The organism is Methylorubrum sp. SL192 (assembly GCF_026672325.1).
Taxonomy (GTDB): Bacteria; Pseudomonadota; Alphaproteobacteria; order Rhizobiales; family Beijerinckiaceae; genus Methylobacterium; species Methylobacterium extorquens.
The window spans coordinates 7,501-63,418 of record NZ_JAPPQV010000003.1 but is presented as its reverse complement, the minus strand read 5'-3'; the positions used below and the strand labels follow the sequence as shown (position 1 = coordinate 63,418).

The following is a 55,918-nucleotide window of genomic DNA, read 5'->3' as shown; positions in this document are numbered from 1 at the left end:
GTTTCTGGTACGAGAAGCCCTCCGCCAACGCCGCGGCGATGAAGGCCTTCATCGTCAACCGCGTCGGCGATTTCGGCTTCTCGCTCGGCATCTTCCTCGTCTTCGTCCTTACCGGTTCGGTCGGGTTCGACGCGATCTTCGCCAAGGCCCCGGAGCTGAAGGACGCGACCTTCCACTTCCTCGGCCATGACTGGCACGCCCTGACGCTCGCCTGCCTGCTCCTGTTCATGGGCGCGATGGGCAAGTCGGCGCAGTTCCTGCTGCACACCTGGCTCCCCGACGCGATGGAGGGCCCGACCCCGGTTTCGGCGCTCATCCACGCCGCCACCATGGTGACGGCCGGCGTGTTCATGGTCGCGCGCCTGTCGCCGCTGTTCGAGCTGGCCCCGACCGCGCTCACCGTCGTCACGGTCATCGGCGGCATCACCGCCTTCTTCGCGGCCACCGTCGGCCTCGTGCAGAACGACATCAAGCGGGTCATCGCCTACTCGACCTGCTCGCAGCTCGGCTACATGTTCGTCGGCCTCGGCGTCGGCGCCTACGCGACGGGCGTGTTCCACCTCTTCACCCACGCCTTCTTCAAGGCGCTGCTTTTCCTCGGGGCCGGCTCGGTCATCCACGCGATGCACCACGAGCAGGATATGCGGAACATGGGCGGCCTGCGCCGCTACATCCCCTTCACCACGGCGATGATGACGATCGGCACGATCGCGCTGATCGGCTTCCCCTTCACCTCCGGCTACTACTCGAAGGACGCGATCATCGAGGCGGCCTACATGTCGGACCGCCCGGGCCATGTGCTGGCGTTCCTCGCCACCGTGATCGCCGCGCTGATGACCTCGTTCTACTCCTGGCGCCTGTTCTTCCTCACCTTCGAGGGACCGCAGCGCTGGGTCGCGCATGGCGCCCACGGGCATGACGATCACGCGCATGCGGCGCACGACCACGCCCACGCGGCCTCTGCCCATGAAGCCGACGGCGCGCCGGGGCACCACGAAGGCGTCGCCCACGACGATCACGGCCACGACGTCGAGCCGGCTTCGCACAGCGCGGTCGAGCACCACGACCACGCGCCCGTCACGCCGCACGAGAGCCCGCTCGTGATGACGATTCCGCTGGCGATCCTGGCCTTCGGCGCTCTGTTCGCCGGCCTGATCTTCAAGGAGCGCTTCATCGGGCACGACATGGACAAGTTCTGGGGCAACGCGCTCCCGCACGGGTCCGGCAACGACATCATGCACAAGATCCACGACGCGCCGGGCTGGGTCGCCGCCTCGCCCTTCGTGATGCTGGTGCTCGGCTTCCTGCTGGCCTTCTGGATGTATCTGCGCCGGCCCGACCTGCCGCATCGCCTCGCGGAGTCGCAGCCGATCCTGTACCGCTTCCTGCTCAATAAGTGGTACTTCGACGAGATCTACGACCGGATCTTCGTCCGGCCGGCCAAGAAATTCGGCCTGTTCCTCTGGAAGGAGGGCGACGGGCGCGTCATCGACGGCCTCGGCCCCGACGGCATCTCGGCCCGGGTGGTGGACATCACCCGCGGCGTGGTCCGCCTCCAGACCGGCTACGTCTACCACTACGCATTCGTGATGCTCGTCGGGGTTGCCGGCCTGATCACGTGGTACCTCGTCTCCGGCGTGCCTGGGGGGACCCACTGATGCTCGGCCTCGGCATTCTCTCCGGGCTTCTGATCGTCCCGCTCGCGGGCGCCGCCTTCATCCTCACCCTGGGTGAGGAGACGGCGGCGGTGAAGCGCAACGCCCGCTGGGCGGCGCTGATCACGACGATCGTCACCTTCCTGCTCTCGCTCGCCGCCTGGGCCCGCTACGACATCGCCTCCCCGAGCTTCCAGCTCGTCGAGAGCCATGCCTGGCTCGCCGAGACGATCCGGTTCAAGCTTGGCGTCGACGGCTTCTCGATGCCGCTGATCCTGCTCACGACCTTCCTGATGCCGTTCTGCATCGGGGCGTCGTGGCTGTCCGTCGAGAACCGGGTGAAGGAGTACTTCGTCGCCTTCCTTGTTCTCGAGACGACGATGATCGGCGTGTTCTGCGCCCTCGATCTGGTGCTGTTCTACCTGTTCTTCGAGGCAGGCCTGATCCCGATGTTCCTCATCATCGGCATCTGGGGCGGCAAGCGGCGCATCTACGCCAGCTTCAAGTTCTTCCTCTACACCCTGCTCGGCTCAGTGCTGATGCTGCTCGCCATCATGGCGATGTACTGGGAGGCCGGCACCACCGACATCCCGACGCTGCTGGCGCACCGCTTCCCCGTCCACATGCAGACCTGGCTCTGGCTCGCCTTCTTCGCCTCCTTCGCGGTGAAGATGCCGATGTGGCCGGTCCATACTTGGCTCCCCGACGCCCACGTCGAGGCGCCGACTGCGGGCTCGGTGATCCTGGCGGGCATCCTGCTGAAGATGGGCGGCTACGGCTTCATCCGGATCTCGCTGCCGATGCTGCCGGATGCGAGCGCCCAGTTCGCGCCGCTGGTCTTCGCGCTGTCGGTGATCGCGATCATCTTCACCTCGCTCACCGCGATGATGCAGACCGACATCAAGAAGCTGATTGCCTACTCGTCGGTGGCGCATATGGGCTTTGTGACGCTCGGCCTGTTCACGTTGAACGAGCAGGGCATCCAGGGCGCGCTGTTCCTGATGATCTCGCACGGCATCGTCTCGGGCGCGCTCTTCCTCTGCGTCGGCGTCGTCTACGACCGGATGCATACCCGTGAGATCGCTGCCTATGGCGGCCTCGTGAAGCGGATGCCGCTCTACGCGGCGGCGATGATGGTCTTCACCATGGCCAATGTCGGCCTGCCCGGCACGTCGGGCTTCGTCGGCGAGTTCCTGGCGATGATGGGGGCCTTCAAGGCCAACCCGACGGTCGCCTTCTTCTCGGTCTTCGGCATCATCCTCTCGGCGGGCTATGCGCTGTGGCTCTACGCCCGGGTGATCTACGGGAAGCTCGACAAGCCCAACCTCCAGGGCATCCTGGACCTCGACACCCGTGAGAAGATCATCATCGCGCCGCTCGTCGCGCTGACGATCTGGTACGGCGTCCACCCGGCGCCCGTGCTCGACACCTTCGCGCCGTCCACCGAGGCGCTGGTGCAGAACATGCGCGGGGCGCTTGCCAACACGCAGACCGCCGAGGCCGCCGCCAAAGCCGCGAAATCCGCCGCCGCGGAGAAGACGGTCGCCCTCGAGTCCCAGAAAACCGTCGAGGCCGCCGCGCGATGACCCCGATCCAGTCCGTCCTGCCGGCGATCACGCCGGTCCTGCCGGAGATCGTCCTGAGCGTCGGCGCTCTGCTGCTCGTGCTCTACGGGGCGTGGCGCGGCGAGCGCTCGTCCGAGGGCGTCAATGTCGGCGCGCTGATCCTGCTGATCTTCACCTTCTTCCTCGTCGTCTCCCAGTCGGGCAGCGTGACGACGCTGAACGGCGCCTTCATCGCCGATCCGTTCGCGCGGATCATGAAGGCGTTGATCCTGATCGGCTCGGCGGCGACCATCCTGCTGTCGCGCGACTATTTCCAGCGCGAGCGCATCGACCGGTTCGAATACCCGATCCTGATCGTGCTCTGCACCGTCGGCATGCTAGTGATGGCCTCGGCCAACGACCTGATCTCGCTCTATCTCGGTCTCGAGCTGCAATCGCTCGCGGCTTACGTCATCGCCGCCTTCCACCGCGACGACGTGAAGTCCACGGAAGCCGGCCTGAAGTACTTCGTGCTCGGCGCGCTCTCGTCGGGCATGCTGCTCTACGGCGCCTCGCTGGTCTACGGCTTCACCGGCACGGTTTCCTTCCCCGGTATCGTCACCGCGCTCGACGGTCCGTCGAGCTTCGGCATCGTGCTCGGCATCGTATTCGTGGCCGCCGGCGTCGCCTTCAAGCTCGCCGCCGTGCCGTTCCATATGTGGACGCCGGACGTCTACGAGGGCTCTCCGACCCCGGTCACCGCCTTTTTCGGCTCCGCGCCGAAGATTGCCGCCATGGCGATGACGGTGCGCGTCTTCATCGGCGCCTTCCCCGACGTCACGGCGGTCTGGCAGCAGATCATCATCTTCGTCTCGATCGCCTCGATGGCGCTCGGCTCGTTTGCTGCGATCGGCCAGCGCAACATCAAGCGCCTGATGGCCTATTCCTCCATCGGCAATGTCGGCTACGCGCTGATCGGCCTCGCCGCGGGCTCGGAGGAGGGCATCCGCGGCGTAGTGATCTACATGATCATCTATCTCGCGATGACGCTCGGCGCCTTCGCGGTGCTGCTCTCCATGCGCCGCAAGGACCAGATGTTCGAGACGATCGACGATCTCTCGGGCCTCTCGCGCACTCATCCGTGGCTGGCCTTCTGCCTTGCCGCGATGATGTTTTCGCTCGCCGGCATCCCGCCGCTCGCCGGGTTCTTCGCCAAGTTCTACGTCTTCGCCGCCGCCATCAAGGCGGGGCTGGTGACGCTCGCGGTCGTCGGCGTGGTGACCTCGGTCGTCGGCGCCTTCTACTACCTGCGCCTCGTCAAGGTGATGTACTTCGACGAGGCCAAGGCCCCCTACGAGCGGATCCCGCCGGGCTCGGCCATCGTGCTCGGCGTGTCGAGCGCGGTCGTGGTGCTGTTCTTCCTCGTTCCGGCTCCGCTGGTCGCGGCGGCGGGCGACGCTGCCAAGTCGCTGTTCTGAGGTTGCCGTTCTGAGGCGGATGCAGTTCCGGCTGAGCCCAGCAGCCCGGTCCGAGGGGCATCGGCTCCACAGCCACGACCGGCTCGACTCGACCAACAGCGAGGCCATGCGCCTCGCCCAGGGCGGCGAGACGGGCCCGCTCTGGGTCACGACCCAACGCCAGGAGGCGGGCCGCGGCCGGCGCGGCAATGCCTGGACCTCGCCGGAGGGCAACCTCGCCGCCAGCCTGCTGCTGCCGGTGGCCGGCGTGGCGCCGGAGATGGTCGCGACCCTCGGCTTTGTGGCGGGCGTGGCGTTGGTCGATGCGATCAGGGACGCGTGCCGTTTAGCCCCCGCCCCGCATGCGGAGAGGGGGGATGCACCGCTGCCGCAGGGCATTGCTCCCAGCGCTGCCGCCATCCATCTGAAATGGCCCAACGACGTCCTCGCCGACGGCCAAAAACTCGCCGGCATCCTGCTGGAGGCCGAGACGCTGCCGGGCGGGCGGCGGGCGGTCGTGGTCGGTTTCGGCGTCAACGTTGCGGCGGCGCCGGACGGTTTGCCCTATCCGGCGGCGGCGCTTGCGGCTTTTTCCGCGGCGGATGCGCCGATGCTGCTCGAATTCCTGTCGGAACGGTTTGTCGAAGCCGTCCGGATCTGGAACAAGGGGCGCGGATTCTCGAATATCCGGCGGCGGTGGCTGGAGCGCGCGGCGGGGGTAGGGGCCCCCGTGTCGGTTCGCATGGCCGAAGTCACGCTGACGGGCATCTTTGAAACGATCGACGAGGGGGGGCGGCTCGTGATCCTCGCCCCAGACGGAACCCGACGAACCGTGACGGCGGGCGAGGTGCATTTCGGAAGTGCCGCGACGGCGGCCTGAGACTGGATAGACGAACAAGATGACGACACGGCAGGACGAACTCGTCTTCGTGCCGCTCGGCGGCGTGGGCGAGATCGGCATGAATGCGGGCCTCTACGGGATCGGACCCGAGAAGCAGCGCAAATGGATCATGGTCGATTGCGGAATGGGCTTTGCCGGCGAAGAGGGATTGCCCGGCATCGACCTGATGTTCCCCGATCTCACCTTCATCGAAGAGCGCAAGAAGGACCTTCTCGCAATCTTCATCACCCACGCGCACGAGGACCATATCGGCGCGATCTCCGAGCTGTGGCCGCGCATCAAGGCGCCGGTCTACGCCACGCGGTTCGCCAAGAACCTGCTCGAAACCCGCCGTCTCTCCGAGCCCGGCGCGCCGAAGGTGGATCTGCGCGAGATCAAGCCGGGCCGTCGGGTGACCGTCGGGCCGTTCGAGATCGAGTTCGTGCCGGTGGCCCACTCGATCCCGGAATCGAACGCGGTGGCGATCCGCACCGAGCACGGCCTCGTGCTCCATACCGGCGACTGGAAGCTCGACGACACCCCGGTGGCCGGCGACTCAACGTCCCCCGAGGCGTTCACAGCTTTGGGCGACGAGGGCATCCTCGCGCTCATCTGTGATTCCACCAACGTGCTGCGCGAAGGCCGCTCGCCGAGCGAGTCCGAGGTCTCCGCGACCCTGCACAAGCTGATCGAGAACGCGCCCCACCGCGTGGCGGTGACGACCTTCGCCTCCAACGTCGCGCGTATCCGGGCCGTGGCGGAAGCGGCGCAGGCCTGCGGACGTCAGGTGATCGCCGTCGGCCGCGCCATGGACCGGGTGATCGATGTCGCTCGCGAGTGCGGCTACCTCGACGGGCTGCCGGACTTCCTCTCGGCCGAGGCCTATTCCCACATCCCGCGCGACAAGGTGGTCTGCCTGCTCACCGGCTCGCAGGGCGAGCCGCGGGCGGCGATGTCGCGGGTCTCGCGCCACGACCATCCGGCGATCTCGCTCACGGCCGGCGACCGGGTGATCTTCTCGTCGCGCGCCATCCCCGGCAACGAGCGCGATGTCGGCTCCATCATCAACGACCTGATCGAGGATGGCATCGAGGTCATCACCGACCGCACCGAACTCGTCCACGTCTCCGGCCATCCCCGCCGCGAGGAGATGGTGACGATGTATTCCTGGACGCGGCCGAAGGCGGTCGTTCCGGTGCACGGCGAGGCGCTGCATCTCGACGAGCATGCGCGCTTTGCCCGTTCGCAGGGCGTCGAGTCGGTGGTGAAGGCCCGCAACGGCGCGGTGGTCCGCCTCGCGCCGGGCAAGCCGGAGGTGGTCGAGCACGTCCGCGCCGGGCGGCTCTACAAGGACGGCAACGTCCTCATCGACTCGAAGGACCGGGCGATCCCCGAGCGGCGCAAGCTCTCGCAGACCGGCATCGTCTCGGTGGCCATCGCCATCGACGAGCGCGGTGAGGTGATCGGCGATCCGGCGGTCGATATCATGGGCCTGCCCAATCGTGGCCGGACCGGCGAGCCGCTGCTCGACACCGTGGTCGATACGGTCAACCGCACCCTCAACGGTCTGCCGCGCGGCAAGATGAAGGATTCGGAGGCGGTCGAGAACGCGGTCGATCGCGCCGTGCGCTCCGCCGTCAACGAGGCCTGGGGCAAGAAGCCCGCCTGCCACGTGCAGGTGGTGGAGGTGTGATGGCGTCGCGCCCGCTTCGCCACGGCAAGCGGGCGCGCGCCGCGTGAAAGCGCGACCTTTCCGGAGAGAGAGGCGCGCGGGATCGCATCCATCAAGCCCGGCGCGGATAGCTGGGCATGACGTTCAAGACAACAAAGGAGGGAGGCAGCAATGATCGGACGGCTCAATCACGTCGCCATCGCGGTGAAGGATCTCGATGCGGCGACGGCGGTCTACCGCGACACGCTCGGTGCCAAGGTGACCGAGCCGCTGCCGCAGCCGGAGCACGGCGTGACGGTGGTGTTCGTGGAACTGCCCAACAGCAAGGTCGAGCTGATGTCGCCGCTCGGTGAGAACTCGACCATCCAGGGCTTCGTCGACAAGAACCCGGCCGGCGGCATCCACCATGTCTGCTACGAGGTCGAGGACATCATCGCCGCCCGCGACCAGATGAAGGCGGCCGGAGCCCGCGTGCTCGGCACCGGCGAGCCGAGGATCGGCGCCCATGGCAAGCCGGTGATCTTCCTCCACCCCAAGGACTTCCTGGGAACGTTGGTGGAGCTGGAGCAGGTCTGAGGGACCGTTCTTCAGTCCCACTCGATCGGTCGAGCACGGGCCCGGCCGTTTCATATCGTTTGAAAATGATGACCCGCTTGTCCCTTCGCACCCTGACCGCCTCGACCCCGCTGACCCTTCTGACCGTGGCGGCGCTGACCGCTTTGTTCGCGACGGTGGCCGTGAAGGGGTTCGAGCTGACGGTGTTCGGTGCGCTGGCGCTCTACTTCGTGCTGTGGTGGACCTTCCTGTTCGCGATCCTGCCGCTGGGCAATGCCACCGAGGCCGATCCGCAGCGGCTGGTGCCGGGCCAGGATCCGGGAGCGCCCGCGAGCCCGCGCCTGCGCGAGAAGGCGTTGCTGACGACGCTCCTCGCCGCCATCGCGTTCTTCGCGGCGTTGCTGATCTTCCCGCTCGCCCGCCTGTAAAGGGCGACGGGGCGCTCCGCCTCCGGAGTAGACGGCCACTGCGCCGAAGAAGAGGCTCAGCCCAAAAACAAAAAGCAAGGCACGAGGCCTTGCTTTGGATAACCGAAGTATTTTTCAGCCTGATTTATGTCGCGCATTGCTTGCGGCGCGTTGGCTGATTGTTCCTCCCAAGACCCGGACCGTGCGCTGCCTTGTGGGCTGCGACCATCACGGCGCTGCTTATAGGAAGAACATTTCCCTTTGTCATCAGGGTAGAGACGGTTCGCGGCGCTTTTTTGCAAACCACGCGTCAAACGGCCTTCGCCGGTCCCCGCGAACGCTGCGCGCGGCTGCTTCGCCGGCTTCGTTCCGCCGCATTGCCGGCCGACCCTGTGTTCGCAGGGCGCTTGTGTTTTGCGGGGGCAATGTGTTGTGTGCCTCCGCACGCTGGCCTAGCTCCTCTCCGGCTGCGCCCGCCCGCTTCCAAGGTCGAATGATGCGTCTCTCCCGCTACTTCCTGCCGATCCTGCGCGAGACGCCGAAGGAAGCGGAGATCGTTTCGCACCGCCTGATGCTGCGCGCCGGCATGATCCGCCAGGAGGCGGCCGGCATCTATGCGTGGTTGCCGCTGGGTCTGCGCGTTCTGAACAAGGTCTGCGACGTCGTGCGCGCCGAGCAGGACCGCGCGGGTGCCATCGAGATCCTGATGCCGACGATCCAGGCCGCCGACCTCTGGCGCGAATCCGGCCGGTACGAGGCCTACGGCAAGGAGATGCTGCGCCTGAAGGACCGCCATGAGCGCGAACTGCTCTACGGGCCGACCGCGGAAGAGGTCGTCACCGAGATCTTCCGGGCCAGCACCCGCTCCTACAAGGATCTGCCGAAGAACCTCTACCAGATCTCGTGGAAGTTCCGCGACGAGGTGCGCCCGCGTTTCGGCACCATGCGCTCGCGCGAATTCCTGATGAAGGACGGCTACTCCTTCGACATCGACCAAGCCGCGGCGCGCCACTCCTACAACAAGGTCTTCGTTTCCTACCTCCGGACCTTCGAGAGGCTCGGCCTGCGGGCGATCCCGATGCGCGCCGATACCGGCCCCATCGGCGGCGATCTCAGCCACGAGTTCATCATCCTCGCCAAGACCGGTGAGAGCGAGGTCTTCTGCGATCAGGCCTATCTCGACATGCCGGTACCGCCCCCGTCCGTCGATTTCGACGACGTGGCCGGGCTGCAGGGCGTGGTCGATGCCTGGACCTCGCACTACGCCGCCACCGACGAGATGCACGACGAGGCGGTCTTCGCCGAGGTGCCGGAGGCTTCGCGCCTCTCCGCCCGCGGCATCGAGGTCGGCCATATCTTCTATTTCGGCACCAAGTACTCGACTCCGATGAAGGCGGTCGTCACCGGCCCCGACGGAAGCGAGCGGCCGGTCCATATGGGCTCCTACGGCATCGGCCCGAGCCGGCTCGTGGCGGCGACCATCGAGGCGAGCCACGACGAGGCCGGCATCATCTGGCCGGACGCGATCGCCCCCTTCGACGTGGCGCTGATCAACCTCAAGGTCGGGGATGGCGCCTGCGACACCGCCTGCGCCGAGATCCAGGCGGCCCTCGAGACGGCGGGCCTGTCGGTCCTCTACGACGATCGCGACGAGCGGCCGGGCGCCAAGTTCGCTACCGCGGACCTGATCGGCCTGCCCTGGCAGGTGATCGTCGGCCCGAAGGGTCTGGCCGAGGGTAAGATCGAGCTAAAGCGCCGCGCCAGCGGGGAGCGCGAGACCCTCGATCCCGTCGATCTCCCCGCTCGCATCCGGCGCCTCTGAGGACCGGCCGCGATGGCGCTTGCGTTGGGTAAGGCCGGTGTCTCCTTGAAAGGCGTCCTCGCACGGCTGAAGAACGCCCGCGCGAGCGCCTCCACGCCACCCTTCGCGGGGTTCGAGTGGATCATCGCCGGCCGCTACCTGCGGGCGCGCCGCCGGGGCGGCGGCGTCTCGGTGGTGGCCCTGTTCTCCGTGCTCGGCATCGCGGTGGGTGTGGCCACCCTCATCATCGTGCTCTCGGTGATGAACGGCTTCCGCTCGGAACTGCGCTCCAAGATCATCGGGCTCAACGGCCACGTCTTCGCCGCGCCGATCGACCGGCTGTTCACCGACTACGTCGATCTCTCAGACCGGCTGGAAAAGGTCGCGGGCGTACGCGCTGTGGTGCCGATGGTGCAGGGACAGGCCTTCGCCTCCTCCCCCTATGGCGGCTCCGGCGTCCTGGTCCGCGGCGTGCGCGAATCCGACCTGCCGAAGATCCCCGCCGTCTCCGGCGCGATCAAGGGCGGGACGCTCGAAGGCTTCGACGACGGGCAGGGGGTGGCGCTCGGCAAGCGGCTCGCCGACGCCCTCGGCCTCCAGGCGGGCGATCAGGTGACGCTCTCGACGCCGAAGGGCGCGAGCACGCCGTTCGGCACCGCGCCGCGCACCAAGACCTACGCCGTCAAGGCGATCTTCGAGATCGGCGTGACCGATTTCGACACCACCATGGCCTTCATGCCGCTGGCGGAGGCGCAGGCCTTCTTCAACCGCGACGGCGATGTCAGCGTGATCGAGATCTATCTCGACAATGCCGACGCGGTGGGTGAGATGCGCGAGCCCCTGGAGATGGCGGCCGAGCGCCCGGTGCTGCTGACCGACTGGCGCCAGACCAACCGCACCTTCTTCGGGGCGCTGGAGGTGGAGCGGAACGTGATGTTCCTGATCCTCAACCTCATCGTGATCGTGGCGACCCTCAACATCATCTCAGGGCTCATCCTGCTCGTGCGGGACAAGTCCTCGGACATCGCGATCCTGCGCACCATGGGGGCGACGCCGGGCACGATCATGCGGGTCTTCCTCATCAACGGGGCGCTGATCGGCCTCGTCGGGACGGCGATCGGGCTGATCGGCGGGGTGCTGTTCACCCTCAACATCAAGCCGATCCAGCGCACCCTATTTCCCACCGCCTGGGACCCGACCGTGCGCTTCCTCGCCGAGATCCCGGCCGAGATGAACACGAGCGAGGTCGTCATCATCGTGATCACCTCGGTGCTGCTGTCGCTGGCGGCGACCCTCTATCCCTCCTGGCGCGCCGCCCGGCTCGATCCGGTGCAGGCCCTGCGCTACGGCTGACGGAACGCCCCCAATATGGCTCAGACGAATGCCGGCGGCGCCCAGCCCGTGCCGGCCCTGTTCTTCGCCGGCGTCCAGCGCCGCTACCACCAGGGCGAGGGGACGCTCGAAATCCTGCGCGGCACCGATCTCGCGATCTGGCCCGGGGAACTCGTCGCCCTGGTCGCGCCCTCGGGCGCGGGCAAATCGACCCTGCTCCACGTCGCCGGCCTGTTGGAGCGCCCGGACGGCGGCGAGGTCTATATTGGCGGCCAGCCCACAGCCGGCATGTCGGATGGCGAGCGCACCCGCCTGCGGCGCGAGGAGATGGGCTTCGTCTACCAGTTCCACCATCTGCTGCCGGAGTTCTCGGCGCTGGAGAACGTGGTGCTGCCTCAGCTCATCCGCGGGCTGGCCCGCAAGGAGGCGGAGGCGCGCGCTGCCGAACTCCTCGGCTTCCTCGGCCTGAAGGAGCGGCTGCCGCATCGCCCGGCCGAACTGTCGGGCGGCGAGCAGCAGCGCGTCGCCATCGCCCGCGCGGTCGCCAACGGGCCCCGGCTGCTGCTCGCCGACGAGCCGACCGGCAACCTCGACCCCCAGACCGCGGGCCGGGTCTTCAGCATCCTGCTCCAGCTGGTGCGCGCCTCCGGCCTCGCGGCGCTGATCGCGACCCACAACATGGATCTTGCTGCCCGCATGGACCGCCGCGTGACGATCCGCGACGGGATGATCGAGCAGTTGGCATAGGGGAGCGTCGAGAGCGTCAGCGCAGCGGACTCATCGGCGGGGGTAATCCCGTTTCCGGCGATCCGTCTCGTGCCATCGCACGCATCGCCTCGCTGACGCTCGCGGATCACGACGAGCGGTGCCGCCCCGATCGAAGGCACGCGGCACCTGCCGGCAAAATAGTCCGGTTCAGGAAAAGGGGTCGGTCGGCGGCTTGGAGAGGCGCTACAGCCCGAGGCCGGGGATCGCCTGCGAGAGCCAAGCGAAGGCGCCCATGATGCTGGCGAACAGAGTGTAGACGAAGCCGATCGAGATCCCGACGCCGACGCCGCCGATCAACAGGCCGATCAGCACCACGAACCCGTCGCGCTCCACCAGTCCGAGGCCGATCAGCGAGACCGCGAGCCCGAGCGGGATCTGGCCGAAGAAGGGCGGGGCCACGATGAGCGCCAGCGCCAGCGCCAGGATCAGCACGCCCATGCCGCGCATGCCGACGGCACCGTCGAACACGCTCAGGCGCGGGCGCGACCAGCGCTCCAGCCGGCGCAGCAGGGGCACCGCCCGCTTCACCGCTTTCGCCACCGTTTCGCGGGCAATCGACTGATCGAGCAGCCGACGCGGCAGCCATGGGGCGGACATGCCGGCCACGATCTGAATGGCGATGACGAGCAGGACCAGACCGCAGACCAGCGGGATCGGCGGCGGCATCGGCAGGCAGTTGGGCAGGCCGAGCAGAACCACGAGCAGCGCGAAAGCGCGGTCCCGCAGCACGGCGATGATGTCGCCGACGGTCAGACGCTCGCTCTCCTGGCTCGCAAGCATCGTGAGAACGTCGGAAGTGCGCGCAGCGGAGGACAAACCGGCTCGGCCGTTGGATTTTTCGGTAAGCGCGGCTCTAGCCCAACCCAGCCCATCCGCCAAGCGCTCCGACCGGCGCGCGCGTGCCGTGCCACACGGGGCCTTTCCACGCTCAGGTTGTTGAAATCGCCGGCGTAGTTATTTCAAGTAAATCAGAACCGTTAACTTATCTTAAGTTGTAAATTTCTCTTAACTATAGCCGGTTGCTGTGACAACCATTGGTCGTTCCGCCGATGACTGCGCGACCTCCAATGTCGAAACGCGCATCCTCCCGTGATGGTTTGCGACACCCGGCTCCGTCCGGGCGGGCCGCAAGCCGTCGCGCACTCGCTGCCCTCGCCCCGTTCGTGATCCTCGCCTGTGACCCGGCCCGCGCTGACGATGCGAGTCTTCGGACGGTCCTGTTCGGCAGCATGGATGCCGGCGCATCCACGTTTTCCGCAGCCGGAGCGAAGCTCGTCTTCGATCGGTTCGACCGCGATGGCCCCGTCGCCCTGGTGACGGCCGGGGGCGGCGTGCGGCTGGAGGGCGGAGGCGGCATGCCGGTCCTGATGCGCTTCACCGCCCTCGGCGCGGCCCTCGGCGGCTACCAGTTCATCCGGGAATGGGGAGCGGTGACGGTGTTCGCCGGCCCGGAAGCCTCCTGGGAGGCGCTGTCCGGCCCCGGCTTCGTGCAGGCGCTGCCCCTGCGGGCGGGTTTTCGCCTGCACGGCGAGGTCTGGGCACGACCAACCGAGACGACCCTGATGACCGCCACCGTGATCCTCGGCTCTGCCCGCGGCGACGCCTATGCCCGGCTGTCCTGGGGCACCGCGCTGTTCGGCGCGTATCTCGGCCCGGAGGCGGCCATCTACGGCGACCAGACCGATTACCGGAAGTGGAGCCTCGGGCTGCATGTCACCGACTACGCGATGGGCGGCTACCGCTTCCGCCTCTCGGCCGGAGGCCAACTCGAGACGCCGCTCAACCAGTGGAACCCCTACGTCTCCCTCGCCGTCTGGAGCGCGCTTTGAGGCATCATACCGAAAGCCGCCGCCACGGTTCGGGACGATGCGTGAGGCCGGCTTACCCCTTGGTCCGCAGTGAGGAGCGCCCGCCATCGACGCCGATCACCTGCCCCGTGACGTAGCCCGCCTCCGGGCCGACGAGGAAGGCGGCGAGTGCGGCGACATCCTCGGGCTCGCCGAGGCGCTGGAGCGCGTGCATCGACGCGATGCCGGAGGCCAGCGTCGCGTTGCGGGTGATGGCCTTGGCGAGCGGCGTACGGGTCAGCGAGGGGGCGACGACGTTCACCCGGATCGCGGGCGCGAGTTCCGCCGCCAGCGAGAGGGCGAGCCCCTCGACCGCGCCTTTGGCCATGGCGACCGAGGCATGGTGCGAGAAGCCCTGCGCGACGGCGACGGTGGAGAACAGCACCACGCCCGTGCTTGCCTCTCCCGCTCCGGCCTTGAGCGCGGGGGCCGCTGCCTGCACCGCCAGAAAGGCACCGAGCGCGTTGATGCGGAAATCAGACTCGATGCGCGCTGGGTCGAGCTTGGCCAAAGGCGCGAGCTGGATCGTGCCGACCGCGTAGACGAGGCCGCCGAGGGGCGGGCCCGCCTCCGAGGCGACGCGCGGAAACAGGTCGGGATCGGTGACGTTGCCCGCGGTGAAGCCGGTATCGCCGAGTTCGGAGGCCGCTCGTTCCAGGCGTTCCGGATCGCGGCCGACGAGGTGGAGGGCCGCGCCCCGTCCGCGCAGGGCCCGTGCTGTGGCCAGGCCGATGCCCCCGGTTCCGCCGTAGATCACGACCCGTTCCATGAAGCCCCCTGTCGGGCGGCGTCCACCCGACGATTTCGCCCAAAGATTTCGCCGGTGCCTGAAATCCACTAGCTAAGGCGGAGCCGGTCGGCGTGGAGCCGATCACAGCCGCCGCGCCTTGCGCCGAACGTCGCAGGGCGGCCAGCCACGGGACGCCTCTGCCCATGAAATTCGCCTTTGCCGGCATCGACTTCCTCGGCGGCGTGTTCGACGGGCTGATCGAAGCCGGCTGGACGCCGGTGAAGCTGTTCACCCGGCCCTGCGACGGCATCTACGATCACAACGAGGTCGTGGTGGCCCAGGCCCGGCGCCACCGCATCCCGATCCAGCTCTCGCGAATGCTGCCCGACGACATTGAGCGGCTCGCACACGAGCACGGCCGCGACGTGGTCCTCGTCGTCTCCGGTTATCCCTGGCTCGTGCGGGGTTGGCACGGGCGAGTGCGCTATGCCCTCAATCTCCACCCCTCACCGCTGCCGACGGGGCGGGGCCCCTATCCGCTCTTCAAGGCGGTTCTCGACGGCTACGAGAGCTGGGGCGTCACCGCCCACGTGCTCGCCGAGCAGGGCTTCGACACCGGCGACATCCTCGCCCAGGACATCTTCCCCCTCGACGGTGACGAGACCCACGAGACGCTGCTCACCAAGTGCCAGATGGCGGCCCGCCGCCTCGCCCTCGGGCCGATCGGGAAGGATCTGGCCGAGCGCTGGCGCAAGGCGGAACCGCAGGGCGACGGCTCCTACTGGCCGCGGGTGAACGACGCCGACCGCACCCTCGACTTCCACAAGGACGTCGCCGCGGTGCTGCGCCGCGTGCGCGCCTTCGGCACGATCGAGACCATCGCCCGGCTCGGCAACGCCCGCATCTTCGTCGCCGCCGCCGACGGCTGGCAGGAGGCCCACCGCCACGCCCCCGGCACCGTGGTGCACCGCTACCGCCGCCAGGTCGTCGTGGCCGCCCGCGACGGCTACGTGCAGTTCACCCGCTGGAGCCAGGTGCCGCTCAACGAAGCCGGGCAAATCGGACGCTGACTCGATGCCGCCGATGCGCCGTAAGGGCGATCTCCCTCAGAAGATGTGCGCCCAGTGCGGCCGTCCCTTCGCGTGGCGCAAGAAGTGGGAGCGGGTCTGGGACGAGGTGCGCTACTGCTCCGACCGCTGCCGGACGGAGGCGAAGCGCGAGCCTCGCAAGAGCTGAATCCTACCTCAGCCCTCCAGTGCCTCCGGGGTGTCGACGTCGAAGATCACCGCCGGATCGGCCGGCAACTCCAGCACGTCGCCGCGCCGCTTCAGGATCGGGCCGGCCCCACGATCGCCGGTCAGCGCGGCGAGGTCGGCACCGAGGCGGGCGAGGTCGAGCAGAACCGGATTGCCGCGGCGCCCATCGCACACCGGCACCACGGCCGAGGGGCGTGGCGTCGCTTCGGTATAGGCTGCGATCAGCGCATCGATATGCGCCGGCCCGATCCGCGGCATGTCGCCGAGCAGCACCACCGCCGCCTCGGTCTTCGGCGGCAGGGCGGCGAGGCCGAGACGCAGCGAGGTCGAGAGGCCGGCGGCGGGGTCGGGGTTCTCGACCAGCCTCAATTCGAGCCCGGCCAGGGCGGCTCGCACCGCCTCGGCATGGGCGCCGAGCACCGCGACGACCGGCCCGGCGCGCGAGGCCAGGGCGGCTTCGGCGGCGCGACGCACCATCGGCCGGCCGGCATAGGGCGCGAGCATCTTCGCGGCCTGCCCGAAGCGGGAGCCGAGGCCGGCGGCGAGGATTACCGCGCCGATGCGCGGCTCAGACCCCGTCACCGCCCGACCTCGGTTGACCGCGCAGGGGGATCTCGGTGAGCAGGCCGCCGACGCCGAGGCGTACGATATCGGCCCGCGTCACGGGAAGCCCCGCGAGCAGGCGGTGGAGGACGAAGTCGAAGCCGTTCTCCTTGGGCGAGCGGGCGCAGCCCGGCGCGCCGATCACCGGCACGGCGCCGAGGGCGCCGAGCAGGAGCAGGTTGCCGGGATCGACCGGCATGCCGAACTGCTCGACCCGGCCGCCCGCCGCCTCCAGCCCGGCCGGAATCACATCGCGCCGGTCGGCGATGGCCGAGGCGCCGAACACCACGACCAGCTCCGCCCCCTCCGCCGCCGCCCCGGCGATGGCGCCCGCGACCGCGCCGGCCTCGTGCCGCACGCGGGTCTCGGCGACGATCCGCGCCCCCGTCGGCGCCAGCCGGTCGGCGAGAACGCGCAGGGTTTTGGTGACGGTTGCCGGCTTCAGGCCGGGCAGCAGGGTCGAGACGACGCCAATCCGTTCCAGACGATAGGGCGCGAGCCGCATCGGCGGCGCGTCGGCGGCGGCGAGCGCCCGCTCCAGCGGCGCGGCGGCGACCGCGTAGGGGATGATCTTCACCGTCGCGACCATCTCGCCCGCCGCCACCGGCCGGAAGGCCGGCAGGGTCGCCACCGTGATCGCCTCGTCCACGGCGTTGACGGCGTCGATGCCGGCCGGCTCGACCACGAACAGGCCCGCGGCTTGCGCGAACAAATTGCAGCGCCCGGTGAACGGAGCTTCCGCGCGCAGGCCCGCCCCGGCGAGATGCTGGGCGAGGCGAGCTGCCGCCGCATCCTCGCCGACATCGCCGGGATCGAGCCGGACGGCCAGAATCTCGGGGATGCCGGATTCGGCGAGCCGTAGGGCCTCCTCGGCGGGGATCGGCCGGCCCTTCTTCAGGCTCGCGCCCTCGGCGCGCACGGTATGGGCGGCGATGAGCCCCGCGCTGTCGCGGGTCGCTACGGGTCCGAACTGCATGGGCTCAGCGTCCCGCCGCCGCGTTGGGGCCTTTGATGCGATCCTGGCGCAGGGTCGCGACGAGCTGGGCGAGGATCGACAGCGCGATTTCCGCGGGCGAGACCGCGCCGATGTCGAGCCCGATCGGCGCGTGAATCCGGCCGATTGCTGCTTCGTCGAACCTCGCCTCCTTCAGCCGCTCGACGCGCCGGGCATGGGTCTTTCGCGAGCCCAGCGCGCCGATATAGGCGCAGTCCGCGTGCAGGGCCGCGACGAGGGCGGGGTCGTCAATCTTCGGATCGTGGGTGAGCGCAGCCAAAGCCGTGTAGGCGTCGAGCGGGCCGATCTCGGCGAGTGCCTTGTCCGGCCATTCCGCGATCAGGCGCACGCCGGGAAACCGCTCCGGGCTGGCGAAGGCCGTGCGTGGATCGATCACCGTGAGGTCGAGGCCGAGCTGGCTCGCGAGCGGCACCAGCGCCTGGGAAATGTGCACGGCGCCGATGACGACGAAGCGCACCGGCGGGACGTGGACGGCGACGAAGACCGGGCGCCCGTCCGGCCCCTCATCGAGGCCGCTGCGGCCGCTGCGCAGGCGCTCGCGCAGCAGGGGGGCAAGCGGGTCGGCGTCGATCTCGGCGGCGCGCACGAGGCGCTGACCGCCATCCGCGGGATCGGTGACGATCAGGGCCGGGCGGCGCGCCGCGCGCTCCGCGTTGAGGGCCGACAGGGTGTCGAGGCGCATGGGGGTCTCGGGAAGCGATAGAGCAAGTCGGGTTTCGGCTCGAAGAAACGGCGGAGCCACGCGGCCTTCGTTCCAACTCACGTCCTCATCCTGAGGTGCCGCGAAGCGGCCTCGAAGGATCTTCCAGGGATCGCGCGGCCTCTGGAGGATCCTTCGAGGCCTCCGCTTCGCTGCGGCACCTCAGGATGAGGCGGTGGGTGGGATCGGCGCAGGCGCGTAGGGCTCAGTCGATGCGTTCGACGAAGACGCGGATGCGGCCGCCGCAGGAGAGGCCGGCCCGCCACGCGGTCTCGTCGGCGACGCCGAATTCCAGGGTGCGCGGGCGCCCGTCCTCGATCACGTCGAGCGCCTCGGTGATGACCTCGCCTTCGACGCAACCGCCGGAGACCGAGCCGAGGAAGCGGCTGTCACCGTCGATGACGAGATGGCTACCGACCGGGCGCGGCGCCGAGCCCCAGGTCTCGATCACGGTGGCGAGCGCGACCGCGCGGCCCTCGCGTCGCCAGCCCTCGGCGGCGCGCAGGATGTCGTCCTCGGTGGAGAGCATGGGGTTCACGTCCTGAAACTACCGGTTCCGCCGCCCCCGACCGTCCCGTTACCGGAGAGGTAGGCCTGTCGGCGCGTTCCGCAATGCGGCCAACCGTGGCGCTTGCAACGCCATCGGGTGGACTTCATCAAGGTCTCGGAATTTTCCGGCGGCCGGACGGGAGCTTGGTGTGTCGAAGCGGAGCGCGTTGGCAACCTTTCTCGTCCTGACGCTCGCAGGCCCCGTCGGCGCCGCCGAGCCGCTGAAGATCGGGCTCGCCGCGCCGTTGAGCGGGCCGGATGCCGGGTTCGGCCAAGGGGCACGGCTCGGCGCCGAGCAGGCGGTCGCCGAGATCAATCGCACCGGCGGGGTGATGGGGCGCAAGCTCCAGCTCGTGGTGCAGGACGATGCCGCCGACCCGAAACAGGCGGTGGCGGTCGCGCGCAAGTTCGCCGGCAGCGGCGTGCGCTTCGTCATCGGCCCGCTCACCTCGGGCGCCGCCGCCGCGGCCAGTTCGGTCTATGAGGAGGCCGGCATCGTCTCGGTCACCCCCGGTGCGACCTGGGCCCCGCTGACCCGCCGCGGCGCCGGCCTGCTGTTCCGCCTCGCGGGCAGCGACGCGCAGCAGGGCGCGCTCGGCGGCACGCTGCTCGCCGAGCGGTTCCGCGGCAAGTTGGTTGCCATCGTCCACGACAAGACCAGCTTCGGTCGCGGGCTCGCCGACGAGGCCGCCCGCGCCCTCAAGGCCCGCGGCGGGCAGGAGCGCCTGTTCGAGGGCGTCTCGCGCGACGACCGCGAGATCGCGGCGCTCGTCGCCAAGCTGCGGGCGCTCGGGATCGAGGCGATCTATTTCGGCGGTCTGTCGGCCCCGGCCGGAGCGCTGATCCGGGCGATGCGCGAGGCCGGCCTGTCGACGCAGGTGATCGGCAGCGACGGGCTGCTCGATAGGGACTTTTCGCAGGTTCCCGGCGCCGAGGGCACGCTGATGACGGTGGCGCCCGCGCCGCCCCGCCTGCCCGAGCCGAGGGGCGCCAAGACACCGCGGAGTGCGGAGGCCGAGATGTTCGCAGGCCCGGCCTACGCGGCGGTCGAGGTCGTGCGGCAGGGGATCGAGGGCGCGCGCTCGGACGAGCCGGCCAAGGTCGCGGCCTTCCTGCATGGCGGCGCCACCGTGCGGACGGTGCTCGGCGAGGTGGCGTTCGACGCAGGCGGCGATCTCGTGAAGCCGCCGTTCTCGGTCAGCGCATGGCGCCGGCTTCCCGACGGGCGGCTCGACTTTGCCGGCAACGACGTCACGCCATGAGCCGGCGGAGGCCGCAAAATTCCACCCGGCGTTGAGGTTAAGCGGACCTTGCGTGGCGGATATTCTTGCACAAACCGCGTCCGACGCTTAAGTCGCAGGATTGGTGCCCTTCGCGAAACACCCGTCGTGCCGCTTGTCCGGCCGGAGGGAGGACTCCCCGATCCGGGAGTTTCGCGAAAGGCACCCGACGCCCGGCATCGCTGACGCCTCTCGTCCCGAGCGGATCGGACCCGCAGCGCCGCGCGTTTCGCACGATAGACCGATTTTTTGATTTTGCCGGAGCGCCCCGTGCAGGCAGCCCGGCCGGAGATAGATGTATGGCAAAAGAGGAATTGATGCAGTTCGACGGCTTGGTCGTCGAGATCCTGCCGGACGCGCGCTACCGCGTGCAGCTGGACCAGGGTCACGAGATCGTCGCCTACACGGCCGGCAAGATGAAGAAGAACCGCATCAAGACCCTGGCCGGCGACCGCGTCACCGTCGAGATGTCGCCCTACGATCTGGAGAAGGGCCGCCTCGTGTTCCGTCACAAGGACGAGCGTTCCGGTCCGCGTCCGCCCCAGCGCGGCGGCCAGCAGTTCCGTCGCCGCTAACGGCGTCGAACCCCTTTCGGTTCGATCGAGCTTGCCGAGCGGCGCCCCACAGGGCACCGCCCGAAAGTCCCAAAAATTACTTCCCGAACCGCTCAAATTTCGGGAAGCTGCGGGTCATCAGCGTGCCGGCATCGGACCGGTGGCCCATCCACTTCTCCAGCATGCCCGCATTGGCCAGCCGCGCCTGACCCGAGCCGTCGCGCCAGGGCAGACCTTCCGCCAGCGTGAAGACGCAGGCATCCGCAAGCTGGCTCTGGCGGCAGCGCTGCAGGCGCACGCCCTTGCCGCGGCCGAGTTCTGTGACTTCGGAAGCCGGGAAGACCAGCATCAGCTTGTCGGATGAGCAGATGGCGACGTGGTCGCCCTCGGCCGGCACCAGCAGCACCGCGCGCGTCCCCTCGTCGAGGCCGAGGATCGCCTTGCCCTTCCGGGTGTTGGCGACCAGCGCGTCGGAGGGCGCGATGAAGCCGCGCCCGTCCGAGCCGCCGACGAGCAGCTTGCTCTCCGGCTTGTAGGGCAACGCCGCGACGATCTCGGTGCCGTCGTCGAGATCGACCATCAGCCGCACCGGATCGCCGAAGCCGCGCCCGCCGGGCAGCTTCGAGGCCTCGATGGTGAAGACCTTGCCGTTCGAGGCGAGCAGCAGGATTTTTGCTGTGGTCTCGCTGAGGAAGGCGACCTTGAGGGTGTCGTCACCCTTGAAGGTGACGCCCGAGAGATCGGCGACGTGCCCCTTCAAGGCGCGGATCCAGCCCTTCTCGGACAGGATCACCGTGATCGGCTCGCGCTCGACCATGGCGGCGGTGAAGTCGATCCCGGCGGTGTCGGGCGGATTCTCCAGGGTGGTGCGACGCTTGCCGAGTTTGGTCTCGGGCCCGAAGGTCTTCTTCACCGCGCGGATCTGCTTGGTGATCTCGGTCCATTGGAGCTTCTCGGAGGCCAGCAACCCCTCGATCCCCTCCTTCTCCGCGGTTAGCGCCTCGAACTCGCGCTTCAGCTCCATCTCTTCGAGCTTGCGCAGGGAGCGCAGGCGTGTGTCGAGGATCGCGTTGGCCTGGACCTCGGTGAGGTCGAACCGGGCCATCAGGGCGGCCTTCGGCTCGTCCTCCTCACGGATGATGCGGATCACCTCGTCGAGGTCGAGATAGACGATGAGCAGGCCGCCGAGGATTTCGAGGCGGCGCTCGATCTGGCCGAGGCGGTAGCTCGAGCGTCGCTGGAGCACGACGCGGCGGTGATCGACCCACTCGCGCAGGCACTCGGCGAGACCGATGACCCGGGGCACGACGCCGCCGACGAGGACGTTGAGGTTCAGCGGAATCCGCGATTCCAGCTCGGAGAGCCGGAACAGCGACTCCATCAGCATCACCGGATCGACCGAGCGCGAGCGCGGCTCCAGCACGACGCGCACATCCTCCGCCGATTCGTCGCGCACATCGGCGAGCAGCGGCAGCTTCTTCTCCTGAAGCAGGTCGGCGAGTTTCTCGATGAGGCGGGCCTTCGGCACGCCGTAGGGAATCTCGGTGACGACGATGTTCCAGGTGCCGCGGCCGAGATCCTCCTTGGCCCAGCGCGCGCGGACCCGGAACCCGCCGCGGCCGGTGCGGTAGGCCTCGCGGATGCTCTCGGCTGAGTCGATCAGGATGCCGCCGGTGGGAAAGTCCGGCCCCTGCACGAAGGTGCAGAGCTGCTCGGAGGTCGCCTCGCGGTTCTGGATCAGGTAGAGCGCCGCGTCGCAGAGTTCGGCGGCGTTGTGCGGCGGGATCGAGGTCGCCATGCCGACCGCGATGCCCTGGCTGCCGTTGGCGAGCAGGTTCGGAAAGGCCGCCGGCAGGACGATCGGCTCCTCCTTCTCGCCGTTATAGGAGGCGCGGAAATCGACCGTGTCCTCGTCGATCCCGTCGAGCAGCAGGCGGGCGACTTCCGTCAGCCGCGCCTCGGTGTAGCGGTAGGCCGCCGGACCGTCGCCATCGATGTTGCCGAAATTCCCCTGGCCGTCGACCAGCGGGTAGCGCTGGGCGAAATCCTGGGAGAGGCGCACCAGCGCGTCGTAGATCGCTTGGTCGCCGTGCGGGTGGAAGTCACCCATCACGTCGCCGACGATCTTCGCGCACTTCTTGAAGGCCGAGGTCGGGTCGAGCCGCAGCAGGCGCATGCCGTAGAGGATGCGCCGGTGCACGGGTTTCAGCCCATCACGGGCATCGGGCAGCGCGCGCTGCATGATCGTGGAGAGCGCATAGGCATAGTAGCGCTCCTCCAGCGCCGTCTTCAGCTCGACGCTCTCGATGCCGTCGCTTGGCGGCGGCAGGACGGGCTGGCCCATCACTCACTCCACATCGTCAGTTCAGTCCGGGCGCCGACCCTGCGTCGGCGTCCGCCACCGCTTCCCGTCTTGACGGGTCACGGCGCCTTTCGAAACGCACCAGAACATAACACGAACACGGTCAACTCTGGCCAGTGCCGAGTGCGACGAATCGTGCGCGTTCCTGCGGCGTGTCTTGCGCCCGCGGGCGCCAGACATGCTGTTCGAGGAAATACCCCGTCAAGGTAAACCCCTCCCGAACGTCGTGGGTGTCGGGCGTGCGCCAGCCGCTGCCGGGCTGGTCGCGGTCGCGCAGGAAGGGTGGAAGCGGCAGCAGGCGATCGCGGAAAGGCTCGCCGGCCGAGGCGCTGACCGCGCGCCCGCTCTTCGGCGAGACGTAGACTAGGGCATCGTTGGCGCCCGTGGCCGCGCAATGCGAGAGGTCGAGGCCGAAGCCGAGCCCGGCGAGCAGCGCCAGTTCGAACCGCACCATCAGCGCGGGGGCGATCTCAGGGTCGTCGAGATGGGCGATCAGGATCTGCGCCGCCTCGTAGAGCGCCGGATGCGGATCGCGCTCGGGCAGGAGCCGCAGCAGCGCCGAGAGATGCGCAACACCGTAGAGCGCGAGACCCGAATCCATCAGCCGCGAGGCGTTCAGGGTCAGCGGCTCGACCGCGTAGGCGCCGAGCGCCCCGTCGAGCCGCGCCCGCCACGTCGCGCGAAGCGTGTTGCCGGGCTGGAGCATCGGCTGCATCCGCCGCGAGCGCCCGCCATGGACGAGCCCGAGATGGCGCCCGTGCTCCGGCGTCATCAGTTCGAGCACGACCCCGGTCTCGCCGTGCTTGCGCAGGCCGATCACCAGGCCATCGTCGATCCATTGCATGGGAGAGAGATAATCATTCCGATGCCGGAGCGGGACTGCTTTGCACGCCGAAATCGGGTGGCGATCGCGAATCCATTTCCCGCCCTGATCGAAACCGCTACGCTTTTCCCGCAAAGGGAGATTCGTCGATGGTCGGGCGGCGCGGCGGGGTGGTGCTGGCGATGGTCCTCGCGGTCGGCGGCTGCACCGCGACCGCCGGCCCGCCTTCGCCCTCCGCCTCCACCGACACGGTCCGCGAGCGGATCGCCGCGCTGGCCCTGCGGCAGGTCGCCTTCGGCTCGGTCTCGCTGATCCCGGTGCGGTTCGCACATAGCCGGATCGCCGGCCCGTTCGAGGATGGCGGGCGCCGGCTCTACTGCGTCTCGACCCGGATGAGCGGACGCACCTTCGGCAAGCCGGAGCGGCCCAAGCTCGTGGTGCGGGAGGAGGGCGGCGCCCTCACCGTCCTGCGCGACGAGGAGGAGACCTGCGAGGGGCACCGTAGCGAGCCGTTTGCGGAGCTGGATTCGCCCGTCAGCTGAGACGATTGTCAACCTGTGCCGCATGGGCGAACTCATCGCGCCTCCTGCCGAGGTGCCGAGCGACAGCTCGGCCTCAAAGCATGCCGGAACGGCCGATCCCACGGAGCCGGTTCAGCTGAAGCGTCGCGGCGTGCTTCGAGGTGGCTGGCGCGGCACCTCAGCATGAGGGCCGTTGGGAGACGACCGAACAGGCGGTGGCACCGGGGTTGCGCTCACGCCCCCAAAAGTGATCCGCTCAAGCGCAATGGCTTCCCGTCCCCTGTCGCTTTCCCGCGACCTCATCGCCCGTGCCCATCCCGACACCGTCCCCGATGATGAGACCGCACTGACGCTGCTCTCGGACGCTGACCTTGCGCCCGAACTCGCGGCGATGCTGGCGCGCCGCGCTTCCCCCGAGGGCGGGCTGTGGGTGTTCGCCTACGGCTCGCTGCTGTGGAACCCGGAATTCGCCTTTACCGAGCAGCGGCTCGGCACGCTGCGGGGCTGGCACCGCCGGTTCTGCCTGTTGCAGCGGCGCTTTCGCGGCACGCCGGAGAATCCGGGCTTCGTGCTGGGACTCGACCGGGGCGGGATCTGCCGCGGCGTCGCCTTCCGCCTGGACGATGCCGACCCGCATGCCATCCTGATGCCGGTCTGGCGGCGGGAGATGAAGGGCAAGGGCTACGAGGGCCGCTGGGTCTCAGTGGAGACGTCGGACGGGCCGGTCACGGCGCTGACCTTCATGGTGAACCGGCAGAGTGACCGCTACACCGGCCGCCTCTCGGATGCCGAGATCGCGGACAAGATCGCAACGGCCTGCGGGCATCTCGGCCCGAGCGCCGAGTATCTGCTCCGCACCGTGGAGGCCTGCGCCCGACTCGGCATCCACGACCGGCACCTGTGGTCGCTCCAGGCGCTCGTGGCCGAGCGCCTGCGGGAGCGGCGCGCGGCCTGCGCGTAGTTCTCGCCTCCGTCATTGCGAGGCGAGGCGTCAGCGATCCAGGGCGCGAGCGTGCCGGACCGGGCACGCCGCGGCTGGACGGCTTCGCCCCGCTCGCCCTGACGGACGTGCAAGAAGACTACTGCCCGTCGATCCGCGCGCCGAGGAGCGCGATGGCGCGCTGGTAGACGCCGGCGGCGTTCCAGCCCTGGATCGCGGCGAAGTTCGGCTCGCCGGGCTGGTAGCCCGCGCCGCGCTGCCAGCCGTGACCCTTCAGGAAGTTGGCGGTGGAGTTCAGCGCGACCGGCGCGCTGTCGAGGCTGCCGCCGACGCCGTAGGTCAGGACGTTCTTGGGCAGGAACTGGGTGTGGCCGACTTCGCCATGGGCCGCACCGCGGGTGGCGGGGGTCAGCACGCCGCTATCGACGAGCTTGAGCGCCGCGTAGAGCTGATCGGTGAAGTAGGCCGAGCGGCGGCAATCGTAGGCCAGCGTCGCCACCGCCGAGAGGGTGTTGACGTTGCCCTTCACCGCACCGAAGCCGGTCTCCATGCCCCAGATCGCCAGGAGCGGGCCCGGCGGCACGCCGTAGCGCTGCTCGATCGAGGCGAACAGCGCGGCGTTCTGCGCTTTGAGGGCGCGCCCGCGAGAGACGATGGTGTTGCCGCCGCGCTTGGCCAGGAACTGGTCGAGCGAGAGCTTGAAGCTCTTCTGGCCGCGATCGGCCGAGATGGTCGCGGTGGAGTAGGACGTGTTGGCGAGTGCCGCGAGCGAGGCCGGGCTCGCCCGGCCCTTGGCCTCGGCGGCGAACTCGTCCTTCCAGGCCTCGAAGCCGGCGGCATTGTTGCCGCACTGCGCCGCCTGCGCCGTGCCGGCCAGCCCCATCAGGGCGGCGACGGCAACCATTCTCAAACCGTGTCCGGTCATTCCACACTCCATCAGGCGGCGGCCTCACGCGGCGCCGCGGCAATCACAGGGCTTCGGCCGTTGCGCGGCACCGGGCGAGCCCCAACCATCGGAGCCCACGCCCGTTACCTTGAGTTCGGACGAACCATACCTTGGCAGAATCACCGAGCTGTGGCGGCGGTGAGGCACGAAAGGCCCTGCAACGCCACTATCCTGCGGACATGATTGGATTGGTTACCGGCAGATTGCAGCCGATCCCGCTCGGAATGCCTCACGAAACGCCCGATCACCGATCGTCTTCCCTCGGGGCAGGGCGGTGCAGCGGGCGTCTTGTGAGAGACACTCAGTTCACCTCGACCTGCACCACCCCCGGCACGGCACGCAGCGCACCCGCGACCTGCGGGGTCGCCTGGTAGCGATCCTTCAGCCGCACCTCGACCTCGCGCTCGCCGCCATCGAGGATGAGGATCAGCGAAACTTCGCCCTCGCCGCGCAGGGTCAGGCGCTGCTGCACCGAACTCAAGGCGCGGTCGTCGCGCAGGAAGATGCGCATGCCCTTCTGGTGGCGGGCGGCGGCCTGATCGAGCGGTTCGGCGGTGGTGATGCGGGCGCGCACGTCCTCGCCCTCCAGGTTGGCCTGGATCGTCAGCACCAGCGGGCGGCCGGGCTCGAGGATGTCGCGGTACTGGTTCAGCCCCTCGGAGAAGATGATCGCCTCGAAGTGGCCGGTCTGATCCGAGAGGATGACGATGCCGAGCTTGTTGCCGCTCTTCGTGCGGCGCTCCGAGCGGTCGAGCACCGAGGCGGCGATCCGCCCGACGCTGGCCGTGCCCGCCCGCACCGCCCGGCAGAAATCGGCCCAGGACTGGACCCGCAGCTTTTCGAGGATCGGCCCGTACTCGTCGAGCGGATGGCCCGAGAGGAAGAAGCCGATGGCGTCGCATTCGCGCTTGAGCTTGTCGGTATGCGTCCAGAACTCGTGCGGCGGGATGCGTAAAGCCACATCCACCGAGGCGACGCCGCCGAACATGTCGGTGATGCCCGAGGTCTCGGCCTCGGCCGCACCCTGGGCCATCTTCATCATCGGCTCGACCGCGGCCCAGGCCCGCGCGCGATCGGGCTCGATGCAGTCGAGCGCGCCGGCCGCGATCAGGTTTTCCAGCGTGCGCTTGTTGACGTGGCGCGGGTTCAGGCGCCGGGCGAAGCAGGCGAGGTCCTTGAACGGCTTGTCGCCGCGCGCGGCCACGATCGACTCCACCGCCGAGCGGCCGACGCCCTTGATCGCGGCGAGCGCGTAGAGGATGCGCCCCTCCCGCACGTCGAACACCACGCCCGAGGTGTTCACCGACGGGGGCTCGACCGTGATCTTCAGGCGCTGTGCGTCCTGTCGGAATTCGGCGAGCTTGTCGGTGTTGTCGATGTCGAGGGTCATGGCCGCGGCCAGGAACTCGACCGGATGGTTCGCCTTCAGATAGGCGGTCTGGTAGGTCACCAGCGCGTAGGCGGCCGCGTGGGACTTGTTGAAGCCGTAATCGGCGAACTTGGCCAGCAGGTCGAAGATCTCGTCGGCCTTGGCCTTGGTCAGGCCGTTCTCGGTGCAGCCCTTCACGAAGCGGTCGCGCTGGGCGTCCATCTCCGCCTTGATCTTCTTACCCATGGCACGGCGGAGCATGTCGGCCTCGCCCAGCGTGTAGCCGGCGAGAACCTTGGCGACCTCCATCACCTGCTCTTGGTAGACGATGATCCCGAAGGTCTCCTTCAGGATCGGCTCCAGCATCGGGTGCGAGTACCAGCTCGCCTCGTTGCCGGCGTCACGCCCGAGCTTGCGCTCGCAATAGACCGGGATGTTGGCCATCGGGCCCGGCCGGTAGAGCGCCACCAGCGCGATGATGTCCTCCAGGCGGTCGGCCTGCATCTCGCAGAGCGCCTTGCGCATGCCGGCGGATTCCACTTGGAACACCGCGACGGTCTCGCCGCGGCCCATCGGCTCGTAGGTCTTCTTATCGTCGAGGGGGATCTGGGCGAGATCGACCTCGATGCCGCGCTGCTTGAGCAGATCCGTGCAGCACCGCAGCATGGTGAGCGTCTTGAGGCCGAGGAAGTCGAACTTCACGAGGCCGGCCTGCTCGACCCACTTCATGTTGAACTGGGTCACCCGCATGCCCGTCTTCGGGTCTCGGTAGAGCGGCACCAGCTCTTCGAGGGGGCGGTCGCCGATCACCACGCCGGCGGCGTGGGTCGAGGCGTGGCGGTGCAGGCCCTCCAGCTTCTTCGAGATCTCGATGAGGCGGGCGACGATCGGCTCCTCCTCGATCGCCTGCTGCAGCTTGGGCTCGCCCTCGATGGCTTGCGCCAGCGTCACGGGGTTGGCCGGGTTCTGGGGTACGAGCTTCGTTAGCTTGTCGACCTGCCCGTAGGGCATTTCCAGCACGCGGCCGACGTCGCGCAGCACGCCGCGGGCGAGCAGCGTACCGAAGGTGATGATCTGCCCGACCTGCCGCTCGCCGTAGCGCTGCTGCACGTAGCGGATCACCCGTTCGCGGCCCTCGACGCAGAAGTCGATGTCGAAGTCCGGCATCGAGACGCGTTCGGGGTTGAGGAAGCGCTCGAACAGCAGGCCGAAGCGCAGCGGGTCGAGGTCGGTGATGAGGAGCGACCACGCCACCAGTGAGCCCGCACCCGAGCCGCGGCCCGGCCCCACGGGAATGTCGTGGTCCTTGGCCCACTTGATGAAGTCCGAGACGATCAGGAAGTAGCCCGGGAACTTCATCTTGACGATGACGTCGAGCTCGAACTTCAGCCGCGCGCGGTAATCCTCCTCCGTGAAGCCCGGCGCGGTGCCGTGCTGCTTCAAGCGCAGCTCCAGCCCGGCCTCGGCCTGTCGGCACAGCTCGGTCGGCTCGTCGGCGGCCACCGCCTGAACCGGCGTCTCGGCGGCTTCGGCCAGTGCGTCGGCCATGGGCGGCGCCTCGCCCGCGGCGACGCTGGCGAAGTTCGGCAGGATCGGTTTGCGGGTTCGCGCCCGGTAAGAGCAGCGCATGGCGATCTCGACGGAGGCCGAGAGCGCGTCCGGCAGATCGCGGAACAGCTCCATCATCGCGGCGCGCGTGGTGAAGGCGTGGCGCGGGGTGAGCCGGCGGCGGCGCTCGTCGGAGACGAGGCGGCCCTCCGCGATGGCGAGCAGCGCGTCGTGCGCGTCGTAATCGCCGGGCTTGGCGAAGAACGGCTCGTTGGTGGCGACGATGCCGAGACCGTTCGTGTCCGCGAGCCGCAGCAATTCGCGCTCGACGGCGCGCTCATCGTCGAGGCCGTGGCGCTGGATCTCGACGTAGAGATGCTCCTCGCCGAACGCCCCTTTCAGGATCTCCAGGCGGCGCGCGGCCTGATCGACGCGGCCGGCACGCAGGCTGGTGTCGAGCGGCCCCGAGAGCCCGCCGGTGAGACCGATCAGCCCCTCGACGTTGCCCTCCAGCGCCGAGACGGCGAGGTTGGGCGCGGCGCCGAGCGGACCGTCGAAATGCGCCCGGCTGCCCAGACGCAGCAGGTTGCCGTAGCCGGTCTCGTCCTGGGCGAGCAGCACGATGTTGGCGCAGCCGGCCTGGGGCAGGCGCGCCATCGGGTCCGGCGCCTCGAAGCAGATCGTGAGCTGCAGGCCCGCGATCGGCTGGATCCCCGCCTTGGCGGCGTATTCGGAGAATTCCAGCGCCCCGAACAGGTTGTTGGTGTCGGTGAGCGCGAGCGCGGGCTGCCGGTCGGCCGCGGCCGCCTTGACGAGATCACCCGCCTTCACCCCGCCTTCGAGCAGCGAGTAGGACGAGTGGACATGGAGGTGGACGAAGCCGACCTCTTTGAGTGTGCGCGCCATGGAGGACCCTGCTCGGAGCCCGCTAAGATCGCCGCTCCATGCCTTCCGAGTCTGTCACCAAGGCGCCGCACCGCAGGCGATATCCACCGTTCTTCGAGCTTGACGCCGAACGGATGGACGAGGCGGGCGGAAACCGCCTGTCCGTCACCTTTTCCTGTGAGCAACGCAGCCGACACCGGAACAAACCGCGCTCGAACGCGGACCTTTAATGAATCGGCGCCAAGGCTACCGCCCAGAGCGCGACCGCTCCGAAGAGCAGGCCAAAGGCAGTGAACTCGACGAGGCTGGTGAAGAGCACACGCTTGGTCATCGCTTCCACTCCCTGTTGATGGAGTGATCTTTGTTCCTGCTTTGTTCTGTGTAAAGCCTCGGGATCGAACCACGCGTTGGAATGGTGAACGATGTGTTGCCGGTGCCACGGTGGCCGCCGGCGGACGCCGCAACGCCCGGTCACGCAGCCGGTCGCTGCCTTCGCTCTGCGGGGCGCATCCTTCCGTCGAGGTGAGGCGGAATCGATCCCGGGCCGCGGCCACGCCCAACAGTCCGGCACCCCGGAGCGCTTCGCCTCACGCCTCCAGGTGACGCCGCCGGACGAGGCGGTGGATCAGGCCGCCACGGGGGCCGACCAGCATCGAAACGAGGTAGAGCGCGCCCGCCGCCAGCACGATCGCCGGTCCCGTCGGGAGCCGGATGCCGGCGTGGTAGGAGACGAGTAGGCCGGTCACGCTGGAGATCATCGAGACCAGCATCGCCACGGGGATCAGGCCCGACAGGTCGGCGGCCCAGAACCGGGCGGTGATCGCCGGTAGCAGCATCAGGCCGACCGCCAGCAGCGTGCCGAGCGCCTGGAAGCCGCCGACGAGGTTGACCACCACGAGCGCGAGGAAGGCGGAGTGCACCGGGCCGCCGGCACGGCTGACCGTGCGCAGGAACAGCGGATCGACGCACTCGATCACCAGCGGGCGGTAGAGCAGGGCGAGCGCGACCAGCGTCAGGCTGGCGATGCCCCCGAGCAGCGTGAGCGCGTCGTCGTCGAGCGCCAGCACGGTGCCGAACAGGATGTGCAGCAAATCGACCTGCGAACCGCGCAAAGACACGAGGAACACCCCGCCCGCCAGCGAGATCAGGTAGAAGGCGGCCAGACTCGCATCCTCCTTCAGCACGGTCGAGCGGGTGACGAGCCCGGCGGCCAGCGCCACCGCGAGCCCGGCCACGAGCCCGCCCAGCGTCATCGCCGGCAGCGACAGCCCGGCGACGAGGAAGCCTGCGGCGGCGCCGGGCAGGATCGCGTGGCTCATCGCCTCGCTCATCAGGCTCATCCGGCGCAGCATCAGGAAGACTCCGAGCGGCGGTGCCGACAGGGACAGCGCGAGGCACCCGGCCAGCGCCCGGCGCATGAAGCCGAACTCGACGAAGGGGCCGATCAGGAAATCAAGACAATCGGCAAACGTCACGAGACGGCCCCGTGATGCGCGCGGCCATGGTCGTGATCATGATGGCCGGGCTCATGATGATCGTGGTTGTGGTCGTGCGGGGCATGGCCGTGCGTCTGCGCGGAGCCGGCGCTCTCGTGATGCGCCGCGTGCGCGTCATGCTCGTGCGCGTCATGGCGGCAGATCGCGGCGGCCTCGTCCCAGGCCTCCGACAGGCGCAGCGCCCGGGCCAGCACCGGCGGCGTCAGCACCTCGCGCGTCGGCCCCCAGGCGATGGGCCGGCGGGCGAGAACGAGGGTCGAGGCGAAATGCGTGCGCACCTGGGCGAGGTCGTGCAGGGCCGCGACCACGGTGCGGCCCTCGCGGTGCCAGCCGCGGATCAGGGTGAGCAGGTCGGCGGTGGTGCGCTCGTCGATGCCGGTGAAGGGCTCGTCGAGCAGGATGATCCGCGCATCCTGCAGGATCAGCCGGGCGAACAGGGCACGCTGGAACTGTCCGCCGGAAAGGGTGCCGATCGGCCGGTCCTCGAAGCCGTTGAGCCCGACCGCCGCGAGCGCCTCGATCAGGCGGCTCCGCTGGCGGGTGAGGCTGCGCCACGCGCCGAGCGGGCGCCACAGCCCCATCGCCACGAGGTCGAGAACGCTCAGGGGGAAGCTGCGGTCGATCTCTGCGGCCTGGGGCAGGTAGGCGATGGCGCCGGAGCGCGGCCCCGCCTCGACGCTTCCGTCGAGCGGGCGGATCTCGCCGACGATGCCCTTCAGCAGGGTCGACTTGCCCGCACCGTTCGGCCCGACCACGGCGAGCAGGTCGCCGGGCGCGATGGTGCCGTCGAGATGGTGAACCGCCGGATGCCGGTCGTAGCCGAGCGTCAGGCCCTGGAATCGGATCGCGCCGGCGCGCGCGGCCTCGCCGCTCACGATTTGGCCCACAGGATCACGGCCCAGAGCAGGCTCGACAGGATGAGGGCGGCCGCGAGACGTGGGCCGACTCCGCTGCGGAACAGCGAGCGGCGCGGGAGGCGGACGGTCCCGCCGGCACGGGTCATGGGATCTCCGAGGATGGACCGGCGCGGGCGGTGTCGCGGAGGCCGGGATTATCGCGGCCCGCGCCGTTGCCCGCCTCGTTGCCCGATTGCAGCCGGACGCCTATCTTGGTCGGGCTGATACACTGTAACATGGACCGAGTTCAATCGGCCCGTGCCGAGTGTCGATTCAAGCGGCGATGATAAGCGGCGACACCGGGCGCCGAGACCGGGGAGGTCGGGATGCGCGGTCACGCGCAGCAGCAGCACGGCCAAGGCGAGGGCCAAGGCGAGGGCCAAGGCGACGGCAACCACGGCGATGGGCACGCGCACGACCATCACGGTCATGGCGCGTCCGCCTGCGATGGGCATGCCCACTCGGTCGAGGACGTGATCGAGCGGGCGGAGCGGCTCTGCCAGGCGCGCGCCTTGCAATTCACGCGGCTGCGGCGGGACGTGCTCGCGGCGGTGGCGGCGGAGCACAAGCCGCTCGGCGCCTACGACATCGCCGAGCGGATGAGCGCCCCCGGGCGCCGGGTCGCGGCGGTGTCGGTCTACCGCGCGCTCGATTTCCTCACCGAGCAGGGCTTCGTCCACCGCATCTCCAGCCGCAACGCCTTCGTCTCGTGCGGGCACGAGCACGGCGCGGGGGTGGGCCTCGTCTTCCTGATCTGCCGCACCTGCGGCGGCATCGATGAGATGACCGCCCCGGCGGTCGAGAGCGCCCTCGACCAGACGTTGGCCGGGGCCGGCTTCACCCCGACGAGCCGGATTCTGGAGGTCGAGGGGGAGTGCGGCGCTTGCCGCGGGCGCGGGGACGCGCTGCCGGACGAGGCGAGCCGCGCGTAGCGGGTCAGCACGCGTTGCGGTAGGCGCGCGGCGAGGCGATCGTCCGGAACAGGATCGTGATGTCGAGCCAGAGCGACCAGTTGTCGATGTAGTGCAGATCGGCCTGGACGCGGCTCTCCATCGCCGCGTCGGTCAGGGTCTCACCGCGAAAGCCGTTCACCTGCGCCCAGCCGGTGATGCCCGGCTTCACGTTGTGGCGGCGGGCGTAGAGGGCGATGCGGCGCTCGAAGCTGCGGTCATGCGCCAGCGCGTGCGGGCGGGGGCCGACGAGCGACATGTCGCCCCGGATCACGTTCAGGAGCTGCGGCAGCTCGTCGAGGTTGGTCCGGCGTAGCAGGGCGCCGATCCGGGTGATGCGCTCGTCGTTGCGCGAGGCCTGCCGGAAGGGGGCGTCGGGGGCAGCCTTCATGCTGCGGAACTTGAAGACGCCGAAGGCCTCCTGGTTGAAGCCGTAGCGCCGCTGCCGGAAGAAGACCGGGCCGGGGCTGTCGAGCTTGATCAGCACCGCGAGCGCGACGAAGAGCGGCGCGAGCAGCAGCAGCCCGATCCCGGCCAGCGTCACGTCGAAGGCGCGCTTGAGCAGGATCTCGCCGACCGAGAGCGGACGGCGGCCGATATTGATGCCCGAGAGCCGGCCGACCCGGGCGACCTGCAGGTCAGGAAAGCGGTCCATCATCGTGCCAGGCCGCAGGTGCAGGGCGGCCGGCACCCGCAGGAAGGCGTCGATGCAGCGCTCGATGTCGGCGGGCTCCGACCACGGCACCAGCACGAACACGTCGTCGGGCCGCAGGAACCGCACCACCGAGACCGCGAGGTCGAGATCCTCGGCGAGCAGGGTCTCCGCGTTCCCCGTGCCGGAGGCGGGTTCGGGACGGCGCAGGTAGCTCGTCCCGACGATGCGCAATCCCAGCGCCTCGACATCGTTGTTGGCGTAGAAGTTCGTCACGTCCTCCTCGTAGCCGACGAGGTGGACGCGGCTGGCGGAGGGCGAGCCGGAGGTGCTGCTGCGGCGTACCATGGCCACCGTCCCCGCGCGGACGAGGATCGTGACGGGCAGGCCGGCGACGAAAAAGGCGACCGAGGCGACGCGGGAGAAGTCCTGAGTCGTCTTCGTCGCGAAGCCGACCAGCAGGGCGACCGCCCAGGCCATGAGCCAGAGCGTCGCCCGGCGCTGCAGATGCGGCGTCTGCGACAGGCAGCGCTCGATGCTGTACTCGCCTCGGGCGAGGTTGGTGAGCACGAAGATCAGAGACAGGAAGCCGGCCGTCTGAAGGTTCATGCTGTTCGTGAGCGGGATCAACTCCCCGTCGCCGATATAGGCGTGGTAGGCCACGTCCGCCGCGAAGCCGACCGCGAAGATCGCCACGAGATCAGCCGCCAGCAGCGAGGCCGAGATGCCCACGCGCAGGGCCATGCGCCGCCGCCTCGGCAGAAGCGAGGCCCAGACGGAGCGGCTTACCCCGTCGCCGGGCAGCCGCTGGTACTGCTGAGGGGGGCGCTCGTGAAACATATGTCCCGCGCTGTGCTGCCCTGGGGCGGTGAAGTGTCCCGACGCGGGACGTTTTCGGCCGCCGCGCCCGGTTCTGCGGCTCCCCGCGCAAGCCGCGCACCGGATGCGTGCCGGTGCCATTGCTCGGGCCAAACGGGACTGAGATACGAGCCGACGGACGAAAGCCCGGCCTTCCGGATGAGCGGTCCCTGGACCGATCCTCCGGCGGGCTGGACCCGTCGCGGTGCGCGGGCCGAACGCAGACCGGCCCCCGACCGATCCCGTTGGATGCGATCGGAGGCCGGTGTGAAACGAAAGACGCGTTTTCTACGAGAGAATCGGTGGCATCGCGGTGCGAGGCCTTGAAAGATCAGCGCTTATTTCTTGAACAAAGCAATGCGGGAGGGCCGTCCGGTTATCGGTGCGGAGCGCCCTTCGGACGGAGTGCGGCATGAGAGCCGAAGCGATTGAGAATCCAGGGTTGCCCGGCCCGCCCGAGGTCGCCGCGACGACACCGTCCCAAGCGCGCGGACAAGCCTCCACGGCCCTGGCGGTGCTCCTGGGCCTCAGCCTCTCGCATCTCCTCAACGATCTCGTGCAGTCGCTTCTGCCGGCGCTCTATCCCCTGCTCAAGGCAGGCTTCCACCTCGATTTCGGGCAGATCGGCCTCATCACCTTCGTGTTCCAGGGGACGGCCTCACTGCTCCAGCCGGCGGTCGGCCTCTACACCGACCGGCGCCCGCTGCCCTACTCGCTGGCCATCGGCATGGTGCTGTCGCTGGCCGGGCTCGCCCTGTTGTCGGTGGCGTCGGCCTACGGGGCCCTGCTCGCCGCCGCGGCGCTGATCGGGCTCGGCTCCGCCATCTTCCATCCCGAGGCGAGCCGGGTGGCGCGGCTCGCCTCCGGCGGCCGTTACGGTCTGGCGCAATCGGTGTTCCAGGTCGGCGGCAATGCCGGCACGGCACTCGGGCCGTTGCTCGCCGCCTTCGTCGTGGTGCCGCATGGCCAGGGCAGCGTCGCGTGGTTCTGCCTCGCCGCGCTTGCCGGCATCCTCGTGCTCGGCACGGTCGGCCGCTGGTACGCGCAGCGGCTCGCCACGACGCCGCGAACCGCAGGGAAGAGCACGGGCGCCGCCTCCGGCCACCTCAGCCGGGTGCGGATTGTGGCGACGATCGCGATCCTGCTGGGGCTGATCTTCTCCAAATACTTCTACATGGCGAGCTTTTCGTCTTACTACACGTTCTACTTGATTCACCGCTTCGGCGTGCCGGTGGCGCTCGCGCAGGTCTACCTGTTTGTCTTCCTCGGAGCGGTGGCGGCGGGGACGATTCTCGGCGGCCCCATCGGTGACCGATTCGGGCGCAAGCTCGTGATCTGGATCTCGATTCTCGGCGTGCTGCCGTTCTCGCTCGCCCTGCCGCACGTGAATCTGTTCTGGACGGTGATTCTCTCGGTGCCGATCGGACTGATTCTGGCGTCCGCCATGCCGGCGATCCTGGTCTATGCACAGGAATTGTTGCCGGGCCGGATCGGGCTCGTCGGCGGCCTGTTCTTCGGCTTCGCCTTCGGCATGGGCGGTCTCGGCGCCGCGCTGCTCGGGGAGATGGCCGACCATGTCGGCATCGAGCGGGTCTACGATCTCTGCGCCTTCCTCCCGGCGCTCGGGCTGATGGCGGTGTTCCTGCCGCGGCTGCGGTAATGCCTCAGCCGGACCGGAGCATCGCCTTGCGGCACCCTCGGTCGATTGTCCGAACACGGGACGAGGGCAACGCCTGGGTGCCTCGCCCCGGATCCGATGTCCGGGACAAGGCTTTCGGGGCAGGCGGTCAGGCGGCCTGCTCGTTCTGCGGCCGGGCGAGGGTCTGGATCGACTCGAAGCCCTCGAATTGCGGGTGGCCGAGATAGAGCGGCTTGGTGCCGGGCACCCGGCCATGCGCCTTGCGGAACTGTTCCGAGCGGGTCCACGCCTCGAAATCGGCGCGCGAGCGCCAGACCGTGTGCGAGGCGTAGAGGATGTAGTCCTCGGCCTCCGGCCCCTTGAGCATGTGGAACTCCACGAAGCCTTCCATCTCGCCGAGATGACTGTCGCGTCCGAGCCAAACCTGCTCGAAATCCTCAGCCGATTCCTTGACGACCTTGAACCGGTTCATTGCGATGAACATGCCGTGACGCTCCCGATCTGAGCGAGCCGGCCCAACACGACCGCTCGAATATGATGACTCTACGTAGTCTCGCTCGTAGGCTGAGACAGGCCCCGCCGCACCGCCTGTGGTTTGCAGGGGCCTACCTCAGCGAATTCGTGAGAAATCCCACCAAACTCCGGATGGAGTTGCCGTTTTTGCCGCAGGAACGTTCGGTGAACAGAAACTTGCCGGAAAACCGAAAACTTTCATCTGGCAACAGGTAGGCTCTTGCATTGTGTATGCACTTCATGGTGATGCTGCAGCTAGGCTAAACCACTGCGATACGGCTGCCTCTAAAACGCATCTGTCTGACCTGACCCGGTAGTAGAAGCGTTTCGAGATGACCGAAGACGCTGGCAAAGGCTCAAGCGCTGCCGACCTAAGGTCCTTGGGTCGGTCCGCGACATCGAACAGGGACCGTGCCGTAAGATGATGCCGAAACAGACAACCGATGTCGACCGCCTCGTCGGGCTCCGGATCACCGCGTTGCGCAAGGCACGCGGCTTGAGCCAGACCGCGCTCGGGACCGCGGTGGGTGTGACCTTCCAGCAGGTTCAAAAATACGAGAAGGGCCAGAATCGCGTTGGCGCCGGGCGCCTGCGTGAGATCGCCCGGCTGCTCGAGGTCCCGGTCTCCGCCTTCTTCGAGGAAGGCGATGGCGCCGCCGCCCAGGAGCAGACCGAGGTGTTCGGCTTCCTGCGCGCGCACGGGGCCGTCGATCTGCTGCGGGCCTTCGCGACGATCGAGGACGATCAGATGCGCCGCGAGGTTCTGGCGATCGTGCGCAGCGCCGCCCGCCTCGGCCGCAAGAAAGACCCGGAAGTCGTCGTCGACGCCGTCGAGACGCGTCCGACCTGAAGGCATCGGGGCGGCCTGTCGCGGACGGCTTGCCGCGGACATGGCTTGCCCTGTGCCCTCCCTCGCCGAACCAGCATCGCCTCGACGTCGAAGAGCCCATCACCCCGAGCGCGCTCTGCCGACGTTCGGAAGAGCGACACGGGTTCCGTGCGATCCATGCTTCGACGGGGCGGCGATGCCAACATCGCCGCTTGAGCGTTTTCCGACGAAGGGGTCACCGGTTCGTCGAAAGAATGCGGGTCGAAACCAGGGCCGAGAGGCGCATCACGCTTCGGCCGTCCCGGCGATCAGGTGGAAGAAGCTGCCCGTGACGCGGCCCCGGCGGTGGCCGGCGAGGCCGAGCGGCACCCCTTCCGCATCCGTCACCCGCGCCAGCGCGAGGTCGTCCCCCGGCGCCGGCGTGAGTTCGCTCGCGTAGTGGAACTCGTGCCCGACGAGGCGCGTGCCGGCGGTGCCGAGCAGCCCGTCGTCGAGGAGATGCGCGACGCGGTAGCCGAGATGGAGCTTGCGCCGCCGATACGAGGTCGCGACCGGCAGCAGCCCGCACATCGGATGGGTGAGCCCGTCCGCATCCTCCAGGCTCTCGCCCAGAACCATGTAGCCGCCGCACTCGCCATGGACCGGCCGCGTCTGCGCGAAGTCGCGTAAGCCGCTGAGGAAGCTTTGCGCTGCTGCGAGCCGGCCCGCATGCAGTTCGGGGTAGCCGCCGGGCAGCCAGCAGGCGTCGCAATCGGCCCCCGGCGCCTCGTCGGCCAGCGGCGAGAACGGCACGATCTCGGCGCCGGCTGCGCGCCAGCCGGCCAGCATGTGCGGATAGAGGAACGAGAAGGCGGCATCCCGCGCCACCGCGATCCGCTGCGCCGGCGGCCTCGGCAGGCCGTCGGTGGCGACGGGGGCGTGCCCGCCGGCCACGGCAAGAATCGCGTCGAGGTCGAGGGAGCTTTCCGCGAGATCGGCGAGCCGGTCGAGGCGGGCGTAGAGATCGGCGGTCTCGCCGGCCTGGACGAGGCCGAGATGGCGCTCGGGCAGGACGAGGCTCGCCTCGCGCGGGAAGGCGCCGAGCACCGGCAGGCCGACTCGCGACAGCCCTGCCTCGACGAGGCGGCGGTGGCGCGGGCTCGCAACCTTGTTCAGAATCACGCCCGCGAGCCGGATCCGCGAATCGTAGGCCGCGCAGCCGAGCGCCACGGCCGCCGCCGATTGCGCGGCACCCGACACGTCGAGCACCAGAACCACCGGCCAGCCGTAGCGCGCGGCAATGTCGGCGTTGGCGCCGGTGCGGCCCTCGCCCGCGACGATACCGTCATGCAGGCCCATCGAGCCCTCGGCGATGACGAGATCGGCCTCGCTCGCGCTCAGGCCCGCGCAGGCATCGAGCAGCGCGTCCGGCATGGCGAAGCTGTCGAGGTTGAGGCTGGGCAGGCCCGTCGCCGCCTCATGGAAAGCGGGGTCGATGTAGTCCGGCCCGCATTTCGCGCCGCGGATCGCTACGCCCCGGCGGCGCAAGGCCCGCATCAGCGCGAGCGTCACCGTGGTTTTGCCGGAGCCGGAGCGCGGCGCCGCGACGAGGAGGCCGGGGGCGGGGGTCACGATGCGGCCTCGTCCGATGGTGCGCCAGGGGCGCCGACCGCGCCGCGGGGGCGGAAGCGGCGGTCGTAATCGGGGGCGTAGAGCGCGCTCTCGCGAAAATCCGACGGGTCGAGCGCCGGTCCCACCAGGATCAGGGCGGTGCGCTCGATCTTCTCCGCTTGGACGCAGGCGGGGAGGGTCGTCAGCGTCCCGGTCAGCACCCGCTCGTCGGGCCAGGTCGCGCGGAACACCACCGCGGCGGGGCAATCCGGCCCATAGAACGGGACGAGACTGGCGCAGGTCGGCTCGACCACGTGGATCGAGAGATGCAGCGCCAGGGTCGCTCCGGTGGCCGCGAAGGCGGAGAGCTGTTCGCGCTCCGGCATCGGGCTCGCCCGGCCCGAGGTGCGGGTGAGCACCACCGATTGCGTCAGCCCCGGCACGGTCAGCTCGCGCCGCAGCAGGGCGGCGGCGGCGGCGAAGGAGGGAACGCCCGGCGTGACGGTGTAGGGGATGCCCAGCGCGTCGAGCCGGCGGGTCTGCTCGGCCAGCGCGCTCCAAACCGAGAGATCGCCGGAATGCAGCCGCGCCACGTCCTGGCCGGCGGCGTGCGCGCGTCCGATCTCGTCCATGATCGCATCGAGATCGAGCGGCGCGGTGTCGACGATGCGTGCGCCCTCCGGGCACCACGACAGGATCTCGGGCGCCACCAGCGAGCCCGCATAGAGGCAGACGGGGCAAGCGGCGATCCGGTCGCGGCCGCGCACGGTGATGAGGTCGGCGGCGCCCGGCCCGGCGCCGATGAAATGGACGGTCATGACGCCCGCTTACAGCATCGGGACGCCCGTTGGGGAGAGACGATGGCCGAGGTTGCGGCAGAGCATTGAGGGGAACGCCTCAGCGGGACGGCTCCGCCGCGACTTCGCCCCAGCCCGGCAGCGGGAAGGCCTGGTCGTAGGCCAGATTGAAGACGAAGGCGTAGGCCACGTAAAAGGCCGCGATCGCGAGATCCATGACGAAAGCCTCGACGAGGCCGATACCGAGATACCATGCGATCGGCGGCATCAGGATCAGAAGCAGCCCGGCCTCGAACAGCACGGCGTGAGCCACCCGCAGGACGAGGCTCTTGCGCGTGTTCCCGGTCCACCGCTGCATCACGCGATCGAAGCCGAGATTGTAGACGTAGTTCCAGGCAGCCGCGGTGATGGCACTGCCCACGCCGATCACCCCCATCTCGGAGGCGTGCAGCCCGAACAGCACCGTTCCGAACGGAATGATGAGCGCGAGGCCGAACATCTCGAACAGGAGGGCGTGACGGATACGGTCGCGTGTGGTGCGCATGAATTGGCTCGGCAAGTCGGGATTGGCCCGGAAGGTCTGGGTTGGTCCGCCGCCTTCTATCGGCGATACCCTGGCTGCAAAGTTAGGATGTATCCGGAAATCAGATAGATGGCCGTTTCGCTCGACCAACTCCAAGCCTTCGTGGCGGCGGCCGAGGCCGGGTCGTTCTCGGGCGCCGCCCGCATGTTGCGGAAGGCGCAATCGGCCGTCAGCACGCAGGTGGCCAACCTGGAGGCCGATCTGGGGCTGGCGCTGTTCAGCCGGACCGGCCGGAACCCGGTGCTCACCCCGGCGGGGGAGCGGCTGCTGTCGGAGGCGCGCGTGGTTCTCGACCGGCGCGAGCACCTGATCGGCGTGGCGAGCAGCCTGGAGCAGCGGGTGGAGAACCGGCTGGTCGTCGCCATCGATGAACTCTACCCCGAGCACGCGCTCGGCGCTCTCTTCGCCGATTTCGCTCAGGCCTTCCCCTTCGTGGAACTGGAACTGCTCTTCCCGCTGATGGAGGATGTCAGCCGCATGGTGCAGTCCGGGGCGGCCGACCTCGGCGTGATGTGGCGCCAGGAGATCCTACCCACGGAACTCGGCTTCCAGACCATCGGCTGGGTGCCGCTCAAGCTCGTCTGCGGACGCGACCATCCGCTCGCGAAGGCGCGGGTGGAGTGGGAGGAGCTGAAACGCCACCGCCAGATCCTCGTTGCCGCGCGGAGCGACGGGCCGGAGAAGCGCCGTCTGCGGGTGGCGGCCGAGGTGTGGTGGGTGGAGAGCCACTGGGTGATCTTGGAGATGGTGAAACACGGGATCGGCTGGGCCTTCGTCACCGATCACGTCATCGCCTCGTCCCTCACCGCACCGGATCTCGTCACGCCGGACCTGCAGTTCGACAAGGGCGACTGGCCCATCGCCCTGGAACTGGTCTGGCACAAGCAGCGGCCCTGCGGCCCCGCCGCTTCATGGCTGCGTGAGCGCTTCGCGGCGGAGCGGATCGGCAGCGTGTCAGGCGGCGACCGGGCGGACTAAGGAACGGGCTTCGCGGAAGGTAGCGGCGGACGGCGCAGCGGTGCCCGCTCACCCCTGCTTTCGGAACGACGCGCTTACGCGACCCGGACGCGGTTCCGGCCCTCAGTCTTGGCGTCGTAAAGCGCCTTGTCGGCGCGTTCCAGGCTCTCGCTCAGCGCCTCGCCGGCTCGGAGCATCGCGACGCCGAGGCTCACCGTGATCGGAACCGCCGATCCTTTCCAGGCGACCGGCGCGCCGCCGACCGCGCGGCGCAGGCGTTCGGCGAGATAGGTCGTCGCGTTGTGATCGTGCGCCGGCAGCACGATTCCGAACTCCTCGCCGCCCAGCCGCGCGAGATGGCCGCCCTCGGGCAGGAGCGCGGTCGCCCGCGCGGCGAAGTCGCGTAGCACCGCGTCGCCCGCAGCGTGCCCGAACCGGTCGTTGATCGCTTTGAAATGGTCGAGGTCCGCGACGATGATGCCGGCCTCGGTCACGCCGCCGGTCTCGGCCGCAAGGCCCTGCCGGTTCAGCGCGCCCGTCAACGCGTCCGTTCGCGCCATTCGCGCGACGGCGGCATAGCCCCGCTCCGCTTCCAGGGCGAGAATCGCCGTGGTCAGGAGGATGGAGGTGACGTGATCAACGATGAAAATCGCGATGACGGAGAGCCGGACCGACGCCTCGGACACCGGCAGCAGGGGCAGGCAGATCACCAGCGCGATCGCGAGCAGGGCCCCGGCGATCAGGTGCCGCAGCGGGGATCGCCGCGGTGAACTTCGGAAGACGTAAACGGCCGCCGCCGCCTCGTGGACGGCATAGGCGATCGTGCTGCCGGCATTGACCGCGACGGCGCTACCGCCCGCGAGCGTGAGCCCGAGATGCGTCGCCGTAGGAAGCACGAACAGGCCGATCATCGGCCCCGTCACCGCCGGGCGCCCGTCGAAGAGCCGGAGCCCGATCCAGAAGGTCGCCCCGGCGAGCGACCAACCGAACGGCGACCAGATGCTGCCGTAATAGCCGAAATCGACGAACCACACGGCCATGGCCGCGCAGACGGCGTAGCTGGCCCCGAAGCAGAGGAAGTAGGTCTTCTGCCGGTGCAGCAGCCACGCGCAGAGGAAGATCGCGGCGCAGGCGCCGAACACCAGGAAATCGGTGAATTGCAGGGTGGGAACCGACAAGTCCGTCACCGCCTCGCCCCTCCCTGCTTCACGCGGCCATCCTCGCCGTATCGCGTGAAAGGTTCCCTTCGCCGGGCGGCCTCTTCGCGGTCTCGGTTAAGGAAGGCTTGAGGCCGGGTCCGCAACGGCGAGGGCGCAGGTGGCGCCCGCGCTGGCGATGCGGGGCAGGACGAGGCGCGCCGCCGCGCCGGCGCAGGCCAACGCCGCCGCCTCCGCCACCGAGCCGACGCCGCGGCTCGCCTCGATCCGGCGTGAGCGGGTCACGACCCGCGCATCCACCGCCATCAGGGCCGCCGCATCGAGGGCGGTCGGCGCGAGGCTGAAAACGGCGGCGGCTTCGCGGACCGCCGGCTCGCCGGCCCGGTCCGCGGCGGTGGCGATGGCGGTAAGCTGCCCCGATGCGAGCCCGGCCTCGGCCAGCGCCCGGTTCAGCAGCGCGACGATCTCCGCGGCTGTCGTCGCCTGGCGAAAACCGATGCCGGCGACGACGCGGGGCGGGGTCACGGCTTCGTCCAGACCCATTGCGTGATCGGCATAGCCGGGCGCCAGCCGGTGAGGCCGCCGACCGGCACCGCGTGGGCGACCGAGAGCCGGCGCAGGGCACCCCCGGCCTCACTGAAGGCGGCGAGCAGGGCCGCCTCACCCTCCAGGGTGACGGCGTTGGCGACACAGCGGCCATCGTGCGGGAGCGCGTCGCGACAGGCGGCGAGCAGGCCGGGCTCGGCGACACCGCCGCCAACGAAGACCGCCCCGGGGGAGGGGAGGGCGGACAAAGCGGCGAGCGAGCCGCCGACGACGACCTGCACGCGGGGCGCGACGCCCAGAGCCCGCGCGTTGCGGGCGATCCGCTCCGCCCGGTCCGGCCGGCGCTCTACCGCGACGGCGCGGTTGGCGGGATGGCGCAGGCACCATTCGATCGAGACCGAGCCGGCGCCGGCCCCGAGATCCCACAGGGTTTCGCCGGCCCGCGGGCGCAGGGCCGCGAGCGTCACCGCGCGGATTTCGGCCTTGGTGAGTTGGCCGTCATTCTCGAACCACGCATCGTCGAGGCCGGGGCTCAACGGGACGATCCGGGCGCCGGGTGCCGCTTCCACCGTGACCGCGAGGGTGTTGAGGGCGGCGATCTCGCTCAGGTCGAAGTTTTCCGCGCGCGCCTCGCGAACCCGCTCGCTCGGACCGCCCATGGCTTCGAGCACGATGAGCCGCGAGGAGCCGAGCTCGCGCTCCGTAAGCAGCGCGGCGACGGCCGCGGGCGTCGCGCCGTCCCAGGACAGGGCGAGGATGCGGGCGCCGGGCTGGAGATGCGGCACGATGCCGAAAAGGTCGCGCCCGTGCAGGGTGAGGCAGGCGGTCTCGGGCAGCGACCAGCCGAGCCGGGCCGCGGCGAGGCTGAAGGCGGAGGGCTGCGGAAAGGCGCGAATCTCGTGCGCCGGCACCAGCCGGGCGAGCTCGGCGCCGATGCCGTAATGGAACGGGTCGCCGGTGGCGAGGATGCAGGTCGGCCGGCCGCGCCGCGCCAGGATGCCGGGATAGGCCGTGTCGATCGGGCTCGGCCAGGGCCGGGTCTCGGCGGACAGCGGCGCCGCCAGGGCGAGGTGGCGGCGCCCGCCATAGACCACTTCCGCCGCATCGAGGGCGGCGGCGGCAGCGGGCGAGAGGCCCGCCCGCCCGTCCTCGCCGATGCCGACGATGGCGAGCCACGGGGCGTGATCAGGCACAAGTGACGGCGCCGTCATGGCAGCGGCTGCCGCAGGGTCGATTGCATGCAAAAAGTCCGCGATGACGGGAGCCGTCTCGCGGACTTCGTTACGCGCCCCCGGCCGGAACGGCCAGGGGCTGGGCTCGGCCTGCGCCTCAGCCGACCGCCGGGCGGACGGCCAGCGGCGCGGCCATCTCCGGCACGGCCGGTCCGGGCACGCCGAGATAGGCGCGGCGGGCGGGCTTGAGCACGAACCACGCGAGGGCTGCCACCACGAGGTCGAGGCCGATGGCGATGCCGAAGACCGGCACCCAGCTTCCGACCGCGTCGTGGATCAGCGCGGCGACGGGGCCGCCGAGCAGCGAGCCCACGCCCTGAGCCATGTAGAGGAAGCCGTAGTTGGTGGTGGCGTGCTTGGTGCCGAAGGTGTCCGTGAGCGTCGAGGGGAACAGCGAGAAGATCTCGCCCCAGGCGAAGAACACGACGCCCGAGAGCAGGGCGAAGGCGTAGGCGTTCTCGCGGAACATCAGCAGCAGGCCGATGGCGACGGCTTCGAGCGCGAAGGCCACCGCCATGGTGTTCTCGCGACCGACATGGTCCGAGACCCAGCCGAAGAAGGGTCGCGTCAGGCCGTTAGTGATGCGGTCGAAGGTGAGGGCGAAGGGGAGGGCGGCAAAGCCGAACACCATCGCGTCGGCGACGCCGAACTCCTTGGCGAAGGCGGAGAACTGCGCGACCACCATCAGGCCGCCGGTCGACATCATCGCCATCATGGCGAACATCAGCCAGAACAGCGGGGTCTTCAGCATCTGAGCCGGGGCCACGTCGCGGGCGGCGCTCGCCACCTTGTCGGCGGGGATGGCGGGGGTCTCACCGGCTTTCGGCGTACGCAGGCCGAGCGCTGCGGCGACACCGATCACGGCCATGACCGCGCCGAACACGAACAGCGTGTGGCGGTAGCCCGAGGCCGCGATCATGTCGGTGATGGGGAAGGTGGTGGCGATGGCGCCCATGCCGTAGCCCGCCGCCACGACGCCGGCCGCGAAGCCGCGCCGCTCGGGGAACCAGCGCACCATCAGCCCGACCACGCCGACATAGACGATGCCGGTGCCGAGGCCGCAGAGCAGGCCGTAGGTCGCGTAGAGGCCCCACAGCGTGTCGGTGTAGGAGGCTGCGACCCAGCCGAGACCCGAGAGGGCGGCGCCGAGGGCGATCATCGCCTTGGCGCTGAAGCGCTCGATCAGCCAGCCCTGGACCGGCGAGAAGAAGGTCTGGAGCACGATCAGCATCGTGAAGGCGACCTGCACGGCGGCGAGACTCGCGCCGGTGGTCGCCTGGAACGGCTTCACGAACAGGGTCCAGACATATTGCGGACTGGAGATCGTCATCATGACGAGGAGACCGAGGCCGAGCTGGATCCACCGCGTCCGATCAGAAATTGTATGCATCATTCACTCCCTTGCGGCGTCGGGCCTGAGCAAGGGGCGTGCCAGGGGTGAAGCCTCAGGTTCGAGCGGTGACGAGCCAGCAGGCGGCGCCGAGTTCCACCGGGCCGGACCCGAAGCGGTCTCCGAACAACGCCGTGATGATTTTTAAGGCAGCGTCCTTCACGTCCGGCTCTCGCTCGCGCAGCAGGCGGGCGATGGGGCCGCGGGTCGCTACGAAGTCGGCCGCCGCCTCGGGCGTGTCGCCGACCCGCATCATCCGATCCACCGGCTCGCACTCGATGGCGTGAAAACCGGCTGCCTCAAGAGTAGGCAGGAGCGTCGCCGGCGCAGCAAAACGGAAGGGCCCCGGCGCGCCTGGTTGGGGTGCCTCGACCTCGGGCAGTATCGGCAGCACCGCGTCCCGCGCCAGCGTCACCCAGGCGTTCTCCGACATGTTCCGCCAGCATAGGAAGCTCAATCGCCCGCCCGCCACGAGGGAGCGGCGGATGTTGGCGAAGGCCGCGGTGGAATCTTCAAAAAACATCACGCCGAAGCGGGAGAGGGCGTGATCGAAGCGGGTACCGAAGGCGTGATCCTGGGCGTCGGCCCGAAGCCAATCGATCGGGGCGGCGCCCGGCGCCTCCCGCGCCGCCCGCTCGCGGCCGACAGCCAGCAGCGGCTCGGACAGGTCGGCGGCGGTAACATGGCCGCCGCTCCCGACCTGCCGCGCGGCGCGGAGCGCCGTGTCGCCCGCCCCGCAGCCGATATCGAGCACGCGGGCGCCGGGCGCGAGCGCGGCGCGGGCGAACAGGGCCTCGGTGAAGGGCGCGAAGGCCGTGTCGAGGGCTTCGTGGTAGAGGGCCCAGCGCTGCCCGACCTCGCCGTTCCAGTAGTCGCTCTGGTCCTGGTTCAGGGTGCTTGTCATCGATCCACTCACTTCGATCCTGAGGCCAGTGCCTCGAAGGCGGTCGCCACCGCAACCGCGCCGGGATCGGGATGGCCCTTCAGGTCTTTGCCGGCGAGGTAACTGGAGCGGCCGGTCCCGGCCCGCTCCATCCCGGCGGTCGCCTCGGCGCCTGCGCGGGCGGCCTGCGCCGCCGCGTCGAGGCCGGAGGCCGCCAGCGCCGCGACCGCCGGAATCGCCGCGTCGAGCATGGTGCGGTCGCCGGGGCCTGCGCCGCCGATCTCGCGCACCCGCGCGACGCCGGCGGCGCAGGCGGCCGGCCAGTCCGCACCCGCAGCGAGTGCCGCGCCTGTGGCGGCGAAGAAGATCGAGAGCAGCACGCCGCTCGATCCGCCCGTGGCGCGCTCGAGGCGCTCGCCCAGCGCACGGCACAGGGCCGCGGGATCGGCCTGGGGCAACCGGTCGAGATCGGCCAGTACGGCGCGCGCACCTTCGGCGAAGGTCGAGCCGGTGTCGCCATCGCCGACCCGCGCGTCGAGGGCGTTGAGCGAGGCTTCCGCCGCGATCAGCGCCCGGCCCACCGCCTCGATCCGTGCGGCGACGACCGCATCCCGCGAGGGCGCCGGTGCCGGCCCGCCGGCGACCCCCTCCGGCAGCGGTCGGACGACCGGTTCGCGCAGGATCCGCGCGCGCGGCCAGGCGGTGACTGGTGTCTCGGAGAGAAGTGCTGCCTCGAGGACATCGTCCAGTGCCAGGAAGCTGAGGGAGGCGCCGTGCATGTCCAGCGCGGTCATGACCGGGGAGGGGCCGAGCAGAAGCCGCACCCGCCGCCCGAGGTCGGTCGCGAGCACGGCCTTCGTCAGCACCGCCATCTCCAGGGCCGTGGTCGAGCCGAGATTGTTGACGAGGAGCGCGAGCCTGTCGGCCCCCGCGATGGGCGCGGGGAAGCGCGCGGCCATGCGCGCGGCGAGCGCGTCGGCGCGGGGCAGATCGATGCGTTCGATGCCGGGCTCGCCGTGGATGCCGAGGCCGAGTTCCGCCTCGCCTTCGTGCAGGCGCGGCTCCGGTTTCGAGCCGGGGATCGTGGCGGTGGAGACGGCGATGCCGAGCGTGCGCACCGCGGCGGCCGTGCGCCGGGCCAGTGCCGCCACCTCGGCGAGCGGCGCGCCGGTGGCGGCGGCGTGGCCCGCGGCCTTATGGACGAAGAGCGTGCCGGCGAGTCCGCGCGGCCGGGCCGCGTCGGGCAGGGCGATGTCGTCGGCGACCAGCACGGTCTCGACCCGGCGGCCGAGCGCCCGGGCGCGCTCGGCGGCGAGGCCGAAATTCAGGCGGTCGCCGGCATAGTTCTTCACGATGAGGACGCAGCCGGCCTCGCCCGTCACCGCCAGGATGCCGGCGAGCACGGCATCGACGGAGGGCGAGGCGAACACGTCGCCGCACACCGCCGCCGTGAGCAGCCCCGGCCCGACGAAGCCGGCATGGGCCGGCTCGTGGCCCGAGCCGCCGCCGGAGACGACGGCGACCTTGTCCGGCTCGGGCTCGGCCCGCAGCACGACGCGGATCTCGGGGTAGCCGTCGAGCCGTGCCAGCGCCCCGCCGCTGCCTGCGACGAGCCCGTCGATGGCGTCGGTCACGAGCCCGGCGCGGTCGTTGATGAAGTGAGCCAAGGATATCGCCTCCCGTATCACTCCTCCGGTCGCGCCCGCCGATCGGACGAGTTTTGCGCGAAGGGTACCGCCCACTCGGCGCGGGGCAAGCCGCGTCTTAGTTCAAAGCCCCGCCGCGCCGCCATCGGAGCGCGGATCGTGCGTCGCTTCGATCCGCCCGTCTTTGACATGGCGCACCAGCATGCCGGCATGACCCAGCGAGTCGATATAGGCGCCGCCCAACTCCTCGATGTCGTGGCCCAGGCGCCGGAGCGCCGCGATGCAGGCCGGATCGAACCGGTCCTCGACCTTCACGCTCAGCGACTCGGCGCCCCAGGTGCGGCCGTAGAGCAGGCGCGGCGCGTCCACGGCATCGGCCACCGACATCCCGTAATCGGCGTAGCGGGTGAAGATCTGCGCCTGGAACTGCGGCTGCCCGTCACCGCCCATGGAGCCGTAGGACATCACCCGGCCGTCATCGAAGGCGGCCAGCGCCGGGATCAGGGTGTGGAACGGGCGCCGGCCCGGTTCCAGCGGGTTCACCGCGTTCGCGTCGAGCGAGAACGACATGCCGCGGTTCTGCCAGCAGATACCGGTTCCCGGCAGCACCGTGCCGGAGCCGTACTCCCAGTAGACCGACTGGATGAAGGAGACGGCCATGCCCTCATTGTCGATCGCGCCCATCCAGACGGTGTCACCCTCGCCCGAGCGGACCGGGATGCTCGCCGCCCGCCGCATGTCGATCAGGGCCGCCTCACGGTCGAGGCGCTTCGGATCGAGGAAGGCGGCCGGGTCGCCCCTCAGGCGGTCGAAGTCGGTGACGAAGCGGTCGCGGATGGCGAAGGCGCGCTTCGTCGCCTCGATCAGCCCGTGGTAATGCGCGGTGCTCTCCGGCGCGGCGATGTTCAGCCGGTCGAAGATCCCGAGGATGATCAGCGCCGCGAGGCCCTGGGTCGGCGGCGGGAAGTTGTAGAGCGTGGCGTCGCGCCGCCGCAGGGTCAGCGGTGCCCGCTCCTTGGCCGCGTAGGCGGTGAGGTCGGCGCGGGTGACGGGGGCGCCGAGACGTTCCAGGTCGCTGGCGATCTCGCGGCCGATATCGCCGCGGTAGAAGTCGTCGAGCCCGGCATGGGCGAGCTGGGCCAGGGTGTCGGCGAGCTTGGGCTGCGCCCGGATCGCACCCGCCGCGTAGGGCTTGCCGTCATCGAGATAGGTCGCAGCGAAATTCGGCGCGTCGTGCAGCGTGTCGAGTTCCTTTGGCACGTAGCGCGCTTCCGAGGCCGAGACCGGGCAGCCTGCGCGGGCGTGGCGGATGGCGTCGGCCAGAACCGTATCGAGGGGGAGCCGGCCGCCGAAGGCACGCGCCATGTCGAGCGCGAGGCGCCAGCCGCCGACGGTGCCCGCCACCGTCACCGCCGCGTCGGGACCGCGCGAGGGGATCGCGTCGAGCTCCTTCTCCCGGTAGCGGGCGCGGGTCGCGAGCTGCCCGGCCGGTCCGCAGGCCTCGATGCCGCGCACGCGACCGTTCCGCTCGCGGATCAGCCAGAAGCCGTCGCCGCCGATGCCGTTCATGTGCGGGTAGACCACCGCGATAGCGGCGGCCATCGCGACCATCGCCTCGATGGCGTTGCCGCCCTGCGCCAGTACGTTCTGCCCGGCCGAAGCCGCCAGCGCGTGGGGGGCGGCAACGGCCGCATGGGCGAAGACGGGCGTGTCGGGCATGACGGACTCTGACGGAACCTGAGATCGGACGGGCCGAGAGGCAGGATCAGGACCACGCGTCGGCGCGAAGGGCAACTGCCGTGCTCCCCGCCACCACGCACCCCCGGCATTCCGCGATCGCGCGACCGGCTCCCGCAGGATCGCAGATGGCTCCGGATGCGCGCTCAGGATGCGTCGGAGACGGGCGGAATTCCCACAAGCCGAAATGGTTCCGGGTAGCGCCTCTGCCTTTTTGCAAATGTTGCAGAAAAGGAACTGCGCCGATGCGGGCGGGATGACATGATCGTCCTCGCGAATCGGCAGGTATCTCCGCACATGAAGCAGAACGAACGGGCGATCCTTCAGGATCGCGTGAGAACACTTGTCTTGCGCCATGCTTTGGAGGCCGCGCTACAGCGGTTGGCTCATCTTTCCGGGGCGAGTGCCGAGGAAGAACTGTTGAGGCTCGAGCATTCCCTTGTCGTCGCGACGCGCCGCGTCGGCGAGGTGCCGGGCAATATGCAACTCGCTGCCCTGGTCGCCGTCGAGGATGCGGTGGTGGCCATCCGCACCGCGTTCGACACCGTGCACCAACGCATCGAGGCCGCGCCGGCCGTGAGCGCGGTGTCGCCGACGGCTTTGGCAGCCTGAAACGCGACAATTTCGCCGCCGGCACACGCCCGCGGCGATTGAATTGCCGTCGCGCCATGGGCATATCGCCCCCGCTTTTTCGCGTGATCCTCCGAGCACCCGCCGCATCGGCGCGGGTGTTCGGGTACGGCACGCCAGACGGGGAGAGTGGCCTTTGAGCGAGACGGTAGAGCGGCACGAATTCGGTGCCGAGGTCGGGCGCCTTTTGGACCTCGTTGTCCACGCGCTCTATTCCGACCGCGAAATCTTCCTGCGCGAATTGGTGGCCAACGCCGCCGACGCGACCGACCGGCGCCGCTTCGAGTCGCTGACCAACGAGGCCCTGGCGCTCCCCTCCGACGCCCGGGTGCTGATCGCCCCCGACAAGGCGGCGCGCACGCTCACGATCTCCGATGCCGGGATCGGCATGAGCAAGGAGGATCTGGCGCAGAACCTCGGCACCATCGCCCGCTCGGGCACGCGCGCGTTCTCGCAGGCGCTCGGCGAGCGGGCGGCGGAGGGCGGTGAGGACCAGCGCCCGAGCCTGATCGGCCAGTTCGGCGTCGGCTTCTACTCCGCCTTCATGGTCGCCGACCGGGTCACCGTCACCTCGCGCCGGGCGGGCAGCGAGGAGGCCTGGACCTGGGCCTCCGACGGCAAGGGCAGCTACACCCTGGAGCCGGCGAGCCGGGAGCAGCCCGGCACCGACATCGTGCTGCACATGAAAGAGGACGCCGACGAGTATCTGGAGAGCTACAGGCTCGACCACGTCGTGCGCAAATGGGCCGACAACATCGCCGTGCCGATCGCCATCCGCGATGCGGAGGGCAAGGAGGAAGCCGCCAATCGGGGCACCGCGCTCTGGCGCAAGCCCAAATCCGAGATCACGGAAGAGCAGTACAAGGAGTTCTACCGCACCGTCAGCCACGGCTTCGACGAGCCCTGGGCGACCCTGCACTGGCGGGCGGAGGGCGCGCTCGAATTCACCGGCCTCCTGTTCGTGCCGAGCATGAAGCCGTTCATGCCGATGGAAGATGACCGGCGCTCCAAGGTGCGGCTGCACGTGCGGCGCATGTTCATCACCGACGAGGCCGAGCTGTTGCCAAACTGGCTGCGCTTCGTCCACGGCGTGGTTGATACCGACGACCTGCCGCTCAACGTCTCCCGCGAGATGCTGCAATCGACGCCGACGCTGCAGAAGATCCGCCGCGCCGTGACCACCCGCGTCATCAACGAGCTGTCGAGCCGGTCGAAGAACACCGAGAAGGCCGAGGAATACCAGAAGTTCTTCGAGAATTTCGGGCCGGTGCTGAAGGAAGGCATCTACGAGGATTTCGAGCGCCGCGCCGAGATCGCGCCGCTCCTGCGCTTCCGTTCCTCGACGGAAGGTGGCTGGACCTCGCTGCCGGAATACGTCGCGCGGATGAAGCCCGAGCAGGAGGCGATCTACTACCTCGTCGCCGACGACGTGGAGGCGCTGAAGAACTCCGCCCAGCTCGAAGGTTTCCGCGCCCGCGGCGTCGAGGTTCTGCTGCTGTCCGACCACGTCGATGCGTTCTGGCCGGAGCAGTTGGGCAAGTTCGAGGACAAGCCCCTTCGCTCGGTCACGCAGGGCTCGGCCGACCTCGCCAAACTCAAGCCCGAGGGTGAGACGGCCGAGGCGGCGCCCGCGCTCGACACGCTCGTCGTCGCCCTCAAGCTCGCGCTGGAGCCGGACGTCTCCGACGTGCGGACCACCGACCGCCTCGTGGACAGCGCCGTGGTGCTCGCCACCTCCGGCATGGGGCCGGACCTCCAGATGCAGCGCCTGCTGCGCCGGGCCGGCCGCGGCTTCGGCGGTTCTGCGCCGATCCTGGAGATCAACCCGCGCCACGCCCTGATCCGGTCGCTCAACGCGCGGGCCGAGGCGGGCGAGGATCTGAAGGCCGAGGCCGGCACGCTGCTCGACCTCGCCCGGGTTCAGGACGGCGACACGCCGCGCGATCCGGTGGCCTTCGCCCGTGCCGTCGCGGCGGCGCTGGCGGGCACCGCCGCGAAGCCGGCCGAGTCTGCCTGAGGAAAGGGCGGGATGCGGGTGATCAGATCCGCGTCCCGTCATCCCGGGGGGGTGAGCCGCAGCGGAAGCGGGCGACGCGCCAGCGGTCGCCGTGGGCGTTCTGCCATGCCGCCATCTGCGGCTGGGCGACCGACAGGCATTGCTGCGGGGTGACGATGTCTTCGTTGAAGCGGTGAACCCGCATGACGCAATGGGTCGGGTTCGCAACCATGCAGGTCAGGAAGTAGAGGCCGTAGAGCATGCGTGGAGGCTCCGTGCTGGCGTCGATCTCTCCTCCCCAGGGCCGCTTCTTCGTGTTCCTGCCAGCGGCATCGCAATGAGCGTGCCGAATGTTCCCACTCTAGTTGCACGGAGCGTCGGCCACCCCTGCGTTTCAAGCTTGGCCAGCCCCCTGAAACCGGACCCCACACCGGTCTGACGCCGCGGCGTTGACAGTCCCGCCGCATCCGCGCCAACACCGGGCCATGGCCGCAGAACTCTCGACCGATCCGCAATCCGCCCGTCTCGACCGCACGGTGACATGGAGCGTGATCGCGCTCGTGGCGGCAACCGTGCTGATCGGAGCCCTGGCGCCGCGTGCGGCCCATCAACCCGCGCCGAAAGCCGTTCCGGCTTCGGACCCGGCCCAGAATCAGAGCTGCGCCGAGTGGGGCGACGGCTGCAAGGTCTGCCGCCGGATCGGTGAGGAGACCGCCTGTTCGCTGCCGGGCATCGCCTGCACCCCCGGCCCCGTGACCTGCCTGCGCGGCGCCGGAGAGCCTTAAGCGAAGGCGCGCCCGGCGTGTCTGGACACACGATGCAAGCCCCAGAACCGAGGCTCCGCTTCGCCCCGAGCCCGAATGGCCGCCTGCATCTCGGTCACGCCTACTCCGCCCTGCTGAACGCCCGCATCGCCCGGACCCTCGGCGGACAGCTGCTCCTGCGGATCGAGGATATCGATCTCGGCCGCGCCCGGCCCGAATTCGTGGCGGGCATCCTGGCCGACCTCGATTGGCTCGGGCTCCGCTTCGATGGACCGGTCCGCCGCCAATCCGAGCATTTTGCGGACTACGCCGCGGCGCGCGACGTGTTGGCGGCGAGGGACCTGATCTATCCCTGCTTCTGCTCGCGGGGGCAGATCGCGGCCGAGGTCGCGGCCCGTCAGGCGCGCGGCGCGCCGGTTTCGCGCGATCCCGACGGCGCCCCGCTCTATCCCGGCACCTGTCGCGCTCTATCCGCCGACGCGCGACGCACCCGCATCGAGCGAGGCGAGCCGCATAGCTGGCGCCTCGACATGCCGGCCGCGCTCCGAACGCTGGCCGATCCCCTCCTCATCCGCCGCTTCTCGCCTGATGACGGCGCCGAGGAGACGGTCAGTGCCAATCCGGCCCGCTGGGGCGATGCGGTGATCGTGCGACGCGACGTGCCGACGAGCTACCACCTCTCCGTGGTCTGCGACGACGCGGTGCAGGGGATCACGCATGTCGTGCGTGGGCAGGATCTGGAGGCGGCGACCGACCTGCACGCCCTGCTCCAGCACCTCCTTCACTGTCCCATGCCGGCCTATCACCATCACGGGTTGATCCGGGCGGAGGACGGCGAGAAGCTTGCCAAGTCGAAGGGCTCCGAGTCGCTCGCCGATCTGCGCGCCCGTGGCGTTACCGCTGAAGATGTGCGGGCGCGTCTTGGGTTCTCACGGTTGTGTTGATCCTGCGTCTCACGGGGCTTGTGCCGCAGCGACCCATCGGGAATTCGTGAGGAGCGGCGAGCGACCATGAGGGGGCTGGGCACGATGCGATCGTTTCGCGCGATCCTGATTTTGTCGGCCTGGGCGCTCGCCGCACCTTCCGTTGCGCAGGAAGCGGATCGCCCTGCCTCGCCTGCGAAGGATGCGGCGACGATCGAGGCGTGCCTCAAGGGCAAGGAGACGTCCGCCCAACGGCGCACCTGCATCGGAAGCGTGGCTGGACCTTGTCGGGATACGCAAGATGGCGCCACCACGATGGGTATGAGCGCGTGCATCGGCCGAGAGCACGCGATTTGGGACAAGCTTTTGAACCGTACCTACCAGCAAGCGATGGTTGGCTTCGATGATGAAGGTAAGGCTTACTTGAAGGGTGCACAGCAGTCTTGGCTGAAATTTCGCAGCCAAACGTGTCAATGGCCTTATCACGTCTACCGGGGCGGAACCCTTGCCGGGCCGCTATCGAGCGAGTGCTTCATGGAGCAAACCGCGCTCAGGACGTTCGACTTGATGGAGATCGTTGAGAATGGGGATCATTGACTTCTTTGCGGAGCGGTAAGGAAGGCCGCCTCACCGCATCGCGTCGCGCTGCGCCATCGCCGTGGCGGTCTTCGATTTCTGCATCGTCGCCTCGGTCTGGTCGCGCTGGCGCTTGAACTCGGCGAGCAGCCGGCCGTCGAGCTCGCGACCGCGCGGTACGCGGATCTTCATCGGATCGACGAAGTGCCCGTTGATGATCACCTCGTAGTGCAGGTGCGCGCCGGTGGAGAGGCCGGTCGAGCCGACATAGCCGATCACCTGTCCCTGCCGGACGCGGCTGCCTGCACTGACCCCGCGGGCGAAGCGGGACATGTGGTTGTAGGTCGTGACGTAGCCGTTGATGTGCTGGACCTCGACGCGGCGGCCATAGCCCGAATCCCACTCGGCCTTGATCACCGTGCCGTTGCCGGCGGCCACGATCGGCGTGCCGATCGGGTTGGCCCAATCGACGCCGGTATGGAGCTTGGCATAGCCGAGGATCGGGTGGCGCCGGTAGCCGAAGCCCGAACGCATGATGCCGTCGGCGATGGGTTTGCGGATCAGGAACTTCTTCAGCGAGCGGCCCTGCTCGTCGAGATAATCGATCGAGCCGTCATCCGGTGACTGGAAGCGGTAGACCTTGCGCGACTCGCCCCCGAGATTGAGCGCGGCGTAGAGC

Annotated in this window: 53 protein-coding genes (2 of these 53 running past the window's edge); 26 read left to right on the top strand and 27 right to left on the bottom strand. The window is 69.4% G+C overall.

The genetic code is table 11. The annotated features are described in order from the left end of the window. The 10 genes from nuoL to OVA30_RS01265 form a co-directional block, all read left to right on the top strand. Positions 1-1,658, top strand: partial view of an NADH-quinone oxidoreductase subunit L gene (gene nuoL / locus OVA30_RS01310; protein ID WP_268174335.1) — the 3' portion only. Its footprint begins 454 nt before the window's first position; 1,658 of the gene's 2,112 nt are visible here — the last part of the coding sequence; the start codon falls outside the window, past its left edge; it ends in the stop codon at positions 1,656-1,658. Beyond that, complete coding sequence (locus OVA30_RS01305) at positions 1,658-3,241, top strand: NADH-quinone oxidoreductase subunit M (RefSeq protein WP_268174332.1); 1,584 nt, start codon at positions 1,658-1,660, stop codon at positions 3,239-3,241. The genes nuoL and OVA30_RS01305 overlap by 1 nt, the downstream gene beginning before the upstream one ends. Further along, positions 3,238-4,677, top strand: a complete 1,440-nt coding sequence (nuoN, locus tag OVA30_RS01300; RefSeq protein WP_253389363.1) for an NADH-quinone oxidoreductase subunit NuoN — start codon at positions 3,238-3,240, stop codon at positions 4,675-4,677. The genes OVA30_RS01305 and nuoN overlap by 4 nt, the downstream gene beginning before the upstream one ends. A gap of 19 nt (positions 4,678-4,696) precedes the next feature. Then, the gene (locus tag OVA30_RS01295; protein WP_268174330.1) at positions 4,697-5,536 is read left to right on the top strand and encodes a biotin--[acetyl-CoA-carboxylase] ligase; all 840 of its coding nucleotides are present in this window, start codon (positions 4,697-4,699) and stop codon (positions 5,534-5,536) included. A 19-nt stretch (positions 5,537-5,555) separates the two neighbouring features. Further along, on the top strand, positions 5,556-7,229 hold the full coding sequence (locus tag OVA30_RS01290; protein WP_268174329.1) for a ribonuclease J: 1,674 nt from the start codon (positions 5,556-5,558) through the stop codon (positions 7,227-7,229). Positions 7,230-7,379: 150 nt separating this feature from the next. Next, positions 7,380-7,784 carry a methylmalonyl-CoA epimerase gene (mce, locus tag OVA30_RS01285; protein ID WP_003598176.1) on the top strand — a complete coding sequence of 135 codons (405 nt, stop codon included), beginning with the start codon at positions 7,380-7,382 and terminating at the stop codon, positions 7,782-7,784. A gap of 65 nt (positions 7,785-7,849) precedes the next feature. Then, positions 7,850-8,191, top strand: coding sequence for a DUF1467 family protein (locus tag OVA30_RS01280; RefSeq protein WP_268174328.1), 342 nt, complete (start codon positions 7,850-7,852; stop codon positions 8,189-8,191). A 475-nt stretch (positions 8,192-8,666) separates the two neighbouring features. Further along, on the top strand, positions 8,667-9,992 hold the full coding sequence (gene proS / locus OVA30_RS01275) for a proline--tRNA ligase (RefSeq protein WP_003598172.1): 1,326 nt from the start codon (positions 8,667-8,669) through the stop codon (positions 9,990-9,992). A 12-nt stretch (positions 9,993-10,004) separates the two neighbouring features. Continuing rightward, the gene (locus OVA30_RS01270) at positions 10,005-11,324 is read left to right on the top strand and encodes a lipoprotein-releasing ABC transporter permease subunit (protein WP_147018984.1); all 1,320 of its coding nucleotides are present in this window, start codon (positions 10,005-10,007) and stop codon (positions 11,322-11,324) included. A 15-nt stretch (positions 11,325-11,339) separates the two neighbouring features. Beyond that, the gene (locus tag OVA30_RS01265) at positions 11,340-12,050 is read left to right on the top strand and encodes an ABC transporter ATP-binding protein (RefSeq protein WP_003598168.1); all 711 of its coding nucleotides are present in this window, start codon (positions 11,340-11,342) and stop codon (positions 12,048-12,050) included. Positions 12,051-12,254: 204 nt separating this feature from the next. Here the strand turns inward: OVA30_RS01265 and OVA30_RS01260 are convergent, their stop codons facing one another. After that, entirely contained in the window at positions 12,255-12,887 is a 633-nt protein-coding gene (locus OVA30_RS01260; protein WP_256371270.1) for an exopolysaccharide biosynthesis protein, read from the bottom strand. Positions 12,888-13,138: 251 nt separating this feature from the next. On the opposite strand from OVA30_RS01260, the gene bcsS reads away from it, so the two are divergent. Further along, entirely contained in the window at positions 13,139-13,900 is a 762-nt protein-coding gene (gene bcsS, locus OVA30_RS01255; RefSeq protein WP_326493602.1) for a cellulose biosynthesis protein BcsS, read from the top strand. 52 nt (positions 13,901-13,952) lie between these two features. On the opposite strand, the gene OVA30_RS01250 is transcribed toward bcsS, so the two are convergent. After that, positions 13,953-14,687: an SDR family NAD(P)-dependent oxidoreductase gene (locus OVA30_RS01250; protein WP_268174324.1), complete on the bottom strand. Its 735-nt coding sequence runs from the start codon at positions 14,685-14,687 to the stop codon at positions 13,953-13,955. Positions 14,688-14,851: 164 nt separating this feature from the next. On the opposite strand from OVA30_RS01250, the gene OVA30_RS01245 reads away from it, so the two are divergent. Then, positions 14,852-15,718, top strand: coding sequence for a methionyl-tRNA formyltransferase (locus OVA30_RS01245; protein ID WP_015950009.1), 867 nt, complete (start codon positions 14,852-14,854; stop codon positions 15,716-15,718). 4 nt (positions 15,719-15,722) lie between these two features. Continuing rightward, positions 15,723-15,884 carry a DUF2256 domain-containing protein gene (locus tag OVA30_RS01240; protein WP_268174323.1) on the top strand — a complete coding sequence of 54 codons (162 nt, stop codon included), beginning with the start codon at positions 15,723-15,725 and terminating at the stop codon, positions 15,882-15,884. 8 nt (positions 15,885-15,892) lie between these two features. On the opposite strand, the gene OVA30_RS01235 is transcribed toward OVA30_RS01240, so the two are convergent. From OVA30_RS01235 to OVA30_RS01220, 4 genes are all read right to left on the bottom strand, one after another. Next, positions 15,893-16,486, bottom strand: a complete 594-nt coding sequence (locus tag OVA30_RS01235; protein WP_268174322.1) for a nucleotidyltransferase family protein — start codon at positions 16,484-16,486, stop codon at positions 15,893-15,895. Further along, a complete protein-coding gene (locus OVA30_RS01230; protein WP_268174321.1) occupies positions 16,473-17,483 on the bottom strand; it encodes a molybdopterin-binding protein in 1,011 nt (336 codons plus the stop codon). Before OVA30_RS01230 ends, OVA30_RS01235 begins: the two co-directional genes overlap by 14 nt. A gap of 4 nt (positions 17,484-17,487) precedes the next feature. Next, positions 17,488-18,204, bottom strand: coding sequence for an XdhC family protein (locus OVA30_RS01225; protein ID WP_268174320.1), 717 nt, complete (start codon positions 18,202-18,204; stop codon positions 17,488-17,490). A 223-nt stretch (positions 18,205-18,427) separates the two neighbouring features. After that, a complete protein-coding gene (locus tag OVA30_RS01220) occupies positions 18,428-18,751 on the bottom strand; it encodes an XdhC family protein (protein ID WP_012452917.1) in 324 nt (107 codons plus the stop codon). Between the two features lie 169 nt (positions 18,752-18,920). Here OVA30_RS01220 and OVA30_RS01215 point away from each other — a divergent pair, with 169 nt between their 5' ends. Both OVA30_RS01215 and infA read left to right on the top strand, forming a co-directional pair. Beyond that, a complete protein-coding gene (locus OVA30_RS01215; RefSeq protein ID WP_326493601.1) occupies positions 18,921-20,033 on the top strand; it encodes a branched-chain amino acid ABC transporter substrate-binding protein in 1,113 nt (370 codons plus the stop codon). 317 nt (positions 20,034-20,350) lie between these two features. After that, on the top strand, positions 20,351-20,626 hold the full coding sequence (gene infA, locus OVA30_RS01210) for a translation initiation factor IF-1 (protein WP_003600463.1): 276 nt from the start codon (positions 20,351-20,353) through the stop codon (positions 20,624-20,626). Positions 20,627-20,702: 76 nt separating this feature from the next. Here infA and parC read toward each other — a convergent pair whose 3' ends face one another. Together parC and recO are read right to left on the bottom strand one after the other, a co-directional pair. Beyond that, positions 20,703-22,949: a DNA topoisomerase IV subunit A gene (gene parC / locus OVA30_RS01205; RefSeq protein ID WP_268174316.1), complete on the bottom strand. Its 2,247-nt coding sequence runs from the start codon at positions 22,947-22,949 to the stop codon at positions 20,703-20,705. A gap of 121 nt (positions 22,950-23,070) precedes the next feature. Beyond that, positions 23,071-23,811, bottom strand: a complete 741-nt coding sequence (gene recO, locus OVA30_RS01200; protein WP_056458137.1) for a DNA repair protein RecO — start codon at positions 23,809-23,811, stop codon at positions 23,071-23,073. Between the two features lie 128 nt (positions 23,812-23,939). Here recO and OVA30_RS01195 point away from each other — a divergent pair, with 128 nt between their 5' ends. Beyond that, on the top strand, positions 23,940-24,332 hold the full coding sequence (locus tag OVA30_RS01195) for a hypothetical protein (RefSeq protein ID WP_268174315.1): 393 nt from the start codon (positions 23,940-23,942) through the stop codon (positions 24,330-24,332). Between the two features lie 244 nt (positions 24,333-24,576). After that, positions 24,577-25,272 (top strand): gamma-glutamylcyclotransferase, encoded by a 696-nt coding sequence (locus tag OVA30_RS01190; RefSeq protein WP_268174314.1) that lies wholly within the window; start codon positions 24,577-24,579, stop codon positions 25,270-25,272. Between the two features lie 118 nt (positions 25,273-25,390). On the opposite strand, the gene OVA30_RS01185 is transcribed toward OVA30_RS01190, so the two are convergent. The 5 genes from OVA30_RS01185 to OVA30_RS01165 all read right to left on the bottom strand — a co-directional run bounded on the left by OVA30_RS01185 (position 25,391) and on the right by OVA30_RS01165 (position 32,498). Next, entirely contained in the window at positions 25,391-26,176 is a 786-nt protein-coding gene (locus OVA30_RS01185) for a lytic murein transglycosylase (RefSeq protein WP_015821633.1), read from the bottom strand. A 322-nt stretch (positions 26,177-26,498) separates the two neighbouring features. Continuing rightward, positions 26,499-30,020, bottom strand: a complete 3,522-nt coding sequence (gene dnaE, locus OVA30_RS01180) for a DNA polymerase III subunit alpha (RefSeq protein ID WP_003600454.1) — start codon at positions 30,018-30,020, stop codon at positions 26,499-26,501. 566 nt (positions 30,021-30,586) lie between these two features. Next, positions 30,587-31,474, bottom strand: coding sequence for a metal ABC transporter permease (locus OVA30_RS01175; RefSeq protein ID WP_015949999.1), 888 nt, complete (start codon positions 31,472-31,474; stop codon positions 30,587-30,589). Further along, the gene (gene aztA, locus OVA30_RS01170) at positions 31,471-32,370 is read right to left on the bottom strand and encodes a zinc ABC transporter ATP-binding protein AztA (RefSeq protein ID WP_268174312.1); all 900 of its coding nucleotides are present in this window, start codon (positions 32,368-32,370) and stop codon (positions 31,471-31,473) included. The genes OVA30_RS01175 and aztA overlap by 4 nt, the downstream gene beginning before the upstream one ends. Next, positions 32,367-32,498, bottom strand: a complete 132-nt coding sequence (locus tag OVA30_RS01165) for a hypothetical protein (RefSeq protein ID WP_003600450.1) — start codon at positions 32,496-32,498, stop codon at positions 32,367-32,369. The genes aztA and OVA30_RS01165 overlap by 4 nt, the downstream gene beginning before the upstream one ends. A gap of 219 nt (positions 32,499-32,717) precedes the next feature. On the opposite strand from OVA30_RS01165, the gene OVA30_RS01160 reads away from it, so the two are divergent. Next, complete coding sequence (locus tag OVA30_RS01160) at positions 32,718-33,323, top strand: Fur family transcriptional regulator (RefSeq protein WP_268174311.1); 606 nt, start codon at positions 32,718-32,720, stop codon at positions 33,321-33,323. Between the two features lie 4 nt (positions 33,324-33,327). Here OVA30_RS01160 and OVA30_RS01155 read toward each other — a convergent pair whose 3' ends face one another. Further along, on the bottom strand, positions 33,328-34,833 hold the full coding sequence (locus tag OVA30_RS01155) for a sugar transferase (protein WP_268174310.1): 1,506 nt from the start codon (positions 34,831-34,833) through the stop codon (positions 33,328-33,330). Between the two features lie 430 nt (positions 34,834-35,263). Between OVA30_RS01155 and OVA30_RS01150 the strand changes: the two genes are divergently transcribed. Then, a complete protein-coding gene (locus OVA30_RS01150) occupies positions 35,264-36,511 on the top strand; it encodes an MFS transporter (protein WP_268174309.1) in 1,248 nt (415 codons plus the stop codon). Between the two features lie 127 nt (positions 36,512-36,638). On the opposite strand, the gene OVA30_RS01145 is transcribed toward OVA30_RS01150, so the two are convergent. Next, a complete protein-coding gene (locus tag OVA30_RS01145; RefSeq protein ID WP_268174308.1) occupies positions 36,639-36,974 on the bottom strand; it encodes an antibiotic biosynthesis monooxygenase family protein in 336 nt (111 codons plus the stop codon). A gap of 450 nt (positions 36,975-37,424) precedes the next feature. On the opposite strand from OVA30_RS01145, the gene OVA30_RS01140 reads away from it, so the two are divergent. After that, positions 37,425-37,853 (top strand): helix-turn-helix domain-containing protein, encoded by a 429-nt coding sequence (locus OVA30_RS01140; protein WP_003600443.1) that lies wholly within the window; start codon positions 37,425-37,427, stop codon positions 37,851-37,853. Positions 37,854-38,117: 264 nt separating this feature from the next. Here the strand turns inward: OVA30_RS01140 and OVA30_RS01135 are convergent, their stop codons facing one another. The 3 genes from OVA30_RS01135 to OVA30_RS01125 form a co-directional block, all read right to left on the bottom strand. Further along, positions 38,118-39,443 (bottom strand): cobyrinate a,c-diamide synthase, encoded by a 1,326-nt coding sequence (locus OVA30_RS01135; protein WP_268174307.1) that lies wholly within the window; start codon positions 39,441-39,443, stop codon positions 38,118-38,120. Beyond that, a complete protein-coding gene (gene cobM, locus OVA30_RS01130; RefSeq protein ID WP_268174306.1) occupies positions 39,440-40,240 on the bottom strand; it encodes a precorrin-4 C(11)-methyltransferase in 801 nt (266 codons plus the stop codon). Before cobM ends, OVA30_RS01135 begins: the two co-directional genes overlap by 4 nt. 79 nt (positions 40,241-40,319) lie before the next feature. After that, the gene (locus OVA30_RS01125; protein WP_268174305.1) at positions 40,320-40,763 is read right to left on the bottom strand and encodes a PACE efflux transporter; all 444 of its coding nucleotides are present in this window, start codon (positions 40,761-40,763) and stop codon (positions 40,320-40,322) included. A 108-nt stretch (positions 40,764-40,871) separates the two neighbouring features. Between OVA30_RS01125 and OVA30_RS01120 the strand changes: the two genes are divergently transcribed. Beyond that, the gene (locus OVA30_RS01120) at positions 40,872-41,780 is read left to right on the top strand and encodes a LysR family transcriptional regulator (protein ID WP_268174304.1); all 909 of its coding nucleotides are present in this window, start codon (positions 40,872-40,874) and stop codon (positions 41,778-41,780) included. A gap of 74 nt (positions 41,781-41,854) precedes the next feature. Here OVA30_RS01120 and OVA30_RS01115 read toward each other — a convergent pair whose 3' ends face one another. The 7 genes from OVA30_RS01115 to OVA30_RS01085 form a co-directional block, all read right to left on the bottom strand. Continuing rightward, the gene (locus OVA30_RS01115) at positions 41,855-42,946 is read right to left on the bottom strand and encodes a GGDEF domain-containing protein (RefSeq protein ID WP_268174303.1); all 1,092 of its coding nucleotides are present in this window, start codon (positions 42,944-42,946) and stop codon (positions 41,855-41,857) included. An 87-nt stretch (positions 42,947-43,033) separates the two neighbouring features. Then, positions 43,034-43,459 carry a cobalamin biosynthesis protein gene (locus OVA30_RS01110; protein ID WP_268174302.1) on the bottom strand — a complete coding sequence of 142 codons (426 nt, stop codon included), beginning with the start codon at positions 43,457-43,459 and terminating at the stop codon, positions 43,034-43,036. Beyond that, positions 43,438-44,673 carry a precorrin-6y C5,15-methyltransferase (decarboxylating) subunit CbiE gene (gene cbiE / locus OVA30_RS01105; protein ID WP_268174301.1) on the bottom strand — a complete coding sequence of 412 codons (1,236 nt, stop codon included), beginning with the start codon at positions 44,671-44,673 and terminating at the stop codon, positions 43,438-43,440. The genes OVA30_RS01110 and cbiE overlap by 22 nt, the downstream gene beginning before the upstream one ends. Positions 44,674-44,791: 118 nt before the next feature. Next, positions 44,792-46,084 (bottom strand): oxalate/formate MFS antiporter, encoded by a 1,293-nt coding sequence (gene oxlT / locus OVA30_RS01100; RefSeq protein WP_012606040.1) that lies wholly within the window; start codon positions 46,082-46,084, stop codon positions 44,792-44,794. A 55-nt stretch (positions 46,085-46,139) separates the two neighbouring features. Next, positions 46,140-46,988, bottom strand: coding sequence for a class I SAM-dependent methyltransferase (locus OVA30_RS01095; protein WP_268174300.1), 849 nt, complete (start codon positions 46,986-46,988; stop codon positions 46,140-46,142). An 8-nt stretch (positions 46,989-46,996) separates the two neighbouring features. Beyond that, positions 46,997-48,634: a dihydroxyacetone kinase subunit DhaK gene (locus tag OVA30_RS01090; protein ID WP_268174299.1), complete on the bottom strand. Its 1,638-nt coding sequence runs from the start codon at positions 48,632-48,634 to the stop codon at positions 46,997-46,999. 102 nt (positions 48,635-48,736) lie between these two features. Then, the gene (locus OVA30_RS01085) at positions 48,737-50,332 is read right to left on the bottom strand and encodes a gamma-glutamyltransferase family protein (RefSeq protein WP_268174298.1); all 1,596 of its coding nucleotides are present in this window, start codon (positions 50,330-50,332) and stop codon (positions 48,737-48,739) included. Between the two features lie 315 nt (positions 50,333-50,647). Between OVA30_RS01085 and OVA30_RS01080 the strand changes: the two genes are divergently transcribed. After that, positions 50,648-50,962: a hypothetical protein gene (locus tag OVA30_RS01080; protein WP_056502728.1), complete on the top strand. Its 315-nt coding sequence runs from the start codon at positions 50,648-50,650 to the stop codon at positions 50,960-50,962. 154 nt (positions 50,963-51,116) lie between these two features. After that, positions 51,117-52,997, top strand: coding sequence for a molecular chaperone HtpG (htpG, locus tag OVA30_RS01075; protein ID WP_268174297.1), 1,881 nt, complete (start codon positions 51,117-51,119; stop codon positions 52,995-52,997). Between the two features lie 22 nt (positions 52,998-53,019). Here the strand turns inward: htpG and OVA30_RS01070 are convergent, their stop codons facing one another. Next, positions 53,020-53,238: a hypothetical protein gene (locus OVA30_RS01070; RefSeq protein WP_003605291.1), complete on the bottom strand. Its 219-nt coding sequence runs from the start codon at positions 53,236-53,238 to the stop codon at positions 53,020-53,022. 223 nt (positions 53,239-53,461) lie between these two features. Here OVA30_RS01070 and OVA30_RS01065 point away from each other — a divergent pair, with 223 nt between their 5' ends. From OVA30_RS01065 to OVA30_RS01055, 3 genes are all read left to right on the top strand, one after another. Next, entirely contained in the window at positions 53,462-53,761 is a 300-nt protein-coding gene (locus OVA30_RS01065) for a hypothetical protein (RefSeq protein ID WP_015821615.1), read from the top strand. Positions 53,762-53,793: 32 nt separating this feature from the next. After that, positions 53,794-54,684, top strand: a complete 891-nt coding sequence (gene gluQRS / locus OVA30_RS01060) for a tRNA glutamyl-Q(34) synthetase GluQRS (protein ID WP_268174295.1) — start codon at positions 53,794-53,796, stop codon at positions 54,682-54,684. A 66-nt stretch (positions 54,685-54,750) separates the two neighbouring features. Next, positions 54,751-55,260: a lysozyme inhibitor LprI family protein gene (locus OVA30_RS01055; protein WP_268174294.1), complete on the top strand. Its 510-nt coding sequence runs from the start codon at positions 54,751-54,753 to the stop codon at positions 55,258-55,260. 30 nt (positions 55,261-55,290) lie between these two features. On the opposite strand, the gene OVA30_RS01050 is transcribed toward OVA30_RS01055, so the two are convergent. Next, a protein-coding gene (locus OVA30_RS01050; RefSeq protein WP_268174293.1) for a M23 family metallopeptidase crosses the window boundary here: on the bottom strand, positions 55,291-55,918 show its 3' end. 1,466 nt of this gene lie beyond the right edge of the window; 628 of the gene's 2,094 nt are visible here — the last part of the coding sequence; the start codon falls outside the window, past its right edge; the stop codon is at positions 55,291-55,293.

Bases quoted from the DNA above. Each gene is read 5' to 3' on its own strand.
- OVA30_RS01305 (WP_268174332.1), top strand. From the start codon at position 1,658: ATGCTCGGCCTCGGCATTCTCTCCGGGCTTCTGATCGTCCCGCTCGCG.
- nuoN (WP_253389363.1), top strand. From the start codon at position 3,238: ATGACCCCGATCCAGTCCGTCCTGCCGGCGATCACGCCGGTCCTGCCG.
- OVA30_RS01295 (WP_268174330.1), top strand. From the start codon at position 4,697: ATGCAGTTCCGGCTGAGCCCAGCAGCCCGGTCCGAGGGGCATCGGCTC.
- OVA30_RS01290 (WP_268174329.1), top strand. From the start codon at position 5,556: ATGACGACACGGCAGGACGAACTCGTCTTCGTGCCGCTCGGCGGCGTG.
- mce (WP_003598176.1), top strand. From the start codon at position 7,380: ATGATCGGACGGCTCAATCACGTCGCCATCGCGGTGAAGGATCTCGAT.
- OVA30_RS01280 (WP_268174328.1), top strand. From the start codon at position 7,850: ATGATGACCCGCTTGTCCCTTCGCACCCTGACCGCCTCGACCCCGCTG.
- proS (WP_003598172.1), top strand. From the start codon at position 8,667: ATGCGTCTCTCCCGCTACTTCCTGCCGATCCTGCGCGAGACGCCGAAG.
- OVA30_RS01270 (WP_147018984.1), top strand. From the start codon at position 10,005: ATGGCGCTTGCGTTGGGTAAGGCCGGTGTCTCCTTGAAAGGCGTCCTC.
- OVA30_RS01265 (WP_003598168.1), top strand. From the start codon at position 11,340: ATGGCTCAGACGAATGCCGGCGGCGCCCAGCCCGTGCCGGCCCTGTTC.
- bcsS (WP_326493602.1), top strand. From the start codon at position 13,139: ATGTCGAAACGCGCATCCTCCCGTGATGGTTTGCGACACCCGGCTCCG.
- OVA30_RS01250 (WP_268174324.1), bottom strand. From the start codon at position 14,687: ATGGAACGGGTCGTGATCTACGGCGGAACCGGGGGCATCGGCCTGGCC.
- OVA30_RS01245 (WP_015950009.1), top strand. From the start codon at position 14,852: ATGAAATTCGCCTTTGCCGGCATCGACTTCCTCGGCGGCGTGTTCGAC.
- OVA30_RS01240 (WP_268174323.1), top strand. From the start codon at position 15,723: ATGCCGCCGATGCGCCGTAAGGGCGATCTCCCTCAGAAGATGTGCGCC.
- OVA30_RS01230 (WP_268174321.1), bottom strand. From the start codon at position 17,483: ATGCAGTTCGGACCCGTAGCGACCCGCGACAGCGCGGGGCTCATCGCC.
- OVA30_RS01225 (WP_268174320.1), bottom strand. From the start codon at position 18,204: ATGCGCCTCGACACCCTGTCGGCCCTCAACGCGGAGCGCGCGGCGCGC.
- OVA30_RS01220 (WP_012452917.1), bottom strand. From the start codon at position 18,751: ATGCTCTCCACCGAGGACGACATCCTGCGCGCCGCCGAGGGCTGGCGA.
- infA (WP_003600463.1), top strand. From the start codon at position 20,351: ATGGCAAAAGAGGAATTGATGCAGTTCGACGGCTTGGTCGTCGAGATC.
- parC (WP_268174316.1), bottom strand. From the start codon at position 22,949: ATGGGCCAGCCCGTCCTGCCGCCGCCAAGCGACGGCATCGAGAGCGTC.
- recO (WP_056458137.1), bottom strand. From the start codon at position 23,811: ATGCAATGGATCGACGATGGCCTGGTGATCGGCCTGCGCAAGCACGGC.
- OVA30_RS01195 (WP_268174315.1), top strand. From the start codon at position 23,940: ATGGTCGGGCGGCGCGGCGGGGTGGTGCTGGCGATGGTCCTCGCGGTC.
- OVA30_RS01190 (WP_268174314.1), top strand. From the start codon at position 24,577: ATGGCTTCCCGTCCCCTGTCGCTTTCCCGCGACCTCATCGCCCGTGCC.
- OVA30_RS01185 (WP_015821633.1), bottom strand. From the start codon at position 26,176: ATGACCGGACACGGTTTGAGAATGGTTGCCGTCGCCGCCCTGATGGGG.
- dnaE (WP_003600454.1), bottom strand. From the start codon at position 30,020: ATGGCGCGCACACTCAAAGAGGTCGGCTTCGTCCACCTCCATGTCCAC.
- OVA30_RS01165 (WP_003600450.1), bottom strand. From the start codon at position 32,498: ATGACCCGTGCCGGCGGGACCGTCCGCCTCCCGCGCCGCTCGCTGTTC.
- OVA30_RS01160 (WP_268174311.1), top strand. From the start codon at position 32,718: ATGCGCGGTCACGCGCAGCAGCAGCACGGCCAAGGCGAGGGCCAAGGC.
- OVA30_RS01155 (WP_268174310.1), bottom strand. From the start codon at position 34,833: ATGTTTCACGAGCGCCCCCCTCAGCAGTACCAGCGGCTGCCCGGCGAC.
- OVA30_RS01150 (WP_268174309.1), top strand. From the start codon at position 35,264: ATGAGAGCCGAAGCGATTGAGAATCCAGGGTTGCCCGGCCCGCCCGAG.
- OVA30_RS01145 (WP_268174308.1), bottom strand. From the start codon at position 36,974: ATGTTCATCGCAATGAACCGGTTCAAGGTCGTCAAGGAATCGGCTGAG.
- OVA30_RS01140 (WP_003600443.1), top strand. From the start codon at position 37,425: ATGATGCCGAAACAGACAACCGATGTCGACCGCCTCGTCGGGCTCCGG.
- cobM (WP_268174306.1), bottom strand. From the start codon at position 40,240: ATGACCGTCCATTTCATCGGCGCCGGGCCGGGCGCCGCCGACCTCATC.
- OVA30_RS01125 (WP_268174305.1), bottom strand. From the start codon at position 40,763: ATGCGCACCACACGCGACCGTATCCGTCACGCCCTCCTGTTCGAGATG.
- OVA30_RS01120 (WP_268174304.1), top strand. From the start codon at position 40,872: ATGGCCGTTTCGCTCGACCAACTCCAAGCCTTCGTGGCGGCGGCCGAG.
- OVA30_RS01110 (WP_268174302.1), bottom strand. From the start codon at position 43,459: ATGGGTCTGGACGAAGCCGTGACCCCGCCCCGCGTCGTCGCCGGCATC.
- cbiE (WP_268174301.1), bottom strand. From the start codon at position 44,673: ATGACGGCGCCGTCACTTGTGCCTGATCACGCCCCGTGGCTCGCCATC.
- oxlT (WP_012606040.1), bottom strand. From the start codon at position 46,084: ATGCATACAATTTCTGATCGGACGCGGTGGATCCAGCTCGGCCTCGGT.
- OVA30_RS01095 (WP_268174300.1), bottom strand. From the start codon at position 46,988: ATGACAAGCACCCTGAACCAGGACCAGAGCGACTACTGGAACGGCGAG.
- OVA30_RS01085 (WP_268174298.1), bottom strand. From the start codon at position 50,332: ATGCCCGACACGCCCGTCTTCGCCCATGCGGCCGTTGCCGCCCCCCAC.
- OVA30_RS01080 (WP_056502728.1), top strand. From the start codon at position 50,648: ATGAAGCAGAACGAACGGGCGATCCTTCAGGATCGCGTGAGAACACTT.
- OVA30_RS01070 (WP_003605291.1), bottom strand. From the start codon at position 53,238: ATGCTCTACGGCCTCTACTTCCTGACCTGCATGGTTGCGAACCCGACC.
- OVA30_RS01065 (WP_015821615.1), top strand. From the start codon at position 53,462: ATGGCCGCAGAACTCTCGACCGATCCGCAATCCGCCCGTCTCGACCGC.
- gluQRS (WP_268174295.1), top strand. From the start codon at position 53,794: ATGCAAGCCCCAGAACCGAGGCTCCGCTTCGCCCCGAGCCCGAATGGC.
- OVA30_RS01055 (WP_268174294.1), top strand. From the start codon at position 54,751: ATGAGGGGGCTGGGCACGATGCGATCGTTTCGCGCGATCCTGATTTTG.